At 33.9% G+C, this 52,165-nt stretch carries 40 protein-coding genes, 2 tRNA genes, 4 pseudogenes and 1 other annotated feature; of the genes and pseudogenes, 26 read left to right on the top strand and 20 right to left on the bottom strand.

The window, feature by feature from the left end:
- Nucleotides 1-10: 10 nt before the first annotated feature.
- The 5 genes from HMPREF2801_RS03270 to HMPREF2801_RS03250 form a co-directional block, all read right to left on the bottom strand.
- Nucleotides 11-514 (bottom strand): ECF transporter S component, encoded by a 504-nt coding sequence (locus HMPREF2801_RS03270; RefSeq protein ID WP_070610531.1) that lies wholly within the window; start codon nucleotides 512-514, stop codon nucleotides 11-13.
- 105 nt (nucleotides 515-619) lie between these two features.
- Nucleotides 620-2,914 (bottom strand): threonine synthase, encoded by a 2,295-nt coding sequence (gene thrC / locus HMPREF2801_RS03265; protein ID WP_070610530.1) that lies wholly within the window; start codon nucleotides 2,912-2,914, stop codon nucleotides 620-622.
- The gene (locus HMPREF2801_RS03260) at nucleotides 2,911-4,092 is read right to left on the bottom strand and encodes a homoserine dehydrogenase (RefSeq protein ID WP_070610529.1); all 1,182 of its coding nucleotides are present in this window, start codon (nucleotides 4,090-4,092) and stop codon (nucleotides 2,911-2,913) included. The genes thrC and HMPREF2801_RS03260 overlap by 4 nt, the downstream gene beginning before the upstream one ends.
- Nucleotide 4,093: 1 nt before the next feature.
- Nucleotides 4,094-5,074, bottom strand: a complete 981-nt coding sequence (locus HMPREF2801_RS03255; protein WP_070610528.1) for an aspartate-semialdehyde dehydrogenase — start codon at nucleotides 5,072-5,074, stop codon at nucleotides 4,094-4,096.
- Complete coding sequence (locus HMPREF2801_RS03250; protein ID WP_070610527.1) at nucleotides 5,061-6,386, bottom strand: aspartate kinase; 1,326 nt, start codon at nucleotides 6,384-6,386, stop codon at nucleotides 5,061-5,063. Before HMPREF2801_RS03250 ends, HMPREF2801_RS03255 begins: the two co-directional genes overlap by 14 nt.
- Before the next feature lie 401 nt (nucleotides 6,387-6,787).
- Here HMPREF2801_RS03250 and HMPREF2801_RS03245 point away from each other — a divergent pair, with 401 nt between their 5' ends.
- The 4 genes and pseudogenes from HMPREF2801_RS03245 (at nucleotide 6,788) to tnpA (ending at nucleotide 8,719) form a co-directional block, all read left to right on the top strand.
- On the top strand, nucleotides 6,788-7,267 hold the full coding sequence (locus HMPREF2801_RS03245; protein WP_371327447.1) for a CatA-like O-acetyltransferase, family 2: 480 nt from the start codon (nucleotides 6,788-6,790) through the stop codon (nucleotides 7,265-7,267).
- Nucleotides 7,268-7,457: 190 nt separating this feature from the next.
- Nucleotides 7,458-7,880 carry a GNAT family N-acetyltransferase gene (locus HMPREF2801_RS09390; RefSeq protein WP_210394455.1) on the top strand — a complete coding sequence of 141 codons (423 nt, stop codon included), beginning with the start codon at nucleotides 7,458-7,460 and terminating at the stop codon, nucleotides 7,878-7,880.
- Complete coding sequence (locus HMPREF2801_RS09385) at nucleotides 7,840-8,064, top strand: hypothetical protein (protein ID WP_210394454.1); 225 nt, start codon at nucleotides 7,840-7,842, stop codon at nucleotides 8,062-8,064. The genes HMPREF2801_RS09390 and HMPREF2801_RS09385 overlap by 41 nt, the downstream gene beginning before the upstream one ends.
- Nucleotides 8,065-8,263: 199 nt before the next feature.
- Nucleotides 8,264-8,719: pseudogene (tnpA, locus tag HMPREF2801_RS03235) on the top strand (IS200/IS605 family transposase).
- Nucleotides 8,720-9,038: 319 nt separating this feature from the next.
- On the opposite strand, the gene HMPREF2801_RS03230 reads toward tnpA, so the two are convergent.
- Together HMPREF2801_RS03230 and HMPREF2801_RS03225 are read right to left on the bottom strand one after the other, a co-directional pair.
- Complete coding sequence (locus HMPREF2801_RS03230) at nucleotides 9,039-9,476, bottom strand: Fic family protein (protein ID WP_070610526.1); 438 nt, start codon at nucleotides 9,474-9,476, stop codon at nucleotides 9,039-9,041.
- Nucleotide 9,477: 1 nt separating this feature from the next.
- A complete protein-coding gene (locus tag HMPREF2801_RS03225) occupies nucleotides 9,478-10,497 on the bottom strand; it encodes a DNA-binding protein (protein ID WP_070610525.1) in 1,020 nt (339 codons plus the stop codon).
- 165 nt (nucleotides 10,498-10,662) lie between these two features.
- On the opposite strand from HMPREF2801_RS03225, the pseudogene HMPREF2801_RS09585 reads away from it, so the two are divergent.
- The 3 pseudogenes from HMPREF2801_RS09585 to HMPREF2801_RS03220 all read left to right on the top strand — a co-directional run.
- Nucleotides 10,663-10,824: pseudogene (locus tag HMPREF2801_RS09585) on the top strand (helix-turn-helix domain-containing protein); the annotation flags it as partial.
- A gap of 85 nt (nucleotides 10,825-10,909) precedes the next feature.
- A pseudogene (locus HMPREF2801_RS09580) lies at nucleotides 10,910-11,281 on the top strand (hypothetical protein).
- A gap of 98 nt (nucleotides 11,282-11,379) precedes the next feature.
- A pseudogene (locus tag HMPREF2801_RS03220) lies at nucleotides 11,380-12,628 on the top strand (IS256 family transposase).
- Between the two features lie 377 nt (nucleotides 12,629-13,005).
- Here HMPREF2801_RS03220 and HMPREF2801_RS03215 read toward each other — a convergent pair.
- The 3 genes from HMPREF2801_RS03215 to guaA form a co-directional block, all read right to left on the bottom strand.
- On the bottom strand, nucleotides 13,006-18,879 hold the full coding sequence (locus tag HMPREF2801_RS03215) for a hypothetical protein (protein ID WP_070610524.1): 5,874 nt from the start codon (nucleotides 18,877-18,879) through the stop codon (nucleotides 13,006-13,008).
- Nucleotides 18,880-19,312: 433 nt separating this feature from the next.
- Nucleotides 19,313-20,644, bottom strand: coding sequence for an RNA-binding domain-containing protein (locus HMPREF2801_RS03210; RefSeq protein ID WP_070610523.1), 1,332 nt, complete (start codon nucleotides 20,642-20,644; stop codon nucleotides 19,313-19,315).
- A 322-nt stretch (nucleotides 20,645-20,966) separates the two neighbouring features.
- Entirely contained in the window at nucleotides 20,967-22,487 is a 1,521-nt protein-coding gene (gene guaA, locus HMPREF2801_RS03205; RefSeq protein WP_070610522.1) for a glutamine-hydrolyzing GMP synthase, read from the bottom strand.
- Nucleotides 22,488-22,704: 217 nt separating this feature from the next.
- Here guaA and secA point away from each other — a divergent pair, with 217 nt between their 5' ends.
- The 5 genes from secA (at nucleotide 22,705) to HMPREF2801_RS03180 (ending at nucleotide 29,231) form a co-directional block, all read left to right on the top strand.
- Nucleotides 22,705-25,443, top strand: a complete 2,739-nt coding sequence (secA, locus tag HMPREF2801_RS03200; protein ID WP_070610521.1) for a preprotein translocase subunit SecA — start codon at nucleotides 22,705-22,707, stop codon at nucleotides 25,441-25,443.
- A gap of 344 nt (nucleotides 25,444-25,787) precedes the next feature.
- Nucleotides 25,788-26,882 carry a dipeptide epimerase gene (locus HMPREF2801_RS03195; protein WP_070610520.1) on the top strand — a complete coding sequence of 365 codons (1,095 nt, stop codon included), beginning with the start codon at nucleotides 25,788-25,790 and terminating at the stop codon, nucleotides 26,880-26,882.
- 49 nt (nucleotides 26,883-26,931) lie between these two features.
- Nucleotides 26,932-28,113, top strand: coding sequence for a DUF819 family protein (locus tag HMPREF2801_RS03190; RefSeq protein WP_070610519.1), 1,182 nt, complete (start codon nucleotides 26,932-26,934; stop codon nucleotides 28,111-28,113).
- A gap of 25 nt (nucleotides 28,114-28,138) precedes the next feature.
- Complete coding sequence (locus HMPREF2801_RS03185; protein ID WP_070610518.1) at nucleotides 28,139-28,927, top strand: serine hydrolase; 789 nt, start codon at nucleotides 28,139-28,141, stop codon at nucleotides 28,925-28,927.
- A 1-nt stretch (nucleotide 28,928) separates the two neighbouring features.
- Complete coding sequence (locus HMPREF2801_RS03180; protein ID WP_070610517.1) at nucleotides 28,929-29,231, top strand: DUF3870 domain-containing protein; 303 nt, start codon at nucleotides 28,929-28,931, stop codon at nucleotides 29,229-29,231.
- Between the two features lie 138 nt (nucleotides 29,232-29,369).
- On the opposite strand, the gene HMPREF2801_RS03175 is transcribed toward HMPREF2801_RS03180, so the two are convergent.
- Nucleotides 29,370-30,029, bottom strand: a complete 660-nt coding sequence (locus HMPREF2801_RS03175; RefSeq protein WP_070610516.1) for a PepSY domain-containing protein — start codon at nucleotides 30,027-30,029, stop codon at nucleotides 29,370-29,372.
- A 184-nt stretch (nucleotides 30,030-30,213) separates the two neighbouring features.
- Here HMPREF2801_RS03175 and HMPREF2801_RS03170 point away from each other — a divergent pair, with 184 nt between their 5' ends.
- The 3 genes from HMPREF2801_RS03170 (at nucleotide 30,214) to murI (ending at nucleotide 32,063) form a co-directional block, all read left to right on the top strand.
- On the top strand, nucleotides 30,214-30,882 hold the full coding sequence (locus HMPREF2801_RS03170) for a GntR family transcriptional regulator (protein WP_070610515.1): 669 nt from the start codon (nucleotides 30,214-30,216) through the stop codon (nucleotides 30,880-30,882).
- A gap of 103 nt (nucleotides 30,883-30,985) precedes the next feature.
- Nucleotides 30,986-31,061 (top strand) — tRNA-Lys (locus tag HMPREF2801_RS03165).
- 174 nt (nucleotides 31,062-31,235) lie between these two features.
- Complete coding sequence (gene murI, locus HMPREF2801_RS03160) at nucleotides 31,236-32,063, top strand: glutamate racemase (protein WP_070610514.1); 828 nt, start codon at nucleotides 31,236-31,238, stop codon at nucleotides 32,061-32,063.
- Nucleotides 32,064-32,071: 8 nt separating this feature from the next.
- Here the strand turns inward: murI and HMPREF2801_RS03155 are convergent, their stop codons facing one another.
- From HMPREF2801_RS03155 to HMPREF2801_RS03135, 5 genes are all read right to left on the bottom strand, one after another.
- Nucleotides 32,072-32,854 (bottom strand): type III pantothenate kinase, encoded by a 783-nt coding sequence (locus HMPREF2801_RS03155; protein WP_070610513.1) that lies wholly within the window; start codon nucleotides 32,852-32,854, stop codon nucleotides 32,072-32,074.
- Nucleotide 32,855: 1 nt separating this feature from the next.
- Nucleotides 32,856-33,605 carry an ECF transporter S component gene (locus HMPREF2801_RS03150; protein ID WP_070610512.1) on the bottom strand — a complete coding sequence of 250 codons (750 nt, stop codon included), beginning with the start codon at nucleotides 33,603-33,605 and terminating at the stop codon, nucleotides 32,856-32,858.
- A gap of 47 nt (nucleotides 33,606-33,652) precedes the next feature.
- Entirely contained in the window at nucleotides 33,653-34,615 is a 963-nt protein-coding gene (locus HMPREF2801_RS03145; RefSeq protein ID WP_070610511.1) for a P1 family peptidase, read from the bottom strand.
- Between the two features lie 78 nt (nucleotides 34,616-34,693).
- Nucleotides 34,694-35,005 carry an MTH1187 family thiamine-binding protein gene (locus tag HMPREF2801_RS03140; RefSeq protein ID WP_070610510.1) on the bottom strand — a complete coding sequence of 104 codons (312 nt, stop codon included), beginning with the start codon at nucleotides 35,003-35,005 and terminating at the stop codon, nucleotides 34,694-34,696.
- A 9-nt stretch (nucleotides 35,006-35,014) separates the two neighbouring features.
- Nucleotides 35,015-35,662, bottom strand: coding sequence for a trimeric intracellular cation channel family protein (locus tag HMPREF2801_RS03135; RefSeq protein WP_070610509.1), 648 nt, complete (start codon nucleotides 35,660-35,662; stop codon nucleotides 35,015-35,017).
- 345 nt (nucleotides 35,663-36,007) lie between these two features.
- Here HMPREF2801_RS03135 and HMPREF2801_RS03130 point away from each other — a divergent pair, with 345 nt between their 5' ends.
- The 8 genes from HMPREF2801_RS03130 (at nucleotide 36,008) to HMPREF2801_RS03095 (ending at nucleotide 45,623) form a co-directional block, all read left to right on the top strand.
- Nucleotides 36,008-36,358 carry a type II toxin-antitoxin system PemK/MazF family toxin gene (locus HMPREF2801_RS03130; protein WP_070610508.1) on the top strand — a complete coding sequence of 117 codons (351 nt, stop codon included), beginning with the start codon at nucleotides 36,008-36,010 and terminating at the stop codon, nucleotides 36,356-36,358.
- Nucleotides 36,359-36,563: 205 nt separating this feature from the next.
- Nucleotides 36,564-37,847, top strand: coding sequence for an amidohydrolase (locus tag HMPREF2801_RS03125; RefSeq protein ID WP_070610507.1), 1,284 nt, complete (start codon nucleotides 36,564-36,566; stop codon nucleotides 37,845-37,847).
- Nucleotides 37,844-38,686, top strand: a complete 843-nt coding sequence (locus HMPREF2801_RS03120; RefSeq protein WP_070610506.1) for a CPBP family intramembrane glutamic endopeptidase — start codon at nucleotides 37,844-37,846, stop codon at nucleotides 38,684-38,686. Before HMPREF2801_RS03125 ends, HMPREF2801_RS03120 begins: the two co-directional genes overlap by 4 nt.
- Nucleotides 38,679-39,671: a tryptophan--tRNA ligase gene (gene trpS, locus HMPREF2801_RS03115; protein WP_070610505.1), complete on the top strand. Its 993-nt coding sequence runs from the start codon at nucleotides 38,679-38,681 to the stop codon at nucleotides 39,669-39,671. The genes HMPREF2801_RS03120 and trpS overlap by 8 nt, the downstream gene beginning before the upstream one ends.
- 63 nt (nucleotides 39,672-39,734) lie before the next feature.
- On the top strand, nucleotides 39,735-40,532 hold the full coding sequence (locus HMPREF2801_RS03110) for a hypothetical protein (RefSeq protein ID WP_070610504.1): 798 nt from the start codon (nucleotides 39,735-39,737) through the stop codon (nucleotides 40,530-40,532).
- Nucleotides 40,520-40,721 (top strand) — a binding site (T-box leader). It overlaps the preceding gene by 13 nt.
- Before the next feature lie 67 nt (nucleotides 40,722-40,788).
- The gene (locus HMPREF2801_RS03105; protein WP_070610503.1) at nucleotides 40,789-43,440 is read left to right on the top strand and encodes a valine--tRNA ligase; all 2,652 of its coding nucleotides are present in this window, start codon (nucleotides 40,789-40,791) and stop codon (nucleotides 43,438-43,440) included.
- A complete protein-coding gene (locus HMPREF2801_RS03100) occupies nucleotides 43,437-44,732 on the top strand; it encodes a bifunctional folylpolyglutamate synthase/dihydrofolate synthase (RefSeq protein WP_070610502.1) in 1,296 nt (431 codons plus the stop codon). The genes HMPREF2801_RS03105 and HMPREF2801_RS03100 overlap by 4 nt, the downstream gene beginning before the upstream one ends.
- Nucleotides 44,733-44,813: 81 nt before the next feature.
- Complete coding sequence (locus HMPREF2801_RS03095) at nucleotides 44,814-45,623, top strand: C39 family peptidase (RefSeq protein WP_019125715.1); 810 nt, start codon at nucleotides 44,814-44,816, stop codon at nucleotides 45,621-45,623.
- A gap of 144 nt (nucleotides 45,624-45,767) precedes the next feature.
- On the opposite strand, the gene HMPREF2801_RS03090 is transcribed toward HMPREF2801_RS03095, so the two are convergent.
- The 3 genes from HMPREF2801_RS03090 to HMPREF2801_RS03080 form a co-directional block, all read right to left on the bottom strand.
- On the bottom strand, nucleotides 45,768-46,835 hold the full coding sequence (locus HMPREF2801_RS03090) for a hypothetical protein (RefSeq protein ID WP_070610501.1): 1,068 nt from the start codon (nucleotides 46,833-46,835) through the stop codon (nucleotides 45,768-45,770).
- A gap of 115 nt (nucleotides 46,836-46,950) precedes the next feature.
- Nucleotides 46,951-47,841, bottom strand: a complete 891-nt coding sequence (locus tag HMPREF2801_RS03085) for a copper amine oxidase N-terminal domain-containing protein (RefSeq protein WP_070610500.1) — start codon at nucleotides 47,839-47,841, stop codon at nucleotides 46,951-46,953.
- Nucleotides 47,842-47,941: 100 nt separating this feature from the next.
- On the bottom strand, nucleotides 47,942-48,343 hold the full coding sequence (locus tag HMPREF2801_RS03080) for a hypothetical protein (RefSeq protein WP_083303702.1): 402 nt from the start codon (nucleotides 48,341-48,343) through the stop codon (nucleotides 47,942-47,944).
- A gap of 118 nt (nucleotides 48,344-48,461) precedes the next feature.
- Between HMPREF2801_RS03080 and HMPREF2801_RS03075 the strand changes: the two genes are divergently transcribed.
- Both HMPREF2801_RS03075 and HMPREF2801_RS03070 read left to right on the top strand, forming a co-directional pair.
- Nucleotides 48,462-48,704 (top strand): type II toxin-antitoxin system RelB/DinJ family antitoxin, encoded by a 243-nt coding sequence (locus HMPREF2801_RS03075; RefSeq protein WP_070610564.1) that lies wholly within the window; start codon nucleotides 48,462-48,464, stop codon nucleotides 48,702-48,704.
- A gap of 167 nt (nucleotides 48,705-48,871) precedes the next feature.
- Nucleotides 48,872-48,955 (top strand) — tRNA-Leu (locus tag HMPREF2801_RS03070).
- Between the two features lie 137 nt (nucleotides 48,956-49,092).
- Here the strand turns inward: HMPREF2801_RS03070 and HMPREF2801_RS03065 are convergent.
- Complete coding sequence (locus HMPREF2801_RS03065) at nucleotides 49,093-49,797, bottom strand: NYN domain-containing protein (RefSeq protein WP_070610499.1); 705 nt, start codon at nucleotides 49,795-49,797, stop codon at nucleotides 49,093-49,095.
- A gap of 437 nt (nucleotides 49,798-50,234) precedes the next feature.
- On the opposite strand from HMPREF2801_RS03065, the gene HMPREF2801_RS03060 reads away from it, so the two are divergent.
- The gene (locus HMPREF2801_RS03060; RefSeq protein WP_070610498.1) at nucleotides 50,235-51,695 is read left to right on the top strand and encodes a L,D-transpeptidase family protein; all 1,461 of its coding nucleotides are present in this window, start codon (nucleotides 50,235-50,237) and stop codon (nucleotides 51,693-51,695) included.
- Nucleotides 51,696-52,165: the final 470 nt, after the last annotated feature.

The following is a 52,165-nucleotide window of genomic DNA, read 5'->3' as shown; positions in this document are numbered from 1 at the left end:
TTTTTCGTGCTTAAATATTTTTAAAAACTTTTTCCATTGGCTTTAATACTACAAGTACAATTACAGATGAAACTGCAATTTGAATTATGTTGCCTGGTATTGATGCCAGTGGTGTTACAAAAGATGAAAGTATAAAAACTTCTCCAATGTAATAAACCACAACCTTTACTAGGGCAACTAGAACAAAGGAAAGCAGCAAGTTTTTCAACTTTAAGTGCTTGTAATTAAATTTGTTAAGTATGTAACCCATGATGAGTGCTGATATAACTGTCATAGGAGACCACAAAACCCAGCCACTTGTAAGATCAAAGAGTCCCATGCCGAGAGCGCCTGCTGTCATGCCAACTCTTTTGTCAAAAAATATTGCAGCCAAGAAGAAGGGAACATTGCCAAGGTGGATGAGTCCTCCATTAGGTGCAAAGGGCAGCTGAATTTTTACAATCCATGTAAATACATAGACAAGTGCGATAAAAAGTGATGTGATAACTAAGTCTTTTACTTTAAAATTTTTCATGATTGCTCCTTTTTATTTTCTTAATTTTATAATAGCACGATTTATGTCACAAATAAAGTAAAAAAAGGTCGACAATGCGACCTTTTGTAAAATATTTTTTACTTTTTAAATAATAAAGGCGCCAGTCTTGTCGATTTCAAGAGGCAAGACCTTGTAATCGCCCTTTAATTTTTTCACTTTGTTTTTTATGAATTCCTGAGATTTAATGTCACTGGAGTCCAATAAAATCATAAGAGTGGAGCCGGCACCACTTAGATAGTGACCAAGGGCAGGGCTTTTGTCTAGGATTTTTTCTATTTGGTCAATCTCTGGTATGAGTTTAAACCTGTAAGGCTGGTGGATTTTATCTTCTAGGGCAACTTTTATATTTTCCTCGTCGCCAGAAATCAGTGACAAGATCAAAAGTGATAGGCGAGAGATGTTAAAGACTGCATCATCTTTAGTGTAAGTCTCAGGCAGTGCTTGGCGAGCAAGCTTTGTGCTGAGTTTAAAGTCTGGTATTAGCGCCAAAAATTTTATCTTGTCAGAAACATTAAATTTTTCTACAAAAACTTGACCCTTATCACAAATTGCTGCTGTCCCTCCGCCCAAAATTGCTGGTGAAACATTGTCGGGATGTCCCTCCATGTCTGTTGCAATTTTTAGAAATTCTTTTTTGTCTAAATCTTTTTTCATGACATCAAAGGCAGCCATTATGCCCATGATTACGCAGGCTGCAGAAGAGCCAAGTCCACGAGACATTGGTATATCTGAAGCCAGGTCAAATTCTACAGGGACAATTTTCTCGCCACAGACCTCAAAGCTTTTGACGTAGGCCTCATAAATCAAATTATTTTTTAAATTTTCTTCAAAAGTTTCCCTGTCTTCACTTATTTTAAATTCACAAGTGTTATATAAGTTTAAGGCAAGTCCCAGAGTGTCAAAGCCAGGTCCAAGGTTGGCAGATGTGGCAGGCACAGAAATTCTCTTGCCACGGCTGGCAAACTTTAGGACCTCTTCATCTATTAGGTCCTTATTTATTTTTGTCTTGTGAATAATTTTTTTGTCCTTCAATTTTTTTATTTCAGAAGGAATTTTTAAGCCAGAGATCTCATAAAGGGCGTCTATATTTTCAAATTCATCAAGTGAAAATTTTTCGCCAAGGGCAGATAGGACTGATGAAGAAAATTTGTAGGGACTGGCAGTAGAAAGAATCACTGTATTTTTTAAGGAAAGCTCATCTACTATGTGCTTTGCCACAGCTGTGTGGGGGTCGATTAAATATTTTTCTTCCCTAAAAGTCTTGGCAATAGTAGCTTTTGTTTCATCTTCACTGGCATAGCCCCACAAAAAATCACTGAAGTCATTTTTAAATTCAAAGGCATGATTTTCAGCAAGCTCTTTCATTTTTTCTTTTACTACTTTATCAGATGACTTGTGGTAGATTAGTCTTTCCAAATTGCTTGAAACCAAGATGTCCATGGAAGGCGAAATAGTTTTTTTCAGCTCTCTATTGGCATCGTAGCTTCCAGTCTTGAAGAAGTCTGTTAAAACATTATTTGAATTAGATGCAATGACCAGCTTATCTATTGGAAGGCCCATTTTTTTTGCGTAGTAGCCAGCCAAGATGTCGCCGAAATTTCCCGTTGGCACGCAGAAAGAAATTTTGTCGCCGCAGGAAATTTTTTCTGCCCTTACTAAATCAGCATAGGCATAAAAATAATAGACAATTTGTGGCAAGAGCCTGCCAATATTTATTGAATTTGCAGAGGAAAGGTAAATATTTTTTTCTTTTAATTTCTCTTTTATGTCGGCATCATTAAAAATTTTTTTCACAGCAGACTGGGCGTCGTCAAAATTTCCGTCAATGGAAATAACCTTTGAGTTCAGTGAGTCTGTGGAGTCCATTTGTCTTTTTTGAATGGCAGAAACTCCCTCTGTTGGATATAGGACTAAGATGTCTATATTTTCTGTGTTGTAAAATCCTTCCAGGGCAGCCTTACCTGTGTCCCCAGAAGTTGCAGTGAGAATCAAAGTCTTTTCCTCTATGCCAAGAGATTTTTTGGCATAGGACAAGAGGTTGGGAAGAAGGCATAAAGCAAAGTCCTTAAAGGCAGCTGTCCTTCCGTGATAAAGCTCTAGGTAAAAATCTTTTTTACAAGTTACTTTTGCAATTTCATCTTCAAAAGTGCCGTAGGATTTTTCTATTAGCTTTAAAAGTTCCTCGCTGTCAAAGTCCGTCAAGTATAGGGATAGAATTTTGTGGGCAAGGTCAGTGTATTTGAGATTTAAATTTTTACTTATGTCAAATTTTGGGAAGGATTCTGGCACAAAAAGTCCGCCGTCATCAGAGATTCCCTTTACAATTGCTTCTCTGGCTGATATTTTTAAGTTGGAATTTCTAGTTGATAAAAACTTCATATTTCCTCCTCTATTTCTGCAATGAAAATGCCTTCTAAGCCATCTATTGCATGAGTAAATTTCTTGAGCTCAATTTTTTTAGTAATAATGTGGTGGTCTTCTCCCACGATTTTTTCTGATGAGATTAAATTTTTTAGGTCGTCAGAAACTTTTTGGCATCTCAAGTAATATTTTTTTTCTAAATTATTTTCCACTGGGTAGGAATTTTCTGCCTGGTAAAAAGTTTTTATTTCTCTTTTGGCAAGGATTCTAAGAAGGTCACGCATAATTGCATCAGCTGTCTCAAGCTTTCCTGCGCCAGGTCCCTTTAGTTCATAGGATTTAAAATTTTCACCTTGAACTTTTATGGCATTGGTTCCATCAAAGGTATTTGCAAAAAAATCATCTCTCAAAAATCTTGGCATAACAGAAATATTTATCTTGCCAGCACTTAAAGAGGACTTGCCAAGAAGTATTATGGAGCAGCCCAAATCTTTGGCAAAGTCAAAATCAGATTTTTTCACCTTATCTATGCCAAAGGTAAAAATTTCATCTTCGCTAATTTTTGCCCTGTAAGCTAGGGAGGAGAGGATCCTAATTTTTCTCATGGCATCAAGTCCACCTACATCGGCAGATGGGTCAGACTCTGCATAGCCAAGCTCTTGCGCCTCTTTTAAAACCTCGTCATAGGAAGAGCCCTCTCTTTCCATTTTTGAGAGGATATAATTTGAAGTTCCATTTAAAATACCAGAAATTTCATAGATGTCGTTAAAGAAAACTTCCTCCATGAGGGGATGAATTATGGGAATGGCACCTGCAACAGCAGCCTCATAGGCAAAGTAAACTTTATTTTCTCTGGCAAGGGCATTTAAGTCTTCAAAATATTTTGAGACCACAGCCTTGTTGGCAGTGACAATATTTTTGCCAGATTTCATGAGCTTTACAATTCTCCCATAAGTTTCCTCTAAGTTTGATGTAACATCAATAACTGTGTCCACTGGAGAAGATAAAATTTCGTCAAAATTATCTGTGAAGATCAAAGTCTTGTCGTGAGGATTTCTCTCTTTATTTTTATTTTTTATTAAAACTCTTTCTATTTTTATGTCAAAATTATTTTTCAGTAAATCTTTTTTCTTTTTGTACAAAATTTCTTCGAGGCCTGTTCCCACAGTGCCAAAGCCCATTATTGCAATTTTCAAATCAAACCTCCAGGAGTTTCTTTGCTATTTGCACAGCATTAGTTGCAGCGCCCTTTCTAATGTTGTCGGCACAGGACCAAAGGTTGATGCCATTTTCAACAGTGAAGTCTCTTCTAATTCTTCCAACATAAACTTCGTTTTTGTCAGCTGACATGAGTGGCATTGGGTAAATTTCATTGGCTGGATCGTCCTTTAAAATCATGCCAGGATAATCAGCTATGATTTTTTTCACATCTTCAATTTCAAAGGGTTTTTCCACTTCAACATTTATAGAAATGCTGTGAGAATTTTTTACAGGAACACGCACAGTTGTAGCTGTCACAAGTAGGGAGTGGTCGTGAAGAATTTTTTTAGTTTCGTTAATCATCTTCATCTCTTCCTTTGTGTAGCCATTGTCCAAGAAAACATCGATTTGTGGAATACAGTTATTTACAATTGGATACTTGTAAGCAAGATTTGTTCCCTCTTCAAGGTCAGAAATCCCCTTGATGCCAGAGCCAGATACAGATTGATAAGTTGAGTAGATAACTCTCTTAATCTTGTACTTGTCATGAATTGGCTTAAGAGGGAGGACTGACTGAATAGTTGAACAATTTGGGTTGGCAATAATTCCCTTGTTCATTTTAATGTCCTCAGGGTTGATTTCTGGAACAACTAGGGGAACTTCTGGGTCCATTCTAAAGGCAGAGGAATTGTCCACAACAGTTACGCCAGCCTTTGCGGCAATAGGAGCAAACTTTTCGCTGACAGAACCTCCAGCAGAGAAGAGGGCAATTTTTATATCTCTACCATCAAAGGAGTCTTCCTTTAACTCTTCAACAGTGTAGTCCTTGCCGCAGTAATTAATAATTTTTCCTGCAGATTTTTTTGAGCTAAACAAGTACAAATTGTCAATGGGGAAATTTTCCTCGCTCAAAACCTTTAACATCATACTTCCAACAAGACCAGTTGCACCAACAACTGCCACATTAATTTTCTTCATCTTTTTCCTCCTTGTAAAACTCTCTATAAATAGCTTCAATAGCCCTTTCAAAATCCTTAGTTTCAACGCCAATAATAATATTAATTTCGCTGGAACCTTGGCTTATCATCTTAATATTTACGCCAGCTCGGGCAAGAGCAGTAAAGGTCCTTGAAGACACGCCCTTTTCATTTATCATGCCTCGGCCAACAACTGCAATAAGGGATATGTCACGCTCCCAACTAATACTGTCCACATTCAAATAGATTTTTAGCTCTTCCATGACCTTGTTTAACTTTGGAGCAATTTGCGAATCAGAAACAATGACAGATACAGAATCAATGCTTGATGGCATGTGCTCAATGGAAAGATCGTTAGATTCAAAGACAGTAGTTAGCTTCCTGAAAAAGTCCTTTTCAGTGTTCATATTTACCTTTTCAAGATTAATAACAGTGAAATCTTTTTTGCCAGATATGCCCGTCACAATATTTTTATTTTTATAAGCACATTTAGACAAAATCAAAGTGCCTTCCTCGTGAGGAGCATTAGTATTTTTTATATTTATAGGAATATTTTTGTCGCGAAGAGGGAAGATAGCCTCCTCGTGAAGGACCTTTGCGCCCATGTAGGAAAGCTCGCGAAGTTCCTTATAAGTAATAGTGCCAATGGGAGTGGAGTCCCTTACGATTTTTGGGTCGGCAACTAAAAAGCCACTGACATCAGTAAAGTTTTCGTACATTTCTGCATCTAAGGCAGAGGCAATGACAGAGCCAGTGACATCAGAACCGCCCCTAGAAAAAGTGTGGACCTTGCCAAACTCATCTAAGCCATAAAAACCAGGCACAACAGCCTTGTCGTACTTAGTCAAAATATTTCTAATATTTTCACAGGACTTGTCTAGATCTAAAGTTCCTTCATTAAAAACAATTAAGTCCCTTGCATCCACAAAATCATAGCCAATATAATTAGCAAGGACTTGAGCGCTGATAAATTCGCCACGACTGATGACGAAGTCATAGCTTGTACCCTTAGTAATTTCATTTTTCACATCAGCTAAAATTTTATTGATGTCAATATCCAAAACAAGATCATCAACAATATTAATAAAAACATTCTCGATGATCTTGTAAACTTCGTTAAAATTCAAATCGTGCGCACTTAGCTCGTGGCACATTGCTAGAAGGTCAGTAACCTTGTGATTGTTGCTTATGCCTTTGCCGGGCGCAGACACAACGACACAGGATCTGTCAGGGTCCTCCATGATAATTTCCTTAACCTTTTTTAGTTGAACAGCATCGGCAAGAGAACTGCCACCAAATTTTGCAACTTTCATCTTTTTCTCCTTTTTTCAAATAAAATAAGTAAGCAAAAAACTATGTTTAAAAAATTCATGTTTAGTACAAAAAAACAGAAAAAATTAAAAAGTAATTTTTACGATTATACAATTATTTAGCTAAGTTGTCAATGAAAGAAGGGAGGTCAATAAAAGTAATAGCAACAAAAATTAAAAAATGAAGAAAGAAGAGTATGATAAAATGAGATTAGAATTTTTGAACAGAGAAATTATTATTTATAAACAAATGAGATATATTTTGCAAGAGAAGTACAAATTAAAGGAAGTAAAAGAGAAAAGGCTTTTAAACTTTGGATAAAAGCACCGAATCTAAGGGTTACTTTTTTTAAGAATATTGATATAAGTAATTTGGTTAAAATTAGCAATAAGAAAAATATGAAATTAAATATGCTTTAAACTATTGCATTGGAAAAGCAGCTTTTGATATTAAGGAGTTTTATTTTTTACCAGTGGGAGATAAGCTTATTGAGTTTGATACTATTGCAGTCAATACTATAATTAAAAACAAAGATGGTGAAATTAATTCTTGTGATATTTTATATCTAGATAATTTAGAAAAATTTAGTAAAAATTATGAAAACTTTACTTCGAAAGTTAGAGATAATTGTGAGGATATAGATTTATCAAAAGATAGTATGATAATTGGTACATCAGCAATTTTAGAAACCGAGCTTGATGGTGCCCTTGGAATGAATAGTGGCATTTATAATAATCCATTTATAATTTGGGGCAAATACAAGAAGAAAAGGTTTAAATATTATTTACCGATTTCTTTTCAATTTCATCACGCTCAAATGGATGGATCTCACGCTGGAAAATTTTTAGAAAATTTACAAAAAGAAGTAAACAATTTAAAGTAGATAATAAAAAAATAATTTTTGATTATTTTTTATTTAGATTAAATTAGGTTAATAACCTATTAAATATTAAAAAGGAGAATGTTGTTTGATTAAGTATAATTTATTGGATATTGTGGGATATTTAGGAGGTTACAAATAATAAAGTGCTTCCTAAATTAATGAAATGAAAAAATATTTAAGGAGTAAAATAGTGAATAAAAAAGATATTATAATAAGGTTAGAAAAAGAAGAAGATTATAGAGAAGTTGAAGAACTTGTTAGAAAAAGTTTTTGGAATGTATATAGACCTGGATGCACAGAACATTTCGTCTTGAAGAAATTAAGAGAAGATCCAAATTTTATTTCTGAACTAGACTTTGTCATGGAAAAAAATGGAAAAATTATAGGACAAAATGTTTTTGTAAAGTCTCACATTGACTTAGACGATGGCTCAAAACTTCCTATTATGACAATGGGTCCAATCTGCATTGCAAATGAGTATAAAAGATTAGGATATGGTAAAATGCTTTTGGATTATTCAATCGAAAAAGCAAAAGAATATGGATGTAAGGCTTTGTTTTTTGAAGGGAATATTGATTTTTACGGTCATTTATGCATATTTAAAAAGAATTAGATATCACGGCTTACCAGAAGGCACAAAGGCAGATTTCTTTTTATGTAAAGAACTTGAAGAAAACTATTTAGATAATATAAGTGGGGAATACAAAACACCTAAGATTTACTTTATAGCAGAAGAAAATCCAAAGGATTTTACTGAATATGAAAAATCTTTTTCTAATAAAGAAAATTTTGATTAAAAGAGTTTTCTTAAATTTAAAATAAAGTTTTTAATGGTTCAAGATTAGTTTCTTGAACCATTATTGTAATTAGAATACCCCCGGTTGGAACGGGGGTTCAATTTAGCTTTAGCGATGAAAGACAAATAAAAAAAAGACCTCCGTGTTAAAAAAATAAATTTGTGGTTTACCAAAACACAAAATAACAGGAGGTTTTTTTATGAATTTAAATCATACGCATAGTTTATCACACACAAAATGGAATTGTAAATATCATATAGTATTTGCACCAAAATACAGAAGAAAAGTATTTTATGGAAGTAAAAGATTAGAGATAGGAGCAATTTTAAGGGAACTATGCAGTTGGAAAGAAGTAAACATAATAGAAGCAGAAGTATGTCCAGATTATGTGCACAAGTTACTAGAGATACCTCCAAAATAGAGCATATCAAGTTTTATGGGATTTTTAAAAGGAAAAAGCAGCATAATGATATATGAAAAATGGGGAAGTCTAAAATACAAATATAGAGGAAGACAATTCTGGTGTAGAGGATATTATGTAGACACAGCAGGCAAGAATACAAAAGCAATAAAAGAATATATACAAAATCAACTTAAAGAAGATGAATTAAGTGGTCAGATAACAATGGATAATACAGACCCCTTCAGTGGATAGCAAGTAAAAATTGCAAGTGGTAAACCACAGGCGCCCTTGAGGCGCAGCTAGTAATAAAGGTCCTTTGGACCGCATAAGCAAAACCACCGGCTACGCCGGTGGATTTTTATTAATGCTACACTTAGATTTTAGATTGGCTTAATTAAGCTATTTATAAGCTATAATCCTTTATTCCCATTCGCTCCCTGTAAATCAATCTTAAACACTTTTGTTTATAAGATTTAACAAAGAGTATCTATATTATTTGAATTATCGGTAAAGCATACGCTATCCGATTTTTTGTTGCCATTTCGTTGCCACGAAAACGCTATTATAGCTACTACATAATAGCGTGGATTATTTTCAATTTTAACGATTCATCACTTTCGAAGCTGCCTTTTAAAATTGACTCCATTATTTCGTACAATAAGTCTTTATCAATTTTGCCGGCAGCAACATGATAACTGATGTTTTCCATTTCTTTCAGAAAAGATTGTGCCACAGACAAATAGCCATTCTTCAATAGAAATTGAGCTGATAATGTAATAGCGATTCGTTTGTTTCCGTCTTCGAAACAATGAAATTCACACGCACAGAAAAACAGATGCGTTATTTTATCGACAAAACTCGGATAATAATCATCGTTTTGAATATTTTGCAACACACTGTCTAATCTGCCTAAATCAAAGTGTTCTAACGCACCTCCGCCACTGTGCTGTACTGTAAGCTTATGAATTTCTATAGCTTCATCAAGAGTAATATAACATAAATCTGCCATACTACTCACGCTCCTTTAAGCGTTTTAAAACATCTTGATTTTCTTGCATGAGTTTTTCTATTTGATCACCTTCTACTCCTAAAAACCTTTCATATTCTTCTCGGTCCAAAGGCTTAATATATTCGTCAAGCTGTTTATGAAAAGCGTCTCTCAAGGCTAAATCTCGGCTAGACATTTTTGTTCTTGCTCTAAATATCAGGGGCTTCCAATGTGGCAACATTTCAAAATCGTGAAATATGTTTTGAACTTCCCAGTTGTTAAGTTTATGACCAACTGCTTCTGATTGTTCTTTAATCATAGCAGCAAGACCGCACTCATAAGAAGCCACGAGATCTAAAACTTCTGAATACAGAGTGTCTCTTACCCGTTCCTTTTTTTGCAGTTTTAAAATTTCACGATATTCACGAGATTTTTCTTTAAAAATGCTTTGATATATCATATCTGTAAAGATAGCATACTTTGCATTTCCCATATCAACATAATCTCTAAGAGCATCGGTAAATTCACGTCTATAATTTTCTTCTTGTAAATATGCACCTATAAAGTCTTTGTCACGCTGGTTAATATATTTTGTTCCGCCACCAGTTTTTTGATTTATTAAGTCAATAACAATATCTAACATCAACTGGCGTAATATTCTAGCATTTTCACTTTCGGAAAGCAACATCGCTACATTCAAAAATGATCTAAAATCAAATACACCAAGCACTGTGATTTTGGTACCGACATAAATGTCGGCACCAAAATGTTCTTGAAAAGCATTTAAAAAAGCTTTGAGTTTTTTACCTTTAAGAACCTCATATCCGTTTTGCTTTAATTCATCAGAAAAAGATGAAATATATCGTTCAATTGTTCTTGTATCAACCTCAAAGAAATCTGATACCATTTCTTTTGTCAAATATAATTTATCTTCAAATAATATACAATCGATTTTTGACGTTCTTTGAATTTCAGCAACAGCTAATTCGTTATTCAATATATTTTGTCTATCAATTCTGGAGGTTGTTAAATCTTTCGACATATTTTATCTCTCCTATCCGGTTACTTATTGTATGTAGACTTTTTGTATTTATTTTGATAATACTATAAAATATGAAGGATTGCAACTATGGATATTATAAAAGTATTTGGTGACAACCTAAAAAAATATCGTACGGCTATGGGAATATCTTAAGAAGCATTCGCCGAAAAGTGCGGTATGCACCGCACCTATATAAGTGCCATCGAATGTTACCGTCGCAGTATTTCGCTAGAAAATATACAGCGTATCGTCGATGCACTTGGAATTGAAGCTTATAAATTGTTTTTGGAGGAAGAAAAAAATGCCAAAAAAGAAAACAAAAATTGAATTATTTGAAGAATTAGCTGGAGTAGACGAGAATGGTTTCAGTAGACGGGTATCTGTTGATGAATTTGTGTGATAATACCAAGGCCTGCAACTCTTAAACGGTGCTGGATGGTCAAGAGATGAGGGACCATTTGGAAGAAAGTACATTGTTGAAAGAGATAAAACTCGTACTCCAGGAAATAGAACTGACGCAATAAGAACTGTAGGGTTCAATAATGGTGATTATTCACAATATATCAGAGCAGATATAAAAAGGAAAATCCAAAGTCAGCGTTGTGTAATATTAGGGACCTCAAATCCATAGGTAGACCATAAAAATGGTATGAAAAATGAAGATCGAGTCATGCGAAATGAAGATCAAAAATTATCCGATTTTCAACCATTGAGCAAAGCCGCAAATGATGCAAAACGCCAATTTTGTAAAGAATGCATTAGAACAGGTGAGACTGTTAAATAGTTTGTGTATAGGAATTCCTACTGATAAGATAATAATAATCAGGAGGAATTTTTATGGCAAGAAAAAGACCAGAAACAAGACTTAACAAAATATCAAAAATGTTAATCGAAGAGTATCAACCAGAAACAGTACAAGATTTACAAGAGGCTTTAAAAGATCTTTTAGGAGATACAATGGAGCAAATGCTTAAGTCAGAACTAGATGAGCATTTAGACTATGAATACGGAGAAAAAACCACTATCGCTAAATACTAGAAATGGTTCAAGTAAGAAAACAGTCAAATCATCATACGGAAACATAGACCTTGCCATACCAAGAGATAGAGAAGGATCTTTTGAACCACAGGTATTAAAGAAATACACCCATAGGGCACAAGCGAAAAAGACATATCAAACATAGAAAAACAGATAATATCAATGTATGCAAAAGGTATGACAACAAGAGATATCTCAAGTCATATCAAGGATATCTATGGTTTCGGCATATCAGAATCAATGGTAAGTAAAATAACAAATAAAATACTACCAACCATAGAAGAATGGCAAAACAGACCACTAGAACGACTATACCCCATGGTATTCTTAGATGCTATTCACTACCATGTAAGAGAAAACAATATAGTAGTAAAAAAAGCAGTCTATGTAGCCTTAGGATACAATTTAGAAGGATTTAAAGAAATACTAGGAATGTACCCAAAGGGCAGACACTGGGTCGGCGAAAATGAATCAAGCAAATACTGGCTTTTAGTCTTAAATCAATTAAAAGAAAGAGGACTAGAAGATGTACTCATATTCTCAACAGATAACCTACCAGGATTTAGTCAAGCAATAGAAGCAGTCTAACTAAAATCAGAAATACACCCAAAGGGCACAAGCAAAAATGCATAATACACCAAATAAGAAATTCAATAAAATATGTATCATATAAAGACATAAAAGAATTAATGAAAGACATAAAAGAATTAATGAAAGACTTAAAAACAGTCTACAAAGCACCAACAGAAGAACTTGCCCTAACTAATTTAGATAGCATTGAAGAAAAATGAATCAAAAAATATCCAATGTGTGTAAGCTCATGGAGGAACAACCGGGCAGAACTATCCGCATATTTCAAATACCCAGAAGGTATCCGAAAACTAATATACACAACAAATGCTATGGAAAACTTTAATAGGCTAGGCAACTAAGAAAAGTTACAAAAAACAAGGCTATATTTCCAAATGACTATGCACTACAAAAAAGCTTATACCTTGCAATGGTAGATGCATCAAGCAAGTGGACGCCAAGAATCCGTGGATGGGATCAAATATTATCTCAGCTAACAATATACTTTGAAGGCAGAATCTAATTTTCTGTCACAAAAATAATAAAAAATTTGAGAATTCCCGTCAAGGGTAAAGGCTACGCCTTGGTCTTACGACCAACCCTTGACAAAAATTCTCAAATTTTAAAAAAGCAATTAGGCAGAAAAGGTAGCTTTCAAGATAAATCTTGACCTTTTAATTTTCTTGTGCCAAAATTAGCTTACAAAGATTCATAAAAGTGGATTTTTGTATATATTTAGTTTTAAGATATTTTTCAATAAAAAATATCGGCCACATCCTATCAGGAGGACTGATACACAAAACTTTTCACACTACCTTATTTTCAACTCCACTCCAACATTTATTTTACATTTTCATTAGAGCATATAATTAAACTAATTTATAAAATTTTGTTTATCATTCATAATTCTTCTAAGCTAGTCACCAAAGAGCCAATTATTGTTCTTACCTGAAATGGACATTTAGATTCTTCAAGAGCTTCATTCAATTTTTTTCTTTTTACTATCCACCTCTGTAAATAAGGTTGATTTGAAGAGTATCTATTAGTTATATCCGTTTTAAATCCATAAAAACACTCTAGTTTTCCTACTATTTCATCATTTAAATTAACTATTTCTAAGCCTTGTAACCCAAATCTTGTTTTCCATCCTAATGCCGAAAGTATGAATTTACTAAATCCACACATAATGTTACTTTGCTTAAAACTCTCAATTCCATTCTGATGCATTGTTACATTTGGGCTTTGATATTCAATATAGTCTCTTCTCTTCTTTAAAAATAAACGCGCATTTCTTTCAACTGCTTGAATCACCTGTTGTTCATTTATTTCTGGCACATCTAAATATCCTAAAATATAACCAAAAATTTGCTTTTTATATGTATAGTCCTCAATAGCACCTGCTAATACAATATAATCAGAATTTATTCCCGTATTAAATACTTGTTCTATTCTAGAATTTCTTTCTGTTCTTGATAAAGAAATCATATTATCAGGATTGTCAAATAACTTACACTCATTCCATTTCCACCTATAAGGTGAAAGTAACAAAGTAAATGGTTCCGACGCAGAAAGTAGAATTCTAGCCAATTCAGCATCCATACCTTTCCACCTCCCGTAGTACCAATCCTTATATAATACACGAAAAAAAGCTAAATTCACTTTATCACATACAACTCTACATCCTCCATTTTTTCTTCTAAAAAGTGGCAACAAACTCTGAACTTCTACATTATCAAAATAATCAGCCGTACGTCTTTCTAAATCCGTAAAATCAATTAATAAACGCTCTTTCATTAACGATATTTGCTCCAACACACAATTGCTTCCATTAATCCAATGGCTATTTCTAGGCGTTCTTATTAATAGTTTTTTTCCATTATTTGGGATAGATGAAAAGTAGTCTTTTTTTTCTACACAATATTCTTTTGAATAGTTAGGATTAATATTCTCACAGAGTAGCTTTGAGTATAGTGCTACATTAAAATCATCATCTTTCGAGTGAATAACTAAATATCCATAAATCTTTTCTCTATGTTCTGGGCACAATTCATATACGAATTCATACACCATAATGAACCATTCTTTCGCTTGATAATGTAATCTATGCCAATATTCTTCTATTTTATGAATATAACTAATATTAACTCTCAAAAATGCTGTTATTCCTCCAATTGCAACTCTCGCAGCATCGGCATCATCAGATGTAATCAATAACATAAGAATCTTAAACAAATTAGTAAGCATATCTTCTTTTTCAAAATTGGTATATCTAGAATAATCATATCCATCTTCTAATTCGGGTCCTTCTATATGATTTGATGCTGTAATCCAACAATTGAATGTAGAAATTAACGCTTCTAAAGAGTCAACAATATAATATCCTTCCTTATGTTTAAGCCTCCAACCAATAATATATGGCAGATCTAAATATGGATAGAATCTATTATTATCAATAGCCTTTCTAATGTATTGTCTTAAGAAATCATCTATATCATTATCTTTTGCAATACCAAATATAAATTCTAAGACACTATTTTGATTAATGCCATAATTGTCTTTGCTTAGCTCAACAGCAAGCACTCTATTAATTTGAGTTTCAGTTAACTTATTATCAGTATAAAGAAACTTTATCGCCTTAATAACATTAGAATATTCTGGTAAATTTTCATCACTTTTTGTAATATATGATGTCAATATCTCTTCTGCATTTTCAAATTCTTTAACACTATTTTCATTATCACACCATCTATCTGGTATAATATGTTTTACTGGATCTGAAAACAAATCAATATATGCAGGTCCAAGTTTTGACAAATCCTTTTTGATATCAATGATTCCATTTTTTGTCGAACATATTTCAATTGAATTTTGCAATGAAGAAATAGAATCATGATCAACTTCATTTCGCCAATCTAATAATCCTATTCCTACAGACCAAATTATTAAAAGTTGTTCTTTATCAATTTTTCTATCTTTAAGGTAACCAATCAACATATCAATTATATATGATGGATTAGAAATACATTGAGAAAATACTCTTCTATTTTTCAACATATTTTGAATACGAAAAGTTCCTTCGCTACCCAAATCAGAATAGATTTTAGTATTTAGTGCATATTCTATCCTATTATCTCCAAGTATCTCAATTTTATCAGAAATATTTTTAACAATTTCAGCATAATTACAAATATATTCAGGAAATCTATCAACGAGATTGGTATACCAGTTCAACAAATAGTCTACACAGTATTCCTTATGTGATGCAAATCCGATAACAGACCATCTAATTTTATCCACAGCACCTCTAAGATTAAGATTATTGTATTTATCATATTTTTCTTTCGCTTCTAAAAATTTATTTACTATTCTGTTCCTATAACCAATAGGTTCTGACCAAACTCTTCCATTATCAGCTAACCATTCATCAATCCATAGTTGCATTCTTTTAAAATCGTTTCTATAATATAGCATGCCAGGAGCAAATAATTGATTCACAGGATTATCCACGAAGACTTTTTCTAAAGAATTTTTTATAATATTTTGAATTTGAATACTCTCGTCTTCTAAAAGAATTATATATGCATTCAGAAGATATGCTCGAAGATAAGGTGTTTCAAAATCAATTTCATTAATACTCCAATTTTTACAATATAAATTACTTATGATAAGTTTAAGATCATTAACTGGTTCATTTAACTGTCTTTTATTATTTTTCTCTTTAAGCCATTTTCCCAAATACGCAGCAGCATTAAAATATAACAAAAAATAATCTGGTTTCATGTGATTATGAGCTTCAATATATTTATTAGTGATTTCTTGAGCAATCGTTGAGCGAGTTTTATTTTGTAAATATGATGCTACAATAGCATAAATAGTGTAGTAGGTCATTAAGTTTTCAATATTATCATCCGGCATCTCTACTGATTCAATTTCATCCCAAACAACACCATCTTTATTATCGTTCCAATCAACATCTCCTGTCACAATTTTTAAAAAATAGAATATCATCATACTCATGGAGTTAGAGATTTTTCGTTTTTGAATCGACTTTTTTAAAATTTTCAGATCCTCATAACGATTTTGCTCAATTAGTTTTTTTATTCCAACTACAAGAGGATCTATTAAAATCAAATCAAGAGAATCGAATGCCTTTTCTAACTTTTCTGCGTGAAGATTTTCAATAATTTCACCTATAACATGTTCAACGGTATTTATTAGAAAATTGTCAGCTTCAAGTTCAGAAATACCATCTAGAATTTCAAAATGTTCTGTATTAACACAAGCTTTACTTAGTAATTCAGATATATTTCTACCATCACTCCCTCGAAGATCTTTGTTTCCATCATTTATTATTTTTTGAATTTCCGAAAAATTAACATGATTAAACCAATTCAAAAATAGAGTTATTCCACGATATTCTTCGCCGTTTTCATATAAATCATTAATCAATTGAAGTACATCTAATATAATTTTGGATGTCCATTTATCTACCGATGTAATATAACATTCATATTTATGAACGTTCATAGCCCTTATGCTTTTACGAAAAGAGATATCTTCTATCTCGTACAAACTTTTTCGAATTTGTTCAATAGTTAAATATCCAAGAGTCACACTCCTTAATTTATTCCAATCTAGAGAATCTTCGTTGATTACATAACGCATTAATTCATCCGTAATATGATTCAATTCTGTCAGATCAATTCCATTAACATATGCGCTCATTACATATTCAGGATTATAAATAATTGAAAATTCCTCTGTCCTACCTGACGCTATTAAAAATCTAATAACATCTCTGTAAAACCCAATAGTCTTTTCTTCTTGAGAAAAATAATAATCTACAAGCTTCGAATAAACCTCTCTTACATGATCTTTATCTATACCAATAATTCCTGATAAATAAATGCGGATATCATTATGAAGAATAGTATATGTATTATTTTTTTCTATCAAAAGCGGACTCAATGCTTTGAGAATATTATTCCATGAAGAATAGCTAATTCCTTCATCTTTAAAAATCGAGCTAAGTTTTTTTGCGCTAATAGGTTCATTAAAGAAAGCAAATACCCCAGCCATTTTATAATCAACAAAAGGTATCTGCATTTCCTTTTTTGTATCTTCCCATATTGTTCTATAATATTCTTGAATATTTCCACTTAATTTTCTATACTTAAGTCTTTCTTCCAGTATCAACGGATCAGAGCAGTTCATCGCCTCGTGCACAGCAAAAATAGCAGCCAACGTATTACCACCTGCATACTTAGAAATTATATTAGATACGTTTTTTTTATTGTTTGAATTATAATGATTACATCTTTCATTAACAAGCTTTTCAATATCACTTGGTTGAATATTTGGGACTACATATTCTTTAACATTTTGAGGATTTTGGTATAACCAATACGGATAATTTCTATAGTCTTCCTTTGGCTGACCTGCAATAATAATCTTTACGTTATCTGGAATATATTCTGGATTAGGTAATGTTGGTAAAAATGTTTCATCTATTACACCAGATCTAGCAGCATGGTCTAATCCATCTATCGCAAGTACGAATATCCTATTTCTATCCTTTGCAAATTCAGAGGCAATTCTGAAAAACTCGTTTTTCTTTTCTTCCAATTTTAAAAAACTATTTGAAACAGGTACTTTATATTTATATAAATTACCCGCTAACAATTTTCTTAATTGGTTTAATAATGTATCCCAAAATACCCCTTTTTTTACTCTTTCAGAAACGTCAGATGGTAAATATTCTTTATTGGGATCAATCGGCTCATATGCATAATAACGAATGTCAACTAAACTATCTTTTTTACAGGAAAGTTTACTAATAATATTGGTTTTTCCTGTTCCTGGTACTCCCGATAAATAAAGAACTTTTTCATATCCATATATATTATCTATTTCAATATTATATATAAATTCATATCTGCTATCAAAAAAAGGATTAACTGGTATTAGATCATGATTATAAATTATAACTTCTTCTTCTATAGATAACGCTGAGTATAATTTCTCTATAGTTATTTTTGAGCTGTTTCGCTTAGATGTAGTCCAATCTCTCAAAGCATGGTCAAGCTTTCCAAGCAAAATATCTGACACTTCCTCAGAAACTGAAAGATATCTCTGCAATTTATTTTTTATTGAATTTCCTAAATCCTCCAAACTTTCCTGATCTGTTTTCACATGTAGATTTTTCAAAAAAGTAAGCTTGTCTTCATCCTTTTCAATATATTCAAGTTCACTACACCATTCTTCCCAAGCTTCCTTATTATCAGAAAAAACTATATCTGAAAAGCTCTCAGCTTTACTTACTTTGTCTTGTAATTCTTCCAAAAAAATATTCAATGGTGGCCTATTAATTTTTCCTTTTTCAGCCAATGAAGCTCTATTTCCTGCTTTTTTATTTGTAAAAATATATACTTCCGAATCTGTATGTAAGCTTTTTTCCAAGTTCCAAGACCTTGCTAGTTCTCCTAATAATGAGCATTTAGAATTAATATCATTTTTAAGTTTGCCAGTAGAAACAATGTCTCCAAAAGTTATCGTATCATCAACTCTAGTATGCTTTACTTGGATAAATTTAGTTTTGCCATTATCATATGTAATCACTACATCATCTAAACCCAATTGAACATCTGCCTGAAGTTCAACGTATTGAATATGGCTATCTGGATTGAGCATTTCTACGATATATTTCTGACCCACAGACCATTCATACCAATAAGGATCCGCCATACCTGGTTTTGTTTTCGCTGAATATCCCATAATTTTAGCAACCTCTTTATTATACATTTAATATATTTATCTTATAACTTCCACAATTATTCTTTATTAAGTATCCTTCCAGTAATCAATTTATAGAAAATGTTTCTATTTAGAATGATTTAATAATTTAATTCTTTCTTGCCTTATTTTTAATCTAATCTTAATTATTACTTTTTCTAATAATAAAATTTAAACATCTTTAGAAAAATCTCTTAAATAATAAATTTATCTGTATTTTATATTTAATTAAAAGTAATATATACATAATGAAATCCTTAACTTATATTAGGAATTTTATTTTTAAGTAAATAGTAATTCAAAAATCTCGATATTCAAATAAATATAGAGCTTGGCAATATTATCTCCAAAGTAAAATATTTAATATACTAAAACAAATTATTATTATAAACTTTAATTTAGAAATATATTCTATTTACCTGACTACAATCCAACTGCCATCCCTCTTTGATCCAATTCTTTCTATCATTTTCTTTTCTTGCAAAGATTTAAATGCTCTTTCGATAGTTCTCTTTGTTACGCCTATTTTTTCCGAAAGTTCAATTGATGTTAAGTTTGGATTTTCTATCAAAAGTTCTATCACTCTCTTTTCAGTCTTGTTCAAACCGACATTCAAACCGACATTCAAACCGACATTTTTATTGTCTATTTGAGCAATTACTTCTTGCTCAAAAGGAATAGTGCATCTAATATAGTTGCTTTCAATTTCAAAAACGTCCTTCCCATATTTTTCTACAATGGTTGGAATTCCATGTCCGGTGTGTTCAGTTAGTCCCATATTTAGAAATATCCTCATCAATGTTGCGTTTCTCGGCTTACTTATTCCATCAAAAAATTGCTCTTTTGTCATTCCACTTGGAAGTCCGCCATGTGATAATATATCGAGTCTATCATTAAACATTGAAATCTGTGGTTCAGTGATTGTCCAATCGTTATGAACTAAAGCATTTAAAATTGCTTCATTTACACAGTCAAAATCAAATAAATAGGTGTCTTTTCTTGGTCTTACTGTCGTATCAGAAATACATATATTTTCAGCCTGCAATCTGTTTTTTATTTTTTCATAAGTAGTTAATATGCATCCATAACCATAGTCGCTTCTTTCAGATATAGAAGCTTTATTTGTTCCTTGAAATTTCACAAAAATAAATGGAATATTATTTTTATCGGATAATAGTTCTGCTAATAAATTATATTCTCCGGCTTCATTCCTTAAATTTAAATTTGTTTCAAAAGATTTATCTTCCAAATGATAATTTTTTTCTGAGTAATATATCTTAAGTTCCCTAAACGATAAATTTGATGAATTTGATTTTTTCTTAAGCATGTATTCATTATCTATAAATTTTTTCTCATATCGAATTTTTATCTGTTCAGGTGTCATCTCTTTACAGGTTGTTCCAATTCGTATTGTGCAACCAGTAGAAGAGAATCCATATTTCTTTTGACAATAAATATGATGATGCCCTTTATTTATGTTAATTACTACTAGAGTTTTTCCTTCATCAAATTTTAGTTCTGAACTGATTTCGTCTTGTGGGTTCGGTTCTATTTTAGTTGTTATAATATCAGATATTTTTCTAAGAATTTCATCAACTTTGTCAACACCAACTACAACACCATCATCTTTTACTCCGATAATAATTGATCCTCCTGCACCATTAAGGAAGGATACTATTTCCTTTGTAATCGTATCTGTGTATTTTTCTTTTAATTCAATTGTTTCTGATTCAATATATCGGCTCATTGCAGTCCTCCTCAATTATAATTATTATATCATATTTGCGACAATACTAGAATTCAAACCGACATTTTATTGTCGCGTTTAATTGTACAATCTATCAAATAAAAAAGACCATAACACTTAAGTTATGATCTAATTTTTTGTCCTCATGTAAACCACTTGGAACTATTATTTTAATTATTCTTTTTTACTTCCAGTACCATATGAGTACCAGTAGCCATTTTTCATTCTCTTTATAGCTTGTAATTAAGCCATTTTAGAAAATTTTGCTACTACCGAAAATCGCAGTTTCACTGCTCTCCGCGCTCTGCGCTATTTTTTGCTACTACTCCCATTCAATGGTAGCTGGGGGTTTGGATGTTATGTCATATACTATTCTATTTATGTGGTCTACTTCGTTTACTATTCTATTGGAAACTCTGTCCAAGATTTCCCATGGGATTCTTGTGAAGTCTGCTGTCATAAAGTCTGTTGTTGACACTGCACGAAGGGCAAGGGTATAGTCGTAGGTTCTGAAGTCGCCCATTACGCCAACTGACCTGTTATTTGTTAGGACTGCAAAGTATTGGTTTATGTCTTCTAGTTTTGCGGCTTCTAATTCGTCTCTAAAGATTTTGTCTGCGTCACGAAGTATGTCTAGTTTTTCTTTTGTGATTTCGCCCATTACTCTTATGGCAAGTCCTGGTCCAGGGAAGGGTTGTCTATCTACTAAATAGTCTGCAAGGCCAAGTTCTCGTCCAAGGTCACGAACTTCGTCTTTAAATAACATTCTTAGTGGCTCAATTATTTCTTTGAAGTCTACAAAGTCAGGTAGTCCACCTACATTGTGGTGAGATTTTATTACTGCTGAGTCGCCTAGTCCTGATTCGATTACGTCAGGATAAATTGTTCCTTGTGCCAAGAAGTCCACTGCTTTTATTTTTTGTCCTTCTTCTTCAAAGACTCTTATAAATTCTTCGCCAATTATTTTTCTCTTTCTTTCTGGGTCTGTCACGCCAGAAAGTTTTTCTAAAAATCTTTTTTCTGCGTCAACTCTTATGAAGTGCATGCCTGAATCTTTAAAGGCTTCTTCTACTTCGTCGCCTTCATTTTTTCTCATTAGTCCATGGTCTACAAAGATGCAAGTTAAGTGATCGCCCACTGCTTTTGATAAAAGGGCTGCTGTTACTGATGAGTCAACTCCACCTGATAGTGCAAGAAGGACTTTTCCGTCTCCAACTTTTTCTCTTATTTCTTTTATTGCCTTCTTGGCATAATTTTCCATAGTCCAGTCTTTTTTTGCACCACAAATATTTACTGCAAAGTTTTCTAACATTTCTTTGCCGTGAACTGAATGGTTTACTTCTGGGTGAAATTGTAGGGCGTAAAGTTTTTTCTCTTCATTTGCCATGGCTGCTACAGGGCAGTTTTTGCTATGAGCTATTACTTCAAAGCCTTCTGGCACTTTTTCTACTCTATCTACATGACTCATCCAAACTGTTTCTTTTTCTGATAGGTTTTTAAATATTTCTGCTGCTTCTGTTTTTATTTCTGTCTTTCCAAATTCTCTTTCCTTTGGTGCGTTTACTACCTCTCCACCAAGCTCGTGAGCCATGATTTGCATGCCGTAGCAAAGTCCAAGGATTGGTATATTTTTGTCGAAAATTTCTTTTTCGATTTTTGGTGCACTTTCTTCATAGACTGAATTTGGTCCACCTGTAAATATTATTCCTTCTACATTATTTCTATTTTCTAATTCTTTTAAGGCCTTGTTGTATGGTACAACTTCGCAATAGATGTTAAGATCTCTTATTCTTCTTGCTATTAACTGATTGTATTGGCCGCCAAAGTCAACTACTAATATCATATTAACCTCCTCGTCATTAACTACATTTTATAATAAAATTTTTATTTTGTATAGCTAAGTAAGCTTTAAATTCAATTTAAATTAAGTATTTAAGCTAATTATATTGACATTAAATATTTCTAACAATATAATTTATAGAGGTAAAGATTAATTTGTTTTTATTGTAAATTATGCCATTTAATGATAGAATGTAACGTCAGGTAAAAGGAGTGGTAAAATGGGTTTAATGGAAAAGATTTTTGGTACCTACAGTGAAAGGGAACTAAAAAAAATCGAGCCCCTTGTAAATAAAGTTATGAGCCTTGAAGGCGAAATGGAAAAGCTTTCAGATGCTGAACTAAAAGAAAAAACAGAAGAATTTAAGAATAGACTTAATAATGGTGAAACTACAGACGATATACTTCCAGAAGCTTTTGCTGTTGTAAGAGAAGCTGCATGGAGAGTGCTTGGTATGAAGCACTTTAGAGTTCAAGTAATCGGTGGTATTATTCTTCACCAAGGTAGAATTGCTGAAATGAAAACTGGTGAAGGTAAGACACTTGTTGCTACACTTCCAGCTTACTTAAATGCTCTTGAAGGCAAGGGCACACATATTGTTACAGTCAACGATTATTTGGCAAGCCGTGATAGGGACTGGATGGGAAAGGTTTATGAATTCTTGGGACTTAGCGTTGGATGTATTATCCATGACATGGACCAAGATGAAAGAAAGGCTGCCTACAATTCTGACATCACTTATGGAACAAATAATGAATTTGGCTTCGACTACCTAAGAGATAACATGGTTATCTACAAGGAAGAAATGGTACAAAGAGGACTTCACTTCTGTATTGTCGACGAAGTTGACTCAATTTTAATTGATGAAGCGAGAACACCTCTTATTATTTCTGGTCAAGGCGATGAATCAGTTGACTTATACGTTAGAGCAAGAGACTTTGTAAATACTCTTTCTCACAGAATCAAGAGCCAAGACGAAATTGACCTTGAAAGATTTAACAGAGAATTTGAAGAAGAAACTGTTGATTATGTAATAAATGAAAAGGATAAGACAGCAACACTTACTGATAAGGGTATTGAAAAGGCTGAAAAATATTTTGGCATAGAAAACTTATCAGACGCATCAAACATGGAATTATCTCACCACATTAACCAAGCCCTAAAGGCTGCTGGAACAATGCACAAGGATATTGACTATGTTATTAAAGATGGCGAAATTATTATAGTTGATGAATTTACAGGTCGTCTAATGTATGGTAGAAGATACTCTGAAGGACTTCACCAAGCTATTGAAGCTAAAGAAGGACTAGAAGTAAGAGCTGAATCAAAAACTCTTGCTACAATTACCTTCCAAAACTACTTTAGAATGTACGACAAACTTTCTGGTATGACAGGTACTGCCATGACAGAAGAAGGCGAATTTAGAGACATCTATAACATTGACGTTGTTGAAATCCCTACAAACAAACCTGTAATAAGAGAAGACGACAACGACCACATCTACATCAATGAAGATGCAAAATTTAAGGCTGTAACAAGAGAAATAGCTGAAGCACATGAAAAGGGACAACCAGTCCTAGTTGGTACAATTTCCATTGACAAGTCAGAAACACTTTCAAAATATTTGAAGCGTGCAGGAATTAAGCACAATGTCTTGAACGCCAAAAAGCACGAACAAGAATCTGAAATAGTTGCCCAAGCTGGTCGTTTCGGTCAAGTAACTATTGCCACTAACATGGCTGGTCGTGGTACCGATATTGTACTTGGTGGTAACCCAGAATACCTTGCAAAGAAAGAACTTAAAAAGCAAGGCATGGAAGATGAAATGCTGGAATATGCAGACTCATACTTTAAGACAGAGGACCCAGAAATAATAAAGGCAAGGGAAGATTATCAAGCTCTTGTTAAAAAATTCAAAGAAGAAACTGACAAGGAAGCTGAAGAAGTTAAAAAAGTAGGCGGACTTAGAATAATTGGTACAGAAAGACATGAGTCAAGGCGTATTGACAACCAATTGCGTGGTCGTTCAGGTCGTCAAGGAGACCCAGGTTTCTCAAGATTTTATATATCAGCAGATGACGATTTAATTAGACTATTTGCTGGCGACAGATTTAAAGAAACAATGGAAAAAATTGATTCACCAGAAGACGAACCAGTTGAAGCAAAAATTTTGACAAGACTAATAGAATCAGCTCAAAGAAAAGTAGAAGGCAACAACTTTAGTATTCGTAAGAATGTCCTAAAATATGACGATGTTATGAATAAACAAAGAGAAGTAATCTATGCTGAAAGAAGAAGAGTACTTGAAGGTGAAAACCTAAAAGATGACATTACAGCAATGAGAAATGATGTAATCGACAAGACTATAGACTTCTACAACAAGCTTGATGACAACAACCAAAACTATTTAGACTTTGAATCAATTAGAAGCTTTGGAATAAATACTTTTGACTTCTCAGAAGATTTCTTAAAGGGACTTGAAAATCCAACAGTTGATTCATTAAAAGCATATTTTATAGAACTTGCTGACGAAAAATATAAGGAAAAAGAAGAAGACTTTGGCGACGAAAAATTCAGAGAAATCGAAAGAGTTGCTTTACTTCAAAATGTTGACCAAAAGTGGATGGACCACATTGACGCCATGGATCAACTTAGAAAGGGAATTGGACTTCGTGCAGTGGGACAAACTGACCCAGTAAGAGCTTACGCAGAAGAAGGCTTTGATATGTTCGAAGAAATGAACGAATCAATCAAAGAAGACACAGTAAAGATGCTTTACCATGTAATCAATCCTGAAAGAGTAAAGAGAGTTAGAGTCGCAAAAGAAGTAGAAACAGTAAATCCCGATGACGGAAAGAAAAAACCTTATGTGAGAAAAGAAAAAAAGGTTGGAAGAAATGATCCATGTCCATGCGGAAGTGGAAAAAAATATAAAAACTGTCACGGAAAATTTGAATAATATTTAATTGAATTTTGAATAAAATAATTAACTCTGGTAGTACTTAAAGTCTGCCAGAGTTTTTTATGGACAAAATTTTTTATATTTTTAGAAAAAAATTCTTCTGTAAAGTTAGTGAGTTTTTGACTTTATTGTGATAACTTATTGACAAAAAGTGCTCGATATTATAAAATGTTTTCACAAATAAATATTAACTGCTTCATTTTGCATGAGCTATTACAGTAGATCAAAACGTGATTTGAGACCCAGTGAATAAAGTAAGCTTTATTTTGCTGGGCTTTTTTATTTATTTGGACTTATATTTATTTATGGCTCTAAGATGAAAAAGTTAAAGGAGGTAAAAAATGAAAATAACAGAAGTGAAGTTGGGGATAATATCTGTGCCACTAAGAGTGCCTTTTAAGACAGCCTTAAGGTCAGTAAATAGTGTAGAAGATATAATAGTGGAGATACATACAGATACAGGTCATGTGGGATATGGTGAAGCGCCACCAACAGGAGCGATAACAGGAGAAACTCAAGGTTCAATAATTGGTGCCTTTAAAGACCACATAATAAAGACAATAGTGGGAAGAGATGTAGACGATTTTGAAGACTTGATGAAGGACTTAAATGCTTGCATAGTAAAAAACACAAGTGCAAAAGCAGCTTGCGACATGGCACTTTGGGATTTATACGGGCAGCTTCACAAGATTCCTGTCTACAAACTAATGGGAGGCTCAAGGAAACAAATAACCACAGACATTACAATTTCAGTAAATGACCCAGAAGAAATGGCAAGAGATGCCATAGATGCAGTAAAAAGAAAATATGACACCCTAAAAGTCAAAGTAGGAATAGACACAAGCCTTGATGTAAAAAGACTTGAAGCAATAAGAAATGCTGTAGGAAAAGATGTGAGGATAAGAATAGATGCCAACCAAGCATGGTCACCTAAAGAAGCAGTTAGGATCTTAGACTCAATGCAAGAAAAACAACTTGACATAGAATTAGTAGAACAGCCAGTAAAGGCACATGACTACCAAGGACTAAAATATGTAACAGACCACTCAATAGTACCAGTCTTGGCAGACGAAAGCGTATTTTCACCAGAAGATGCCATGACAATACTAAACATGAAAGCAGCAGACTTAATTAACATAAAACTAATGAAGTGCGGAGGACTTTATAACGCACTAAAAATAGTTAGCATGGCAGAACTATGTGGAGTAGAATGCATGATAGGTTGCATGCTTGAAGCAAAGATATCAGTAAACGCAGCAGTACATCTAGCTTGTGCAAAGCAGATAATAACAAAGGTAGACTTAGACGGACCAGTCCTTTGCCTAGAAGACCCAATAGAAGGTGGAGCAGTCTTTAAAGAAAAAGACGTCACAGTATCAGATGACATAGGACTAGGAATAAAAACAGTAGCGGGAATAAAATATCTAGATCTATAAAAAGCTAAAAGCAATAACTATATAAAATAAAAAATGAAAGGAGAAAATTATGGTAATAACAAATGGATTTACTTATATAGCATTTTTAATGTTTATAGCAGGAGCACTTCTTGCCTTAGAAAAATACACAAAATGGAAAATATTTAACGTAGTGCCACCACTAGTATTTATCTATGTATTAAACATGATCTTCTGTACAATGGGGCTTTTCGCATCAGAAGAATGTTCCAATGCATATTCAGTCCTAAAAAATAATTTGCTCTATGCAATGATTTTCGTAATGCTATTGCGTTGTGACTTTAGAAAACTTGCAAAACTTGGCGGAAGAATGGTAGCGATCTTCTTAGGATGTTCATTTACACTATTCATAGGATTTCTAATAGGATATCCAATATTTAAAGGTGCCTTGGGAACAGACACATGGGCAGCAGTAGCAGCCTTATACGCATCATGGGTAGGAGGATCAGCAAACATGGCAGCAATGCAAGCAGCCCTACCAGTAGACGCAGGAGCCTACTCATGTGCATTGGCCCTTGACACAGTATGTTATTCACTTTGGATAGCCTTGCTACTATTAGCCGTAAGATATGCACCAAGATGGAACAAGGCAACAAAAGCAGACACATCAAAACTACAAGCAGTAGCCGATGCAGCAGCAGAAGAAGTAGCAAAGGGCAAAAAAACTGCAGACTCAGCAGATTGGATTTTCCTAATAGGACTATCACTAATAGTATCAGCCCTATCACAACTAGTGGGAGCAAAACTATCTGAAGCCTTAACAAACGCAGGCTTAGCAGTATTTGACAAAGGAACAATAACAACCTTATTCGTAACAATACTAGGACTAATCTGTGCCCTATCACCAATAGGAAAACTACCAGCAGTAGAAGAATTATCCAATGTTTATCTATACGCCGTTGTATCACTACTAGCATCAACAGCATCAGTAGTAGACCTAATCTCAGCACCAATGTGGGTAGTGTATGGAATCTTTATACTAGCAATTCACGTAATATTGATGTTTGTATTTTCAAAAATATTCCACTGGGATCTTTGCATGGTATCCACAGCATCTCTTGCTAACATTGGTGGATCAGCATCAGCGCCAATAGTAGCCTCAGCCTATGACGCATCTTACGCAGGCATAGGAGTTTTAATGGGAGTACTTGGAGCAGCAGTTGGTAACTTCTTTGGAATAGGAATGGGACAAATTTTAAAGCTATTGAGTTGAGAGACATAGAAAAGAAAGTGTTGATATGATAAACTATAATAAATTGAGAGATGCCATAAAAAATATTGTAGATGAAAGTCCAGGGTCAATATCTGTCACTTTTTGCGATTTAGATGAGGGCGAAAAATTTTCTATAAATGGAAATAAAAAATCTCCATCAGCAAGCATGATAAAGCTTCTAATAATGCTCACTATTTTTAAAAAAGTTGAATTAGGAGAAATTAATCTTAATGAAAAAATAAAACTTGAAGACGAGAACAAGGTTGATGGTTCAGGAGTGTTAAAGGAGCTTTCTTGTGAACACTTATTTTCTATCAGAGAGCTTCTGACTCTTATGATAATAATAAGCGACAACTTCGCCACAAATATCTTAATTGATAAAGTTGGCATGGATGATGTAAATAAACTAGGAAGAGAGCTTAAACTTTTAGAAACTTCTCTTGAGAGAAAGATGATGGATGTAGGCGCCAAAGAAAAGGGACATGACAACTACACTTCTTCAGAAGATGTTGCCAGCATTTTAAAAATGATTTATGAAAAATCTTTTTTAAGCGAAGAAATGTCAAGTCTTGCCATTGATATTCTCTTGAGACAACAGGAAAGGGACAGGCTGCAAAGATATTTACCAGAAGATTTAAAAATTGCAAGTAAGAGTGGCGACCTAGACAATTTGGAAAATGATGGCGGAATATTTTTTACAGAAGCAAAAAACTACATTTTAGTAGTTTTAGTAAGTGGCGCCGAGTCAAATGTGGCAGCTAAAGAAATTATAGGCAAAATCTCTCTTGAAATTTATAAAAATATTGGAGAATAAGATGAAAAACACTTTATATCTCACTGGAGAGGCAAGGACAAACTCAGACAATGCTATTACAAAAATCTATGGAGTTTTTTATTTGGCATTCGAAATTGAAGAAAATGGCGAAATTATTAATATGGATAGCAATGCAACACTTGAACTTACTCGTGGCTTTATAAGAAAAATTTTTGAGGGCAAAAATATTTCTGATGAAGATTTAATAACAGAAGAAATTTTGAAGAGATATAATGCTTCTTCCACAAAGGCAATAATTTCTGCCTATAAAGATGCCTTACAGAGATATAAAAAGTTAAAATAAAAAATTCTACCCTCTACTTTTTTGTAGAGGGTATATTTATAAGATATAGAATATTTAAATTTTTAGAAAAACTTACACAAAAAAAGAGGGAAGACCCTCTTTCTTCATTAATTACTTAAAATTATTTTGTTGACTTTATTACATGTCTTTTTCTATAAGTTTACCTGTTTCAAAGTCGTATTCGTAAGTTATGTCTTTATTTCCATTGACAACTTCAACGCTAACTACATACACACCATTGTCGAATTCAACTTCGTATTCGCCAGCTTCAAAGCCTTGACCAGCGTCCTTTAAGGCTTGGTCCATAAATTTATCAACTGCTTCAATCATTTCTAATTGGATGTCTGCTGTCTTAGCTGAAGTGTCTTCTGCTTCAAACTCGTCTTTAACAATGTCACCAGTTACTGCGTCAACTGTAACTTCGTATTCGTTTTTGGCATCATAGCCATCAACCTTGTAGTAGGATTTTCCATTTTCAACTTCAAGTTGGAAAGATTCAACTTTTGCATCAGGGTGAAGTTTTTTAAATCCGTCAAAGGCAATTCCTCTGTCTAAATTTGCAACTGCACCCTTATTTACTGCAGTTTCTTCCTTTGTCTCAGCATCAGCCATGTTTTTGTTTGCACTTTCTTCCTTTGTCTCAGCATCAGCCATGTTTTTGTTTGCATTTTTATTAACATTTTCTTCAACTTTCACTTCAGAATTTGCTGGCTCTGCTTTTTCAGTTTTTTGTCCACAAGCAGAAAGTGTCAGTGCAAGTCCGAGTCCAAGTGTTGTAATTAAAATTTTCTTATTCATTTTTCCTCCTAAATTGATAAGTTATAAATTTGTGTACTTTAATTACATACCCATAATAAATATTAAGTAAACTTTTTGTAAATAATTAAAAGAAATTTATTTTAAAATACCTTTTATATGGTATAATAAGAAAAAATAATTCCATAATAAGGGAAAACATTTTAGTAAATAGGAGAGTGGGGCTTTGGATCTTCGAAGCAATAAAAAGTCTCTTAGCAATTTGGTTTACAGAGATTTAAAAGAAAAGATTTTAAAAAATAAATTACTTCCGGGAGATAAGTTAATTGAAATGGAAATCGCTTCTAATCTTGGTGTTAGTAGGACACCAGTGAGAGAAGCCTTAAAAAAACTTGAAGAGGATGGGCTTGTTACTAGTTTTCCAAGAAAGTCCTTCATCGTTTCCAAAATTTCCGTCAAAGAGGCAAAGAATCTTTATATAGTGAGGAAATCCTTGGAGCCTCTTGCTGTTGAACTCTTGGCACAAAAGGGCCTTGGAGAGAACACTAAATATTTTCAAGATATAAATGAAGAGCTTAGGCTTGCAATTGAAAATAAGGATGAGGAATTGGCTCAAAATTTAATTATCGAATGGAATATGGCACTTGTTTCCTGTCTCAACAACGATATTTTAGTTGAAGTCATGAACATGATCAACAAAAGGCTTTACAGATTTGGTAATTTTATTTTCAGAGACAAAGAAAATTACAAAAAACATTACAACAATTTGCAAAAAGTATATAATTTGATAGAAGAAAAGAAACCAGCTGAAGCTAGAAAAGCTAGTGAAAGAACTATTGAAAATATATATATCATGTTTGAAGAACAAGCAGATTATAAAATGTTTAGAAATTAAAAAAAAAAAGCACTTGACAAGAGTGTTTTTTTTAATTATAATTATTTCTGTTGCATCGGCATTGTAAAAAATGTAAAAATTTAATAATGCGTTTGTAAATTTTGCACCTTTAGCTCAGTTGGTAGAGCAACTGACTCTTAATCAGTGGGCCTACGGTTCGAGTCCGTAAAGGTGCACCACTAAAACCTGTTAACTTTGTTAATGGGTTTATTTTTTTATTAGCTGGTTTTAATTTTACATAAATTATTATTTAGAAGATTTTTTGAAGATCTTTTTCATATATCTTTGAATTTTTTATTATTCTTTTTGTTTTTCATCATATATAGTATTATAATAAAAGAGTTGGTGATTTAATGGGAAAAAATTTGATTGGCTTTTATGACAGCGGAGTGGGTGGACTTTCTGTTTTAAAAGTTGCTTTAAATAAAATAAAAAATAAAAACTTTGCTTTTTTTGGCGATACTTTGAGGATGCCATATGGTGCAAGGACTGATGAAGAGATAAGAGATTACACCTTGGAAGCTATGGGATTCTTTAAGGACCTAGGCGTTGACCTTTCCATCATTGCTTGCAACACAGCTACTAGTCATGGGCTAAGGGAAGCAAAGACAAAATATTCTTATCCGATTATTGGTGTAGTTGAGCCAGGAAGTTTTAATGCAATTGAAAGGACTAGCAACAATAAAGTTGCCCTAGTTGCTACAAAGTCCTGCGTTGAAAGCGGGATTTACGACAAGGTCTTAAAAGACATGGACCCTTCTATTGAATTGAGATCAGTTTACTGCCCAGATTTAACTCTTGCCATTGAGAGGGGAGAGTTTGGGGAAGACCACATGGACGCCATTGTGAAGAAGTATTTAGATGAGTTTGGCGACTATGATTTTGACACCATGATCCTTGGCTGCACTCACTATCCTCTTGTGGAAGACTCCTTTAAGAGAATCTTTAAGAGACAGGGCAAAAGAGTTTTAATGGTTGACCCAGCCTACAAAACTGTCTTAGATGCCATAAATATTTTAGACCTAAGTGAAGAAGAAATGCCAAATAGAAGTATTGACTTCTACATAACTGGCGACATTGATAAGTTCCGCTACACAATGGAAAAGATTGTAGATTTAAGTGACTTCGATGTGAAATTTCACAGCGTAAAAATTGAAGATTTAGAAAAGTATAAAAAATAAGGCTCCAATCAGGAAGCCTTATTTTTGTTTAAGTCATAAATTATTTTTAAGCCAAATATTCCCAGTGCCTGATCTTCTTCCATGGCATAAATTTCATTTTCAAGAAGACCTGCCATGGCACCAGTGGTTAAAATTTTTGTATTATTTTTATTGAGGGAATAGGTCTTTATTATTTCATCAACTATTCCAAGGACAGCTTTTCTGTAGCCGAAGTAAATTCCTCTTTGAATTGCCTTTTCTGTATTCTTGCCAATTATGTCTTCTGGCTTTTTTATTTCAACTAGGGGAAGTTTTGCTGAACCCCTAACTAGTGAATCTTGGAGAAGGCTAATGCCTGGAAGGATTAATCCTCCCATAAATTCTTTTTTTGCATTGATATAGTCAATTGTGGTAACTGATGATGCAGAAATTATTATTATATTTTCTCTGTATCTTTGAGTTGCTGCCACTGCCCTTATTATTCTATCTGTGCCAACTTCTCTTGGACTTTCACATTTTATATTTAAACCAGTTTTCACTCCAGCAGAAATAACCATGGGACCCTTGCCAAGTATGTCTTTTGAAATGATATCGTAGCTTGAATTAAGTTCAGGCACAACTGATGAAAGTATGATGTCGGATATGTCAGATAAATCTATTTTTTTGTCCATGAGTATAAGTTTAATAGTTAGCTTAATTTCTTCAGTGGACCTCTTTTTGTCAGTCATTATAGAAAATTTCGTGACAAGTCTTTCATCTTCAAATATGCCAAAATTGGTATTTTTATTGTTTATATCAATTGCAAGTAACATATTAACCCTTCCTTGCTTTCAAAGCTTTTATAACTGCAGTAGTGATAATAACAGAAAGTATTGCTTCAGGTATGCCTGATGTCACAGAGACACCGAGGATTGCTGACTTTGCACTTTCCATTGGGATATTTAGGGCTTCTACATATCTCTTTGCATAGATTAGATAAATTCCTCCAAGGACTAAAATTGTGTTAGTCATGGAACCTACAAAGGCACCTATGGCAATAGGGAAGTCTTTTTCGCTTGACTTAAAGGAATAAACTAAAAAGCCAAGACAAAGTATGAGAAGAATTACTACAAAGGTTATGTTAAGCGTTGAGCCATCGCCAGTAATATTCTTATAAAGTAGGAATGCCAAGAATATTGAAACAAGCCCCCACAAAACTTTTGTAAGATTTCTCAAATTTTTGTCTTCAAGCTTTTTCATTGCTGTGTAAGAGTAATAAGAAGTTATCCCAATTAAAACTCTAGGCACAACTGAAATAAGTGGATTGTAGAAGACAAAGGCAACGGGACTTGCGTTTCTTAAAATTGCATTTAAGAGAGATGACACGCCAAATATAAGTCCAACAAGTGCGCCCACAATAGGGCCTTCAGCTATAGCTGCAATAATTACAGGTATATGCATAGTTGTCGCGTTGATAACTCCAAGTGGAATAAGTCCAAGGGGAGTTAGACTTAATACAACTGTGATTGCACCAAGCATAGCAGCTATTACTAGCTTTCTGTTACGGTCAGTAGTTTTATTCATTTTTACCTCCAGATAGGGTTCATAAAGATACCCTTCATGCATCAAAATTATTTGATGCTGTTATAACTTACTAGCCCGCCTGAATCTTTTGCTGAATAAATTGCATTGGCAATAGACCTAGAAATTGTCTTTGCCGCAAGTATTCCCACTAAGTTTATATCTGCATCAACTTCGCCGCTTGCAAGTGTAAAAATAGTATCTCCATCGTTCATGGTATGGACTGGATTAATTGACCTTCCATAACCATCATGAGCCATTTGTGAGATCTTGTTACAGTTTGCCTTTGTTAGCCTTGCATTTGTCGCTATGACAGATATAGTTGTGTTGGCTGGGCTAAATTGATTATAATCGTTTAAGCTCTTTTCGTAAAGACTATTTGTGTCTAAAAACTTTTTATTTGCCCTGTCATAGACTCCGCCGATTCTTTTTCCAGCTTCATAGTCAAAAATATCTCCAAGAGCATTTAGGGCGACAATAGATGACACGACTAGGTCACCAACTTTTATTGATGACTGACCTATGCCTGACTTCATGGCAAAATCATTGCCCAAAATTTTTCCAACGCTTGCGCCACAACCTGCACCGAAATTACCCTCTGTTTCATCTTTATCCTTGGCAGACTTTGCAGCCTCATAGCCCATTTTAAAGTCTGGTCGAACTTTGGAATCTCCAAGAGCAAGGTCAAATAGGACTGCACCAGGAACTATGGGAACAACTCCAACGCCAACGTCAAATCCAGCGCCCTTTTCCTCCAAAAATTTCATAATGCCGCCGCCTACATCAAGACCATAGGCAGAGCCACCAGTTAAAAAAACCCCGTGAACCTTTTGGACTAAATTTTCTGCTCTTAGAAGATCGGTCTCACGAGTGCCAGGCCCAGCTCCACGAACATCAACTCCTGCAGTAAAACCATTTTCACACAAGATGACACTTGTACCAGTTAGGGCCACATCATCTTCTGCGTGACCAAGTTTAATTCCCTTGACATCAGTTAAAAATCCTTCGTACATATTTCCTCCTCCATAAAAATTTTTTATTCAAATTAATTTATCAAAAGCCCCATCACTGATGAGGCTTAATTTTTTTTACTATTTATTTTTTCTCTTTTCATTGACGGATACGACTTTATCCTTAAAAGTGTAGTCCTTGTCGCGTCTGTCGTCGATTTTTACAACAGAGTAGACCCTATTTGCTCCAGCCTCAAAGACAGACTCCTGCATCCTTCTTATTACTTCATATAAAACTGAAAGGTCACTGTGAGATATAACTGTGCCCATGGGGTTTAGTTCATAAGTTAGTCCTTCCACTTCTCCAATTGCATCAAGGGCACCTGCTATGTACTTACTTACAGATGTCTTTTCTGTTCCAATAGGTACAAGTGTTAATTCTGCTACTGCCATTTTTTCCTCCTAATTTTTTATTCTTGGCAAATTCCAATTTTTCTTTACTGCCAAAAGCCTGATGATTAAAACTGCAAAAAAGCATATTACCATTGAAATTTGATAGTTACAAAAATGTCTTGCTATTATAAAAGCTATGGCACCAAGTATGCAGGCGCCAGCGTAAATTTGCTCTCGAAAGATAAAGGGAATAGTCCCTGCCAAGACATCACGAATCATTCCGCCGCCAACTCCAGTAATTGATCCCACAAAGATCAAAAGAAATTTTTTGTCGTAGCCAAGGGAGATTGCCGTCGCCATTCCCGTTATGGTAAAAGATGCAAGACCAATAGTGTCTGTTATAATCATAAACTTATTCATAAATTTCATCCAGTGAGTGTTTTCGAAGTCTTGCTTAAGAGAATAAAAGATAAAGACCAAAATCGAAAAGACAGTGGATATTATTGCGTTAGTTGAGTTTTGGAACATCTTTGGCGGCGTTATTCCAAGGACTAGGTCGCGAATGAATCCACCTCCAAGGGCTGTCACTAGACCTAAAACAATTACACCAAGTATGTCCATCTTCTTTCTGCATCCAAGTATGGCACCAGAAATAGCAAAGGCAATTGTGCCAATGATGTCGAAAAATACATTTAATTCTAAATAATTTCCATTCATGCATTCATTATATCAAAGTTTAATTTTATGAAGTGAGAAATTTCAATAATTTAAAAAATTTTTTTCAATAATGCTTGAAAGACCAAATCCAAGATACATGGAAGACGAAATGTATGGTATAAATTGCCAAACTTGTGTGCTTGCTTATGAAACTTACAGAAGTTATTAAAAGCACACTGACAATTAACTCTTGTAAATATCTTGTTTTATTTCATTAAAAGTGATAATATTTAATTACCGAAAGCCTTATTAGTTAAGGATAAGGGACTCATACGAGGAAAGAGCCTTATTAGTTAAGGACATTGCAAGCAGGCTGTTTAGCCTGCTTAATTTTTGGGGAAATTTATGAAATTTGAATTATTTGATGTTTATCTGGTTGATTTTAAAAATAATATAGGTGGAGAATTACAAGGGAAGCATTATGCTGTAATATTGTCTAATTTTTCTTATACGGATAAAACTATTTTAGTTGCACCAATTACAAGTAAAAAGTCAGGTAAAAAATATCGTGGTGGCTTTACAATAAATTGTAGAGATTATCAGCAAAATCCAAGCTATGAAAAAGCTTTTGTAAGGGTTAATAAAATAAGAGAAGTTTCAACAGAAAGAATATTAGGGAATAGAATTTACAAATTAAATGATCTTGATATTGATAAATTAATAAAATCATTTAAAAATGTTTTTAAGTTTATATAACTTGAGTTAAAGCACACTAACTATTAAAGGTTAGATGTGCTTTTTTAAATGGATATAATCATGAGTTAATCCTTTAAAAATTACAGGCAAATTCATTGGTTAAATATTTTACAAGTAGCCAATAGGATTTTAAATTCTCAATCATATTTTGAAAAATTAGTAAAAAATTTTTAAACTTTGTTATAATAATACTATTGGAGGAATTATGAGTATACTTATAAAAAATATTTCTTATTTAGATATAGAAAAGGAAAAGATTATTGACAACGCAGATATTTTTATTGAAGAAAATAAAATAAAAAAAATCGGCGAAAATTTAAAGCTTGATGCAGATGAAGTCTTTCATGGAGAAAATAAACTTCTTACACCGGGTTTTGTAAATGCCCACACTCATCTTGGCATGTCCTATTTTAGAAATTATGCTGACGACTTGGCACTTATGGATTGGCTAGAAAATGAAATTTGGCCCATTGAGGCAAAACTCAATGCGGAAGACATATATTGGTCATCCATGCTATCTATCATTGAAAATATAAAATCTGGCGTTACAAGTTTTTGCGACATGTATTATGAAATGGATAGGGTTGGCGACGCAGCAATAGAATCTGGCATTCGTGGAGTCCTAACTCGTGGAATGACAGATGTAGACGGCAAGGGCGAAGAAAAGCTTGAGGAATTTGATCAGCTTTACAAAAACTATCAAAATAAATGCGGCGGCAGGATAAGGGTTGTGCCTGCACCTCACGCAATTTACACCTGTTCTACAGAATTTTTAAGAGAAATTGCAAAGAAATCAGTGGAAAGATACGACAGTCTTATTCACATTCACTTATCAGAAACCCTAACAGAAGTGGAAAATTCAAAAAAAGAATATGGTATGACGCCAATAGAATATGTAAATTCACTGGGACTACTTGATAGCCAAATAATTGCAGCCCACTGTGTCCACATTACTGATGAGGAAATTGAACTTGTAAAGGACAAAAAATTCTACCCAGTCTATAATCCTAGTTCAAACTTAAAACTTGCCAGTGGCTTTACACCAGTTGATAAAATGCTAAAGAATAATATTAAATTGGCTATGGGAACTGACGGCGACTCATCAAACAACAACCAAGACTTTGTAGAAGAAATGCACATAGGTGGCATTGTCAACAAGGCTGTTACCATGAATGAAAAAGCTGTGCCAGCCATAGAAATTTTAAAGATGGCAACAGTAAATGGGGCAGAGGCCCTTGGCTTTGAAAAGCTGGGACTTATAAAGGAAGATTACCTTGCTGACCTTGCGATTTTTGATTTAGAATCAAATTCCTTCACACCGAGAAACAATCTCATCTCAGCTCTTGTCTATTCAGCAAACTCTCATGATGTTGAATCAGTGATTTGCGACGGCAAATTTATTATGAGAGATAGGGAGCTTGTAAATGTAGATGAAAAAGAAGTGAGAAATAAGGTTATATTTATTTGGAAGGATATTCAAAACCGATGAAAAACTTTTTCAAACACTTTTTTAAATTATTAATTTTAGTAGTTGCTGTAGTAGCTTTTAATTATTTATTTATGATTTTGGCTTCTCTACTGTTATATGGTAAAACATATTTTTATCATAATTGGGAACATGCCAACCTTGTAATGCTAATTGGAACTACGGGACAGTTCTTAAGTGCATTTTTAATAACTAAGTACGTTATAAAAAAACCTTTTAGCTTTCTATTTTTTAAAAAAGATAATTTATTAAAAAATATTGGAATAGGTCTCTTAATAGGATTTTTACAAATTACTGTTTTTGTAATAATTGCAGTTATTTTAAGAGGATTAAGGCTTAAGGAAATAGTGTTTGAAAATTTAAATTTATTTTTTATAGCTTATTTTGTAGCATTCTTTATACAGTCAAGTTCTGAAGAGCTTTTAGTTAGAGGGATGCTTACAAGAGCTTTGTTAAACAAATTTGGTAAAAATGTAGCTATATATGCTCCATCAATATTTTTTGGATTACTTCACTTAGCAAACAATGGAGTTACATTTTTATCAACACTTAACACAATTCTCGTGGGAATATTTTTTGCAAAATTATTATTTTACACAGACAATATCATGGTGACTTCTGGAGCCCACGCAGGCTGGAACTTTTCCATGGCAATGATTTACGGCTTAAATGTCAGTGGCTTTAGTGGCTTTGACAGCCTGCTTAATTTTAAAATTTTAAGTTATAACTTGTACGACAAAACCTATGGGCCAGAGGGCAGCATAGTAGTGACTTTTATTGAAATTATTAGTATTTTTATTATATTTTATTTAGAAAAAAGAAAGGGAGTTAAAAATGGATGAGAAAAAAATAGTTTACTCTGGAATTCAACCTTCAGGTTCCCTAACTATTGGAAATTATATTGGAGCCTTGAAGAACTTTATTGGCCTTCAAGATGAATACAACTGCCTATACTGCATAGTTGACATGCACGCCATAACTGTAGCACAAGAGCCAAAGGACCTTAGAAAGAACACTCTTGATGTCCTTGCTCTCTACCTTGCAGCAGGTCTTGACCCAAAGAAGTCAATAATTTACATTCAGTCTCACGTTCCAGCCCACGCTGAACTTGGCTGGGTCCTAAACACAATGACAGGTCTTGGTCAACTTCAAAGGATGACACAGTTTAAGGATAAGGCAAAAAAATACACTGATGTCCAAGCAGGACTACTTAATTATCCAGTTCTAATGGCAGCAGATATTTTGCTTTACAACACGTCCTTCGTGCCAGTGGGAGAAGATCAAAAGCAACACATTGAAATCACAAGGGACTTGGCACAAAGATTTAATTCAAGATATTCTGAAACTTTTACAATTCCAGAAATTTTGACACCAAAGGTGGGGGCGAGAATCATGTCTTTAAAGGATCCATCTTCAAAAATGTCAAAGTCCGATTCAAATAAAGACGCCTTTATTTTAATTTTAGATTCAGAAGATGACACTAGAAAGAAAATAAAAAGAGCTGTTACAGATTCATCTGGCGAGTTTAGGTATTCAGATGAACAAGCTGGACTAAAGAACCTCATCAACATTCACGCCTCCTTCTCTGGCATGAGCCCAAAAGAAATCGTAAAGAAGTACGAAAATCTTGGCTACGGAGAATTTAAGGAAGACTTGGGAGAAGTTGTAGTTGAAGGCCTAAGACCACTTAGAGAGAGATTTAAAGAAATTAGAGATGACAAGGCATATCTTGAATCAGTCTACAAGGAAGGAGCAGAAAAGGCATCCTACCTTGCCAACAAAACTCTAAGAAAAGTTTATAAAAAGGTTGGCTTTATCCCTAGATAATCGAATTTTTATTGATTTCAAAGGATTTTTGTGGTATCTTTTATATTAATTGGGAGGTGCTCAATGAAGAAGAAAATTTTAATATTATTGGGAGTCCTTGTTGTGGGAGGAATTTTTGCCTATCCACAGATTCGAAACAAAATGCTTGAAGCAGAATTTAAGAGGCAAAACCCTGGAGTAGATATTATTGGCAGGGCAGATGGACCGACAGCTATTTTTACCACAAATAATAAAAATAAAAACAAAAACAAAGATAAAGATGGAGAAAAAAATAATAATCAAGAAGCAGACCAAGCAAGTGCTATAGGAATAATTGGTGGGTCTGACGATTCTAAGGTCCTATATCCAAAGGTGGATCCAGATGCTGAATTTACCTTCCAAGCTTCTGATTTTTTAAGGGCTAAGGATTTTATTTTTGAGTCTTCATCAGTTAAAAAGGACCTTGAGAAAGATTATGACAATGCGGCAAGAGCTTTTGGCTTTGGAAGTGAATCTAAAGAACCAGAAAAGGATTACAAGATGGAAGATGCCACAATAATTGGAGCAGTCATAAACTCAAAGGGATTTAGTGGTGACAAATTAGTCTTAGATATTAACACCTATTCCAATGTTAAAAGTTTAATGAAATCTACTTATATCTTAGGATTTGAAGATGAAAATGGAAAAGAAATCAAAGAACTAAAGGTAAGAATAAATTCTTCAGAGCCAGAAGATCATCAAAATGTAAGGGAAGAAATTGGTGGGATTGATAAGTACGAAAAGGTAATCATATTTTTCAAGCAAGTAGAAGTTGTAGAAGACAATGATTCCACAAGTTACCTCACTCCTATACAAAACTTGACAATAGAAAACAAGCAATAAAAAAGAGGATTGTAAAAATTTATATTTAGAGAGAGACTGTTTGCTGAGAGGTCTTTATAAACTTTACAATTGTAGCTTTTTTGCTTCTTTGGTGAATCAAGTAGCCAGAGACGACTTATCTCGTTAAAGATTTTAAAGTGTTTATTGAAAAATAAAAATTAAGGTGGTACCGCGTCTTTCGTCCTTAGGGATGGAGGACGCTTTTTATTTTTAAATTATAAAAAATATAGAAAAATATAAATTTCGAGGAGGAAAAATGAAAGACTTAAACAAAACTTATGATCCAAAGGATTTTGAAGAGAAAATTTATGACTATTGGATGGAAAATAATTATTTTAGGGCAGAGGTTGATGAAAATAAAAAACCTTACTCTATTGTTATGCCACCTCCAAATGTAACAGGCAACCTTCACATGGGTCACGCTCTTAATAACACAATTCAAGATGTTTTAATCAGGACAAAGAGAATGCAAGGCTACTCTGCCCTTTGGATTCCAGGCACTGACCACGCATCTATTTCTACTGAAGCAAAAGTTGTAGAAAAACTTAGAAGTGAGGGCATAGACAAGGAAGACATTGGTAGAGAAAAATTCTTAGAGCGTGCTTGGGACTGGACTCATGAATATGGCGGAAATATTGTAAATCAACTTAAAAAACTTGGAATCTCCTGCGACTGGTCAAGACAAAGTTTTACTCTTGACGAAAATTTATCCAACGCAGTAGAAGAAGTTTTCATCGAACTTTATGAAAAGGGACTAATTTATCGTGGCAACAGAATTATAAACTGGTGTCCATCTTGCGAAACTTCAATTTCTGATGCAGAAGTTGAGCACATTGAAACTGATTCAAATATTTGGTACTTCAAATATCCCTTTGCAGACAGGGAAGGGGGAATTGAAATTGCAACAACAAGACCAGAGACTATTCCTGGAGACCTTGCCATTGCAGTAAACCCTAATGACGAAAGATATACTGACCTTGTTGGCGAATATGTAATGATTCCAGTAATGGGCAACAAAAAAATTCCAATTATTGCCGACGAGTATGTTGAAATGGACTTTGGTTCTGGTGCAGTAAAGATCACTCCATCTCATGACCCTAACGATTTTGAAGTTGGATCTCGTCATAATCTTGGTCAACTTGTAATCATGGATGGCAAGGGATATCTTAATGAAAATGCAGGCGACTATGCTGGCATGGAAAGATATGAGGCTAGAAAGAAAATAATTGAAGACTTTGAAAAACTTGGCTACTATATTGGCAAGAAGCACCACCACAACGCTGTTGGTCACTGCGAAAGATGTAAGACAGTTATCGAACCCCTAATCTCCAAGCAATGGTTCGTAAAGATGGCGCCACTAGCAAAGCCTGCCCTTGAAGAATATAGAAAGGGCAACCTCAACATCGTACCTGAAAGATTTGGAAAAATTTATGAAAATTGGCTAGAAAATATCCGCGACTGGAATATTTCAAGGCAATTATGGTGGGGACACAGACTTCCAGTTTGGTACTCTGACTCTGACGATGAAATTGTAATTTCAAAAACTGATCCATCTAACACTAAGGGTCACGAAGGAAAAACATATACTCAAGACGAAGACACCCTAGACACTTGGTTTTCATCTGCCCTTTGGCCTTTCTCAACAATGGGTTGGCCAGAAAAAACTCCTGAATACGAATATTTTTATCCAACAAATGTCCTTGTAACTGGCTACGATATAATTTTCTTCTGGGTAATAAGAATGGTCTTCTCTGCCCTTGAACAAACGGGCAAGCTACCTTTTAAGGATGTACTTTTAAATGGACTTGTAAGAGATGACCAAGGAAGAAAAATGTCTAAGTCACTAGGCAATGGCATTGACCCACTTGACATCATAAGAGACTACGGTGCCGATGCCCTTAGATTTACTCTTGTAACTGGAAACACACCAGGTAACGACATGAGATTCTACACAAAGAGAGTTGAAGCCAACAGAAACTTTGCCAACAAACTTTGGAATGCAACGAGATTTCTCATGATGAATATGTCCGATGAAATTACAGATTCCAACTTCGATGTGGAAAAACTTCACTACGAAGACAAGTGGATCCTTTCAAAACTACAAAAAGTTATAAAACAAATTACAGAAAAAATCGAAAAATATGATATTGGACTTGCAGCAGATGACATCTACGACTTTATCTGGTCAGACTTCTGCGACTGGTACATTGAAATAGTAAAACCAGTTTTATATTCCGATAATCATGAAGAAAAGACGAACACAGTAAAAGTTTTGCTCTATGTCCTAGAAAACATTTTAAAGCTTCTTCACCCATTTATGCCATACATCACAGAAGAAATTTGGCAAGCCCTACCTAATAGGGAAGAGGCCCTAATTGTTTCTAAATGGCCAGAACATAAGGAAGAACTTGTCTTTGAAAAGGAAGAGAGAGCCACAGAATATATTGAAAATGCAATTCGTGAAATTAGAAATGCAAGAAGTGAAATGAATATCGAAAATTCAAAAAAATCCAACACTCTTGTCTACACTAAGGATCCAGAAGTGAAGGAAATCTTTGAAGAGATGAAGGGACTTTTATTAAGCCTTGGCTATTCAAATTCTGTTGAAATAACTGATGACGAAGGCAGAAAAAATTCAGAAAATATTGCCATAGTTCTCGACAAAGCAGAAATTCAACTTCCACTAAAGGAACTTGTGGACTTTGAAAAGGAATTAAAGAGACTTCAAAAGGACAAGAAGGATGCAGAGGCTGAACTAAAAAGAGCCAAGGGCAAACTATCTAACCAAGGATTTGTTTCAAAGGCTCCAGCAAAATTAATTGAAGAAGAAAAAGAAAAAGTTACAAAATACGAAGAAATTTTAAAGACAGTGGAAGAACAAATTGTAAAGGTTGAAAAAAATCTATGACATACACAGAAGTTGTAAAAAACATTGAAAAGAGAATTGGGAAATTTAAGTCCAAGGGCAACATCCGAATCAAAAAGTTTTTGGAAAAAATTGGCTCTCCCGAAAAAAACCTAAAGGTTATTCATGTGGCAGGGACCAATGGCAAGGGCTCAACTGTTAATTTCATAAAAGACATCCTAAAGGAAGATTATAAAGTTGGATCCTTTGTTTCACCCCACCTCATAACTTATTGCGACAGAATAAAAATTGGCGACCAGGAAATTTCACAGGAAGACTTTGGAGAAATCGGCCAATTTATAATAAGTAAGGAGCCGGAAATAATTGAAGATTATGGCGAGTTAAACCTCTTTGAATTTTTGACCATAATGGCGATAATTTACTTTGATAGAGAAAAAGTTGATATCGCAGTTTTGGAAGTTGGCATGGGAGGCCGTGCCGACTCCACAAATATTTTCACCAGCCGCGAAAAATTAATTTCCATTATCACATCAATTTCCATGGACCACATGGAATACCTTGGCGACACCATAGAGGAGATTGCAGACGCCAAGGCTGGCATAATAACAGATAATGGACTTGTCCTTACAACAAATAAGGATCCAAAAATTCTTGGAGTAATAGATAGGGAAGCAGAAGAAAAGTCCGCAGAAATTTATTACACAAAGGATTTAGAAAGTGAAATTATAAAGTCCGACCTAAGGGGAATTGACTTCAAGGTAAAATTAGGTGACTGGGAAGAATTTTCTCTCACACAAATTGGTGACTACCAAGTGGAAAATGCCCTGGGAGCAATTTATGCCCTCTATCTCTTAAAGGAGAAGGGAATTATAAAAATTTCCACAGAAAAAATTAGGGAGAGAATAAAATCTTCAAGATGGGCGGGCAGAATGGAAATTGTATCGAGAGATCCTCTAATAATTTTAGATGGCGCCCACAATTTTGACGGCATCAAAAAATTAGTGGAGTCCATTGATAATTTTAAGTTCAAAAAACTTTACCTCATCATGTCAATTTTGTCAGACAAGGAGCACAAGAAGATGTTAGAAGAAATTTCATCTTTCACAGATGAAGTGGTCTTCGTGAACTTGGACTACAAGAGGGGGACAAGTCCAGAAGAATTAAAAAAAGAAGCATCAGGCTATGGACTTAAGGCAGAAGTCATGAGTGTTGAAGATGCCATTAATCATTACCAAGAAAAATATGAAGATGGCGATTTAATTTTAATAACAGGCTCTCTTTACTTTGTGAGTGAGGCAAGGGCAGAAATTTTAAATTACGACTACAGGGTTTAAAAATTTTATTATTTAGAAAATTTGTAAGAACTTTGGAATAAAGTTTTAACAATAATTTTATATAATGATTGCGGTGATAATATGAAAAAGATTAGATTCGCAGTCATTATTTTTTTAATAATTTTTCTTGTAAGGGGATTTTCCATCCACAGAAATAGGATTTCAAGTGAGATAAGTTTAAAAGACAGTGAAAATTTTACAAGAGGCGAAGATTTGTCAGACAAAATAAAAATAATAAAGGAGAAGGCAAAAAAAGATGAGGGCTATGAATTTGTCTACGAAAATATTGACAAGCTCCCAGACAAAATGATAAAGCTTGCCGCAAAAAGGGAAGAGGCACTGGGTTTTATACTTGGATACTTAAAAGATGATAAAAGTCTTGCGAAAAAAAGTGAAAGTTTTGCTGTAAATAATCCAGTGAAATTTTATCTACAATTTGATCCTCGTTGGGGTTACGAAAAATATGCAGGCGGACTAATTGGCACGAGAGGTTGCATGCCAACGACTCTCTCCATGGCTTTAAGCGGCTGTGGGATAAATAGGAGTCCAAAAGAAATTGCAAAGTTTGCAGAAAAAAATGCTTATGTTGAAGCCGGCATGAGTTCATGGAATCTTATAGAAGATTATTTAACAAAAGAGGGTTTAGGAGTTCGAGGAATTATGAAAAGTGAAACAATTAGTGAACTTGAAAAGGGAAATCTTGTGATTTTATCTTTCAAACCAGGCATTTTTACGGATACAGGACACATAGCTTTGGCATGCGGACTTGATAATGAGGGGAGAATTATTTTAAATGACCCAAACTCTGTTTATAATTCAAAAAACAGATGGCAGTACGATAAAATAAAAAAAGAAATAAAAGCAGCTTGGGCTGTTGAAAAAAATAAATGACAAAAAATAATAGTTCACATCCTATTAGGAAGATCTCATACAGAAAAATTTTTGCACATTCACGCATACTCAAAAAACTTCACAAAATCAAAAAAAATAAGACCATGGATTTTTTTCCATGGTCCTTTTTAAGTTTAAGTTAAATTATTTTGTTTCTTTAACTTCTTCTTTTTTGTCGTCTTTCTTTTCGTCTTTAACTTCTTTAACTTCTTCTTTCTTTTCGTCTTTCTTTTCTTCTACTTTAACATCAGCCTTGAAGCCAAGTTGTTCTTTAGCTTCAACAAGTGCCTTAAGTTCATTTTCGAATTGTTCAGCAGTAGCTTTTTCGTCATCTAGTAGAGATTTTGCAGCTGCAACAGCATTTTCAAAGTTTGATTTTACTTTGTCGTCAGCTTTTTTGTAAGCTTCAGATTCACGAACTTCTTTTTCATTAACAAGTTCTTTTTTAACAGCTTCTTTAAGTTCTTCTAATTTAGGAGCAACTTTTTCTTCTTTAGCAGCTTCTTTTTCAGACATTAATAAAACAGTGTTTGTAGCCTTGTCATAGTCAACGCCAAAACCAAGAGCTTCGCCTAGATCTCTAAGTTTGTAGTAATTGCTGTCGTCAACCTTGTATGCAGTAGCAGTAAGAGCCTTGTCGCCAACCATTACCTTGTCGTTAGTAAGCATTCCCTTAGATTCAGCCTTAACTTCTTTTTGGTCAGTTTCAGCAAGCTTGTAGTCAGCACCCTTAGTTAGAGTAACCATTGCGTCCTTGTATTCAACGCCAAATTTAGCCTTAGTGTCTTTTAAAACAGCAGCTAAATCTCTAAGTTTGAAGTAGTTGTATCCGTCAATATTGTATCCGTAGATTACAACATCTTTTCCGTCAAGCTTAACTTTTTGAGTAGTAGCCTTAACATCTTTAGTTTCAACTTTTTCTTTTACTTCTTCCTTAACTTCTTTAGCTTCTTCTTTAACTTCTTTTGCAAGATCCTTAGTTTCTTTTACAGCTTCTTTGCCTTTTTCTTCAACTTTTTCTTTTGCATCAGTCATAGCTTCTTTAGCGTCTTTAGCAATTTCTTTGCCAGCTTCCTTAGCATCTTTTACCATTTCTTCAGCCTTAGTAGTTTCTTTAACTGGAGCCTTTACTTCTGGAGCAGCAAAAACTGGGCTTGCAGTAGATAGTAGCATGATACCTGCTAAAGATAGTGATGTAATTTTTTTGTTCATTTTTTATTCCTCCTAAAAAATATAAGTTAACTTAATTATACAGAAAAGGGATAGGAAATCAATTCCAATCCCTAAATTTGTGACTTATTTTTACATTTTTAATAATTCTGTAACATTAATTGTTGCTATAAGCGTAAACGAAACCGCCGCTTGCATCTACAGCAATAAGACTAGATTTTGTGTAGAAATTATAAGTTCCAGCTTCAGGCGTTACTTGTTGATTTGCATTAAGTTCATTTTCCTTTAAAAATCTTTTCTTATCGCCAACGATATCCATAAAGTCACGAGCCACTTTTTTTGACTCCTCTTCACTTAAATGTTTTTCCAAGAAAGGATACTTTTCGTTAGGGAAGTAGTCAAACTTATAAAATCTTAAATTATTATTCTTGTCAAAGATAAATCTCATGGATAAATTCTTCTTTTCATAATCCTTTAAAAATAATTCATAAACCTTGCCATCGTCAACTTCTTCTACCCTCATGACACCATCCTTTAAGTAGTCGCCAAGGTCAGTAACCTTTCTTAACTTATCAATAATAGCAAGGTCCTTGCCGTCCTTAGCTGGATCCACATCACGAGTAGGATCTTTTTCGTAGCCATTGTCAATAGAGCAGTAAAACTCTTTTTCATTCCACTCAAGCTTTGCCTCCATGGCATTGGCAAGAGCCCTTGCAGGAACATAACAAGTGTCCTTTAAGATGAAAGTAGGAGAATCAATTGTGTAGACAATATCGTCAATCCTATACTCATTAGAATCGACATAAAAAACAATTTTCTTGCCCTTGTTGATAATCTCAACCTCTTTAGTGTCCCCCTTCCAATTAACATCGGCGCCTAAATTTTCAGAAACAAGGCGAAGGGGAATGTGGATTCTGTCATTTTTCACAACAAATTCCTTCTCGAAGACAATATTATTAATAACTAGAGTCATCTTTTTTTCGCTCCTAGCACTTACGCCAGTGAAGAGTAATAAAAAAGATAACAAAAATAAAAGTTTCTTCTTCATAAAATCACTCCTTTAATATATTATACCACTAAAAAAATTTAAAGAATTTACAATAAAGTTAAGATTTCAACAAAAAAGCTTCTGGAAAAATCCAGAAGCCTTAACTTTTTATGACAAACTTTTCGCCACAAGATTTACAAGTAACTCTAATTTTGCCCTTGTCCTTTGGCACCTTCATTTCAAACTTGCACTTGGGACATTTTATGTACTTGTAAACTTTTCTATTATCATATTTAGTTTTTGAAGAAGAAAATTTTCTTCTTAGGGGATCAACTGTGGATAAAAATTTTTTATTCTCAGCATACCTTGCACTAATGTCTCGAGAAAAAGCCCTGTAATAAGAATAGGCAATTAAGACCAAAGATCCAGCAGATAGGGCAGCCGTCTTTACAAATAAATTTATAATAAGAAGAATTAGAGCAAGAAATAAAATAAATTTGCCCAGCTCATCTTGACCATACCTTCCAATCATAAACTTTCTCATCTTTTCTTTAAAGTTCAAAAAAATCAACTCTTTCTAATATTCTTTTATTTAGATATCTTACCCATTTAAGAATTTTTAAATCTATGTGACTTGTGATTAAAAGGAAGAGAATGTTATAATGAATAAGGGTGAGACCATGGCAAATGTAAATATAAGAATAGAAGAAAATTTAAAAAATGAATTCGAAAAAGTTTGTGAATCTATGGGCATGACAAGGGACGAAGCCTTTGAAATTTTTGCCAGAGCAGTTGTTGACGAGGGAGCTATGCCTTTTGAAGTAAAAGCAAGTGACGCATTATTACTAGGACCCTATAATTCTTTTGACGAAATAATTAAAGAGGCAGACCAAGAAATAGAAAAAGAAAACAAATTGCAGTAGCAAAAATTTATTTTGCCTGTTATAATGTAAAGACAGCAAAACTATATTGTCTGTAAAAATTTTTTTAGATTTTACATGAAATGTAAAAAAATTATAAAAATATTTTAAAAAATAGTTGACAAAAAATAAAAGCTTCAGTATAATATATTTTGTTGTTAAAACTTCATGCGGGAATGGCGGAATTGGCAGACGCGCTAGACTTAGGATCTAGTTCCAACGGAGTGGGGGTTCAAGTCCTCTTTCCCGCACCAACAATAAGCACACAAGTTAGCTTGTGTGTTTTTTTGTACCATTTTTTTAAGAAAACTTTTAAGGATATAGTAAAAAAATCCGAAGTAATTATTTTTAGATAATACTTCGGATTCTTTAATAATATTTTATTTTTTGGCTATTTATTCTTCTCGCTAATTTTATTACTTTTCCTATAGATATTATAATATTTATCATCTCTTGATTTCAGACCATCAATATGTTCAAATAAATCATCTTTTATTTTTCGACCCAGTGGATCTAAAACAAAGTCGATTCCTTCTCTTCTGGCTAATTTTGCTGCAGGTACAAAATCGGAATCTCCAGCTATTAGAACAATTTGGTCAACTTGCTTTTTATATGCTAGTGAGGCTATGTCTATTCCAATCTTCATATCAACGCCTTTTTGCCTGATATTAAGTTGAAAATCAGATTCTTGTAATTCAGAAACTGTAAGAGAGTGGTTGAAAAGTTTTTTAGTTGCTGAAAATTTTAAATTGTAATTTAAATCATAGTCTGAAAGAGTGCCTAACCTCAAAGCGACCTTTCTTTGTTTTTTAAGTTCATTTATTAGTTCTGTCATCCACTTATACAAATCAGATTTGCCTAAATTTACATCCTTTTGTAGATAAGGATGGAATATGTTAGTTGATATAGGTGGACAGTCGTAATAAAATATTCTATATAGTTCATTATATACAGTATCACCATCTTTTTTATCCTTTAAATGTCTGAGGCAATATTTATACATCGCATCAACAGTTTCCTTAGGTGTTTGCATTCCAAAAACAGAAGCATTTATTTTTCTGTAATAGGCTCCGTCAACTAATATAGCAGTTTTCATAAATTCTCCTTATAAACAAAAAATCCTTGGTTTTGCCGCATCCCATATGGTGGGAGAGCTACTTCCAAGGATTGATTAATAATTTTTACAACAAGTTGTTGTACATATATATTATATCCTTTTCAGTAAAAAATCAATCAATATATAAAATAAAAAATAAGATTTAATAAAAGTAAAGAAATTAAAAATTCTGTGGATAAAATTTTATTAATTTCTAAACATATAATGCCATTATTAGCTAAAAAAAGCAATACAGAGATAATAAAAATACAGTTACTCGCAAAAAGTAAGAGTCTAGAACAATTTAGATTCACAAAGATAAACCTCAACAAAAAGCAAGGGCAAAATATTTACAATTAAATTACATTTGCAAGAATCCGAGAAATTCTCTTTTTTAAAAATTTCTATAGAGTATAATGTAAGGTATTGGAGGAATTATGAAGAAGACTTTTAAAATATTTTTTGCATTTATACTTATAATTTTGATTTTCATATATATAACGGGACTTTATTTATTTAGAGATAGGTTTATGCCAAGGACCTATGTCAACGGCCACGACTTTGGACTGACAAAAATTTCTGAATTTGAAAAAAATTACGAAGATTTATCTAAAAAATTTGTCCTAGAAGTAATTGCCAAGGACAAAAAAAATAATGACAAAATTACAGCAGAAGAAATAAAATTTGAAGAAAAAATTGGCAGCGGATTTGTGGATCAAACTCCACTATATTGGCCCGTTGCATCCCTAGTGGACAAACACTATAAGCTTGACACAAACTTAAAATACGATGACTCAGCTCTTACAAATAGAATAAATAGCCTAAAGGCAGTGCAAAATGAATCAGTTCATTCCACTGATGCAAGAATTATCTTCGACAAGGATGAATTTAAGGTTGAAAAAGAAGTTCATGGCGATTTTTTAAAGCGAGATGAACTTAGACAAGCAGTCTTAGGTCATTTTGCCGACAAAAAGGAAAAACTAAATCTTGAAGAAGAAAATCTTTATATTGAACCGAAAATAATAGCAGATAGCGACTACATCAAAAATCAACTTGCATCTTACCAAAATCTTTTTACTAAAAAAATAACTTTTGACTTTGATGACAGAAAAGAGGAAGTGACAGGTCAGGGCATAATTGCCATGTATTCCAAGGCTGATGACGGAAGCCTCGTCATTGACGAAGAAAAGGTGACAAACTTCGTGGAAAAACTTGCAGCAAAGTATGACACCTTTAGGACATCAAGAATATTTAACGCCACAGGCATTGGGACAGTAAAAGTTGACGGCGGCATCTACGGTTGGATTACCGATAGACAAAAGACAAAGGACGAAATAATTGCTGCCCTAAAAAGAGATGAGCCAGTTACAATAAAACCAATTTACAGGCAAGATGCAGTGTCAAGGACAGTGGACGATGTGGGCAACACCTATATCGAGGTGGACCTTGCAAGGCAAAAACTTTGGTACTACAACAAGGGCAATTTGGAAATTGAGACGGACATAGTATCAGGCAACCCAACCCTAGGCAACGGAACACCAACGGGCACAGACAGAATTTGGTCTCGCGAGAGAAATAGGTACCTAACAGGCGAAACCTACCGCTCAAAAGTTTCCTATTGGCTTCCTATAAATTGGTCAGGCGTGGGACTTCACGATGCCGATTGGAGATCAACTTTCGGCGGAAAAATTTACCTAAGTGGCGGCTCTCACGGCTGCGTAAATGTGCCACCAGCGGTGATGAAAAACCTCTATCCAAAAACCTTTAATGGCATGCCAGTAATAGTCTATGACTCAACAAGGCAAAAAATAGCATCACCAGCCCCACAAGCACAACCACAAGCACAGGTGCCAGCACAACAACCAGCCCCAGAACAGGTGCCAGTAGCACAACAATAAAAACAAAAAACATCGGCCATGATTAGAAAACCACAACATGGTCGATTTTTTATTAATATTTTTACAAAAAACCTATTAAATAAAAATCTCAAGTGAGAAAAATAACTTGGCAACAATACCCAGCTTTCCGTTAAAGTGGGCAGGTAATCACCTTTGCCAATATGCCGTAGAAGTAGTCGAGTAATAAGCAAAAAGTCCGGAAGCGTAAAAAATTTTGCTGTTTGAGAGAGCGAAGCGAACGAGTTCAAAATTTTTAGCTGGAGGGCTTTTTGCGTAGCTGAGGGTCGAGGCCCCTGCCAGGGCACGGGGGTGTGGGGGAGGTCAAAGGAGGGGGTAGAGGGGGCATTGCCGCCCCCTTTACCCCCTCCTTAAAATAGAAAATTAATAATAAAAAAATAATTTATACTTTTAAAGCGAAGCTTTCTTTCTTTTGATCCAGGGCGTGGGGTGAAAGGGGTGGTTTGGAGGGG

It is taken from the genome of Peptoniphilus sp. HMSC062D09 (assembly GCF_001811425.1).
Classification (GTDB): domain Bacteria; phylum Bacillota; class Clostridia; order Tissierellales; family Peptoniphilaceae; genus Peptoniphilus_A.
The sequence above is the reverse complement of the archived record's forward strand: the minus strand, read 5'-3'. Positions and strand labels throughout refer to the sequence as shown.

Coding starts and splice junctions, on each gene's coding strand:
- trpS (WP_070610505.1), top strand. CDS start 38,679: ATGGATGAGAAAAAAATAGTTTACTCTGGAATTCAACCTTCAGGTTCC.
- HMPREF2801_RS03250 (WP_070610527.1), bottom strand. CDS start 6,386: ATGAAAGTTGCAAAATTTGGTGGCAGTTCTCTTGCCGATGCTGTTCAA.
- guaA (WP_070610522.1), bottom strand. CDS start 22,487: ATGATATTAGTAGTTGACTTTGGCGGCCAATACAATCAGTTAATAGCA.
- HMPREF2801_RS03230 (WP_070610526.1), bottom strand. CDS start 9,476: ATGGCAGATTTATGTTATATTACTCTTGATGAAGCTATAGAAATTCAT.
- HMPREF2801_RS03090 (WP_070610501.1), bottom strand. CDS start 46,835: ATGAACAAAAAAATTACATCACTATCTTTAGCAGGTATCATGCTACTA.
- HMPREF2801_RS03120 (WP_070610506.1), top strand. CDS start 37,844: ATGAAAAACTTTTTCAAACACTTTTTTAAATTATTAATTTTAGTAGTT.
- HMPREF2801_RS03225 (WP_070610525.1), bottom strand. CDS start 10,497: ATGTCGAAAGATTTAACAACCTCCAGAATTGATAGACAAAATATATTG.
- HMPREF2801_RS03140 (WP_070610510.1), bottom strand. CDS start 35,005: ATGGCAGTAGCAGAATTAACACTTGTACCTATTGGAACAGAAAAGACA.
- HMPREF2801_RS03095 (WP_019125715.1), top strand. CDS start 44,814: ATGAAAAAGATTAGATTCGCAGTCATTATTTTTTTAATAATTTTTCTT.
- HMPREF2801_RS03180 (WP_070610517.1), top strand. CDS start 28,929: ATGAAAAACACTTTATATCTCACTGGAGAGGCAAGGACAAACTCAGAC.
- HMPREF2801_RS03065 (WP_070610499.1), bottom strand. CDS start 49,797: ATGAAAACTGCTATATTAGTTGACGGAGCCTATTACAGAAAAATAAAT.
- HMPREF2801_RS03190 (WP_070610519.1), top strand. CDS start 26,932: ATGGTAATAACAAATGGATTTACTTATATAGCATTTTTAATGTTTATA.
- murI (WP_070610514.1), top strand. CDS start 31,236: ATGGGAAAAAATTTGATTGGCTTTTATGACAGCGGAGTGGGTGGACTT.
- HMPREF2801_RS03145 (WP_070610511.1), bottom strand. CDS start 34,615: ATGTACGAAGGATTTTTAACTGATGTCAAGGGAATTAAACTTGGTCAC.
- HMPREF2801_RS03105 (WP_070610503.1), top strand. CDS start 40,789: ATGAAAGACTTAAACAAAACTTATGATCCAAAGGATTTTGAAGAGAAA.
- HMPREF2801_RS03155 (WP_070610513.1), bottom strand. CDS start 32,854: ATGTTACTTGCAATTGATATAAACAATAAAAATACCAATTTTGGCATA.
- HMPREF2801_RS03210 (WP_070610523.1), bottom strand. CDS start 20,644: ATGAGCCGATATATTGAATCAGAAACAATTGAATTAAAAGAAAAATAC.
- HMPREF2801_RS03185 (WP_070610518.1), top strand. CDS start 28,139: ATGATAAACTATAATAAATTGAGAGATGCCATAAAAAATATTGTAGAT.
- HMPREF2801_RS03255 (WP_070610528.1), bottom strand. CDS start 5,074: ATGAAGAAAATTAATGTGGCAGTTGTTGGTGCAACTGGTCTTGTTGGA.
- HMPREF2801_RS03135 (WP_070610509.1), bottom strand. CDS start 35,662: ATGAATGGAAATTATTTAGAATTAAATGTATTTTTCGACATCATTGGC.
- HMPREF2801_RS03110 (WP_070610504.1), top strand. CDS start 39,735: ATGAAGAAGAAAATTTTAATATTATTGGGAGTCCTTGTTGTGGGAGGA.
- HMPREF2801_RS03100 (WP_070610502.1), top strand. CDS start 43,437: ATGACATACACAGAAGTTGTAAAAAACATTGAAAAGAGAATTGGGAAA.
- HMPREF2801_RS03060 (WP_070610498.1), top strand. CDS start 50,235: ATGAAGAAGACTTTTAAAATATTTTTTGCATTTATACTTATAATTTTG.
- HMPREF2801_RS03195 (WP_070610520.1), top strand. CDS start 25,788: ATGAAAATAACAGAAGTGAAGTTGGGGATAATATCTGTGCCACTAAGA.
- HMPREF2801_RS03125 (WP_070610507.1), top strand. CDS start 36,564: ATGAGTATACTTATAAAAAATATTTCTTATTTAGATATAGAAAAGGAA.
- HMPREF2801_RS03130 (WP_070610508.1), top strand. CDS start 36,008: ATGAAATTTGAATTATTTGATGTTTATCTGGTTGATTTTAAAAATAAT.
- HMPREF2801_RS03150 (WP_070610512.1), bottom strand. CDS start 33,605: ATGAATAAAACTACTGACCGTAACAGAAAGCTAGTAATAGCTGCTATG.
- HMPREF2801_RS03175 (WP_070610516.1), bottom strand. CDS start 30,029: ATGAATAAGAAAATTTTAATTACAACACTTGGACTCGGACTTGCACTG.
- secA (WP_070610521.1), top strand. CDS start 22,705: ATGGGTTTAATGGAAAAGATTTTTGGTACCTACAGTGAAAGGGAACTA.
- HMPREF2801_RS03085 (WP_070610500.1), bottom strand. CDS start 47,841: ATGAAGAAGAAACTTTTATTTTTGTTATCTTTTTTATTACTCTTCACT.
- HMPREF2801_RS03075 (WP_070610564.1), top strand. CDS start 48,462: ATGGCAAATGTAAATATAAGAATAGAAGAAAATTTAAAAAATGAATTC.
- thrC (WP_070610530.1), bottom strand. CDS start 2,914: ATGAAGTTTTTATCAACTAGAAATTCCAACTTAAAAATATCAGCCAGA.
- HMPREF2801_RS03270 (WP_070610531.1), bottom strand. CDS start 514: ATGAAAAATTTTAAAGTAAAAGACTTAGTTATCACATCACTTTTTATC.
- HMPREF2801_RS03215 (WP_070610524.1), bottom strand. CDS start 18,879: ATGGGATATTCAGCGAAAACAAAACCAGGTATGGCGGATCCTTATTGG.